Raw genomic sequence first — 57,207 nt, 5'->3', positions numbered from 1 at the left:
ATGTTATTAATATTGCCATATTATTTATGGCATTTGTATTATCTGGATGCAACACCGTCCTCTTATATAAAAGCACCGAAGGGGGAGGCGTTACCCAACAGAAATGGACCTCAGATACTGTCATCGGTTTGGGTTTAACCAAAGATGCAGACATGAAAGAAAAATGGGTTTTCATGGGTAAACAGTTTGACTATCTTCTCACCAGCGGCGGCGATGAAATGGTTAAACTGCTTCAGGATCAAAATATTGATCGCAAGGAACTCTCAGTCAACAAGTCAGTCGGCAAAGGAGGGTTCATAAGCGAAGTTAAATTTATTATCGATAAAGATAAAAAAACCTTCAGTGGTGATATTAATCTGCAATATTACATTAAAAATGATGACGATAAAAAAGCGATCGCGAAACATGGATTTATTTGTATTTCTTCGACCTGTCACCTGACGAAAAAAATACAGGGAACGATTCATACAAAAAATAAAAATCAGAAGGAGGCAAACATGATGACATTCTATCATCCATTTACGGTTGAGTTTTATCAAATTAAATATACGGGCGATCATACGGCCGTGAGAAGCGTGCTGACACCTTTTGCGATTACCGCAGATATTATTACTGCTCCGCTACAGTTACTTGTTGTCGCTATTGTTGCCAATAACTAAAATGCCCGTGCCCCGGCACTGACCGGGGCACTGCATCATTAATTCAGCACAAACTTCTCAATCGCATATGCCACGCCATCTTCCAGGTTAGATTTGGTGACGAAGTTAGCGATCTCTTTCACCGGGTCGATGGCATTATCCATCGCCACGCCCATTCCGGCGTATTCAATCATCGCGATGTCGTTTTCCTGATCGCCAATCGCCATAATTTCTTCCGGTTTGATCCCCAGCGCATCGGCCAGCGATTTCACTCCGGTGCCTTTGTTCACGCGTTTATCGAGGATTTCGAGGAAGTACGGCGCGCTTTTCAGCACGGTGTACTTCTCTTTTACGTCCTGCGGGATGCGGGTAATGGCTTTGTCGAGGATGGCCGGTTCGTCAATCATCATCACTTTCAGGAACTGCGTCGCCGGGTCCATTTTCTCCGCTTCACAGAACACCAGCGGAATGGTGGCAACGTAGGATTCATGGACGGTGTAGTAGCTGATATCGCGGTTGGCGGTATAGAGCGTGTTGCGATCGAGCGCGTGGAAATGCGATCCCACTTCTCGGGAGAGCTGTTCCAGATAGCGATAATCATCATAATTCAGCGCGGTTTGCGCCACGGTACTGCCGTCGCCCGCTTTCTGCACCAGCGCACCGTTATAGGTGATGCAGTAGTCGCTTTCCTGCTCCATATGAAGCTCTTTCAGGTACTTATGCACGCCTGCATAGGGACGTCCGGTGGTAAGCACCACGTTCACGCCGCGCTCACGTGCAGCGGCAATCGCGTTTTTAACGGCGGGAGAGATGCTATGATCCGGTAACAGCAACGTGCCGTCCATGTCGATTGCGATAAGTTTAATAGCCATGATATCCCCGATTAGATGAGTCCTGACTCATGCTAACGCGATTCCGCTCAAAAAACAGTAAAGAAAACGAGGATGGAAAAGGGAAGCCGAAGCCCCCTTTTATGCGCATGTGCGGGTGGGGTTCTGTAGGCCTGATAAGCGCAGCGCCATCAGGCATTTCGCAACACCTGCCGGATGCGGCTTGCGCCTTATCCGGCAGGGCGTTTACAGGTTAAATATCAATATTCGCCGCTTTCAGGGCGTTCTCTTCGATAAACGCACGACGCGGTTCAACGGCATCGCCCATCAGGGTGGTGAACAGCTGATCGGCGGCAATCGCATCCTTCACGGTTACGCGCAGCATACGGCGGCTTTCCGGGTCCATAGTGGTTTCCCACAGCTGTTCCGGGTTCATCTCGCCCAGACCTTTATAACGCTGGATAGCAAGGCCACGACGGGACTCTTTCACCAGCCACTCCAGCGCCTGCTCGAAGCTGGCAACCGGCTGACGACGCTCGCCACGTTCGATAAAGGCGTCGTCTTCGATCAGACCGCGCAGTTTCTCACCGAGCGTACAGAGGCGGCGGTATTCCGCGCCCATCACAAATTCATGATCCAGCGGATAGTCGGTATCCACACCGTGAGTACGCACGCGAATAATCGGCTCGAACTGCTGCTGTTCCGCATTTTCACGGATGTCGTATTTCCACACGCTGCCGTGCTGCTCGTTTTCGTTCAGAACGGTAATGAGCTGCGACACCCAGCGGGTCACGGTCTGCTCGCTGGACAAGTCGCCTTCGCTCAGCGTTGGTTGATAAACCAGCTCTTTCAGCAGCGCACGCGGGAAGCGACGCTCCATACGATTGATCATCTTCTGCGCGCCGTTGTATTCCGACACCAGACGCTCCAGCGGTTCGCCTGCCAGCGCTGGCGCATGAGCATTGGCATGCAGAGAGGCACCGTCGAGAGCGATAGAGATTTGATACTGATCCATCGCTTCATCGTCTTTAATGTACTGTTCCTGCTTGCCTTTTTTCACTTTGTACAGCGGCGGCTGAGCGATGTAGACGTGACCACGTTCAACGATTTCCGGCATCTGACGGTAGAAGAAGGTCAGCAGCAGGGTACGGATGTGCGAACCATCGACGTCCGCATCGGTCATGATGATGATGCTGTGATAGCGCAGTTTGTCCGGGTTGTACTCGTCGCGACCGATGCCGCAACCCAGCGCGGTAATCAGCGTCGCCACTTCCTGCGAGGAAAGCATTTTGTCGAAGCGCGCTTTCTCGACGTTGAGGATTTTACCCTTCAGCGGCAGGATCGCCTGATTCTTACGGTTACGCCCCTGTTTAGCAGAGCCGCCCGCCGAGTCCCCTTCCACTAAGTACAGTTCAGAGTGGGCCGGGTCGCGTTCCTGACAGTCCGCCAGTTTGCCCGGCAGGCCAGCCAGGTCCAGCGCGCCTTTACGGCGGGTCATTTCACGGGCACGACGCGCCGCTTCACGGGCACGCGCGGCGTCAATAATCTTGCCGACCACGATTTTGGCGTCGGACGGGTTTTCCAGCAGGTATTCGTTCAGCAGTTCGTTCATCTGCTGCTCAACGGCAGTTTTCACCTCGGAGGAGACCAGTTTGTCTTTGGTCTGCGAGGAGAATTTCGGGTCCGGCACCTTCACGGAAACCACGGCAATCAGCCCTTCACGCGCATCATCGCCGGTGGCGCTGACTTTGGCTTTTTTGCTGTAGCCTTCTTTGTCCATGTAGGCGTTCAGGGTACGGGTCATCGCCGCACGGAAGCCTGCAAGGTGCGTACCGCCGTCGCGCTGCGGAATGTTGTTGGTAAAGCAGTAGATGTTTTCCTGGAAACCGTCGTTCCACTGCAATGCGACTTCCACGCCGATACCGTCTTTTTCGGTAGAGAAATAGAAGATATTCGGGTGGATCGGCGTTTTGTTTTTGTTGAGGTACTCAACAAACGCCTTAATGCCGCCTTCGTAGTGGTAATGGTCTTCCTTGCCGTCACGCTTGTCGCGCAGACGAATCGAAACACCGGAGTTCAGGAACGACAGCTCGCGCAGACGTTTTGCCAGGATCTCATATTCGAATTCCACCACGTTGGTGAAGGTTTCATGGCTTGGCCAGAAACGGACCTGAGTCCCGGTCACGTCAGTGTCACCCATTACCGCCAGCGGAGCCTGCGGTACACCGTGCACGTAGGTCTGCTGGTGGATTTTACCTTCGCGGCGGATGACCAGTTCCAGCTTCTGTGACAGGGCGTTAACGACGGAAACGCCCACGCCGTGCAGACCGCCGGACACTTTATAGGAGTTATCATCGAATTTGCCGCCGGCGTGCAGGACGGTCATGATCACTTCCGCCGCCGAAACGCCCTCTTCCGGGTGAATACCGGTCGGAATACCACGGCCATCGTCCGTTACGGACACGGAGTTATCGGCGTGGATGGTCACGACGATATCTTTACAGTGACCTGCGAGCGCTTCGTCGATAGCGTTATCTACCACCTCGAATACCATATGGTGCAGACCGGTGCCGTCATCCGTATCGCCGATATACATACCCGGGCGCTTACGTACCGCATCCAGCCCTTTCAGGACTTTGATACTGGAGGAGTCATAAGAATTCGACATCAACGTTTCTCGCTCATTTTATCTTGGGTTAATCCGCTATTTTACCCTTTTCCACGGTGAACATCTTCGAATTTTTGTCCGACATGTCCAGAACGTGTTCAGCGCTAATGGCGCTGACGAAGACCTGCGACTGCGTGGCTTTTAAGCGGCTGGCAAGCAGTCCGCGACGCGCGTCGTCAAGTTCAGAGGCAAAATCATCTATCAGGTACAGGCAGCGCCGTCCGCTTTCGCGGGTTAAAAACTCCCCCTGCGCCAGTCGTAGCGCACACATCAGAAGTTTAAGCTGCCCGCGCGACAGCGTATCTTCCACCGGCGCGCCGTCGGCACGAATGCGGAAATCCGCCTTGTGCGGGCCGTGCGCGGTGTAGGTCAGCATTCTGTCACGCTCGAAGCTCCGCTCCAGCACCTCTGCGTAGTCGCTCTCTTTTTCCCAGCCGCGCTGGAAAGAGAAGGTGAGGGTGAACTCCGGTAAAAATTGTTTGCAGGTATCCGCCATGTCTTCGGCAATGGCGCTACTGTATTCGGCGCGCCAGCGGCTGATTTGCTCCGCCAGCGGGATCAGTTCTTTGTCCCACGGGCGCAGTTGCGCGTAGTGGCTCACCTGGCGCAGCGCGGCGTTACGCTGTTTAAGCAGCCGCTTGAGGTTGCTCCAGGCGGTAAAGAAACCGGCTTCGTTATGAAAGCATCCCCAGTCGAGGAATGCTCTTCTGTATTTGGGGCCACCGTTGAGTAAAGTAAACCCCTCCGGCGTAATAAGCTGCATCGGCATCAGGAGCGCCAGCTCTGCCACTTTATGACCGTCGGTGCCGTCAATACGCACCTTGCTGTCGCCCAGCTTATCTTTGGTCAGGCCGATGGAGACTTCCCGCTCTTCTCCCTGCAAACGTCCGTGCAGAATAAATGCATCCTGCTCATGGCGGATCACGCGGCCGATTTGCAAACTGCGAAACGCCCGGCCGTGGCCGAGCGTATAGATGGCTTCCAGCACGCTGGTTTTGCCGCTGCCGTTCGCGCCCACCAGGAAGTTAAAGCCGGGAGAGAGGGCGAGATCCGCGTTTTCGATATTGCGAAAATCGCGGATCAATAAACGCGAGAGGGACATTACAGTCTCATTGGCATGACAACATAAGCCGCGCTTTGAGAAGCGGCATCTTCGATCTGCACGCTCGACACGGAGTCCGTCAGCATAATGCGAACGTTTTCGCATTTCAGCGCGTTGAGCACATCAAGCACGTAGCTGACGTTAAAACCGATTTCCATCTCCGTGCCGGCGTAGGTGACGTCAAGAATTTCCTCGGCCTCTTCCTGCTCCGGGTTGTTAGCGGTGATTTTAATCTGGTTTTCACTCACGTACAGACGTACACCGCGAAACTTCTCGTTGGAGAGAATAGCCGCGCGGGCAAACGCCTGCTTGAGGATATCGCAGCCCGCTTCCAGATGTTTATCCGGATTTTTCGGCAGGACGCGGCGATAGTCCGGGAAGCGACCGTCAACCAGCTTCGAGGTAAAGATAAAATCGCCGACGTGCGCGCGAATGTTGTTACTGCCGATCTGCACGCGCAGCGGAGTATCGCCGCCGTCGAGCATCCGCATCAGCTCAATGACGCCTTTACGCGGCACGATCACTGAATGGTTAGGCAGCGATTCGCCGAGCGGCATGGAGCAAACCGCCAGACGGTGTCCGTCGGTGGCTACGGTACGCAGCTCTTCGCCTTCGGTTTCGAACAGCATCCCGTTCAGGTAGTAGCGCACGTCCTGATGGGCCATCGAAAACTGGGTGGCTTCAATCAGGCGCTTCATGGTCGCCTGCGGCAGCGTGAATTCGACTTCACTTTGCCAGTCGTCAAGATTCGGGAAATCTGCGGCAGGCAGCGTGGAGAGCGAGAAACGGCTACGCCCGGAGCGTACCAGCATCCGGTCGCCTTCCAGCTTGACGTCGATTTCAGCGCCTTCCGGCAAACCACGGCAGATATCAAAGAATTTACGCGCCGGTACGGTCGTTGCGCCCGGCTCGTGCGGCTGGTTTAGCGACACGCGTGCAACCATTTCCATTTCCAGGTCGGTGCCGGTCAGCGACAGCGTACCGTCCGCGACCTGCATCAGGAGATTACCCAGAATCGGCAGCGTGGGACGCCCGCCCAAAGGACCACTCACCTGCTGTAGCGGTTTTAATAAATGTTCACGTTCAACGGTAAATTTCATAGGTCACGACGATAATGTTCGGATTAAATTAGAGAAATCTTCTTTAATATCATGGCTTTCTTCACGCAACTGCTCGATTTTACGGCAGGCGTGGAGCACGGTAGTATGGTCGCGACCGCCAAAGGCATCGCCGATCTCCGGCAAGCTATGGTTGGTCAGCTCCTTTGCCAGCGCCATCGCCATCTGGCGCGGACGGGCTACCGAACGGGAGCGGCGTTTAGACAGCAGATCCGCCACTTTAATTTTATAGTATTCCGCCACCGTCTTTTGAATATTGTCGATGGTGACCAGCTTTTCCTGAAGCGCCAGTAGATCGCGCAGCGCTTCACGCACGAAGTCGATAGTAATCGCCCGTCCAGTAAAGTTGGCATTGGCAATCACGCGGTTCAGCGCACCTTCCAGCTCACGCACGTTAGAGCGCAGGCGCTTGGCAATAAAGAACGCCACTTCTCCCGGCAGGCGGATGTCGTTTTCGTCCGCCTTTTTCATCAGGATCGCCACGCGGGTTTCCAGCTCTGGCGGTTCGATCGCCACGGTCAGCCCCCAGCCAAAACGAGATTTCAGACGATCTTCGACGCCGTTGATCTCCTTCGGATAGCGATCTGAGGTAAGGATGATCTGCTGATTACCTTCCAGCAGAGCGTTAAAGGTGTGGAAAAACTCTTCCTGGGATCGTTCTTTATTGGCAAAGAACTGGATGTCATCGATCAACAGCGCATCGACGGAGCGATAGTAGCGTTTAAACTCTTCGATCGCATTGTTTTGCAGGGCTTTTACCATGTCCTGAACAAAACGCTCGGAGTGCATATAGACTACTTTGGCGTTGGGCTTACGGGCTACGATGCCATTACCCACCGCATGCAGCAGGTGGGTTTTACCCAGGCCGGTGCCGCCATACAGAAACAACGGGTTATACGCGCCGCCAGGGTTATCGGCCACCTGACGGGCCGCCGCGCGCGCCAGCTGGTTAGATTTACCTTCGACGAAGTTATCAAAGGTATGCTTGACGTTAACGTTGGAGCGGTAGGTCGGTGCGGCAGGCGCGGGAACGTTATCCCAACTGGAACGCGCGACCGGGACAGGACGCGGAACGTGAACCTGCGCCGTCTGAGCGGGAGCCGCCACGCTGACCGACCCTTTAAGAGTCTGGGAAACCGGTTTTGTGCCAACTTCAAAACGCATCTGCGGCGCGTCTGAACCGCAAAACTCATTAAGAAGTCCGTTGATATTATTGAGGTATTTGTCCCTTACCCAATCGAGTACGAAACGGTTTGGCGCATACAAAGCCAGCGTGTTATCGCTCAATTCCGCCTGCAACGGGCGTATCCACATACTGAATTCTGTGGCTGGTAACTCATCCTGCAATCGGGCAAGACACTGCTGCCAAAGCGAAAGTGACACGGCGGACTCCACTCGAACAAAAGTCGATAAATGACAAAGGCTGAAACGTTCATGATTGTTGACGCACGGCGAAAAGACCCACGTAAGGGTGACGTGCGAACCGCTATCTGCGGTTTTTACCCGATCCGGATCCAGTGATCCGATCGGGAGGCGGATCATAGCGTAAACTGAGCCAGAGATCTTCTGTTTCTCACAGATTCTTCCCGATTTATCCACAGGGAGGATCGCGACCGGCTAAGTGTAAACGATCCTGGCGGCATGAGGCACGATTTAGGCCGCATATCGGAAAAATTAATGAGCAACGACAAAATTTCTCTTAAATGATCTAACGAAGATCCGGTGGGATCCTTGCGCTTTAAGTGAGAGGCCGTATAATCCTCCACCCTGCGCGTTAGCCTGTTTTCAGCCAGGGTTTTACTCATGAAAACGTGCGAAAATACGCGGGATATAAGGAAAGAGAATTGACTCCGGAGTGTACAATTATTACAATCCGGCCTCTTTAATCACCCACACTGAGGCGTAAGTCGTTCGAAGTTTGTTCGGTTATACGCAGAAGTCAGTGAATTTATTCAAGTTTAGGTAGAAATCGCCATGAAACGCACTTTTCAACCGTCTGTACTGAAGCGCAACCGTTCTCACGGCTTCCGTGCTCGTATGGCTAATAAAAATGGTCGTCAGGTTTTGGCACGTCGTCGTGCTAAAGGCCGTTCTCGTCTGACCGTTTCTAAGTAATAAAGCTAACCCTGCGTGGTTAAGCTCGCATTTCCCAGGGAGTTACGCTTGTTAACTCCCAGTCATTTCACATTCGTCTTCCAGCAGCCACAACGGGCTGGCACGCCGCAAATCACCATCCTCGGCCGCCTGAATTCGCTGGGGCATCCCCGCATCGGTCTTACGGTCGCCAAGAAAAACGTTAAGCGAGCACACGAACGCAATCGGATTAAACGTCTGACGCGTGAAAGTTTTCGTTTACGTCAACACGAACTCCCCGCAATGGATTTCGTGATAGTGGCGAAAAAAGGGGTTGCCGACCTCGATAATCGTGCCCTTACAGAAGCACTGGAAAAATTATGGCGTCGCCACTGTCGGCTGGCTCAAGGGTCCTGATAGCCCTTATCCGGGTCTACCAACGCCTGATCAGTCCGCTGCTTGGGCCACATTGCCGTTTCACCCCGACCTGTTCGCAATACGGAATTGAGGCATTGCGCAGGTTTGGAATGATAAAAGGCAGTTGGTTGACGGTGAAACGCGTATTAAAATGCCACCCTTTACACCCGGGTGGTGACGACCCCGTCCCGCCCGGACCATTTGATACCAGAGAACACTAACGATGGATTCGCAACGCAATCTTCTAGTCATCGCTTTGTTGTTCGTGTCTTTCATGATCTGGCAAGCCTGGGAGCAGGATAAAAATCCTAAACCCCAGCAGCAGATCACGCAGACTACGACCACCGCAGCGGGTAGTGCCGCAGACCAGGGCGTACCAGCCAGTGGCCAGGGTAAACTGATTACGGTTAAGACCGATGTGCTGGAGCTGACGATCAACACCCGTGGTGGTGATGTTGAGCAGGCGCACCTGTTGACCTACCCGAAAGAACTGGGTTCTAACGAGCCGTTCCAGTTACTCGAAACCACGCCAGAGTTTATCTACCAGGCACAGAGTGGCCTGACTGGCCGCGATGGCCCGGATAATCCGGCCAATGGTTCTCGCCCGCTGTATAACGTTGACAGCGATGCGTTTGTGCTGGCTGATGGTCAGAACGAACTGACGATCCCACTGACCTGGACCGATGCCGCAGGTAACACCTTCACCAAGACGTTCGTCCTGAAACGCGGCGAATTTGCGGTGAACGTTAACTACAACGTGCAGAACGCCAGCGCTAAGCCGCTGGAAGTGTCTACCTTTGGTCAGTTGAAGCAATCCATCGATTTGCCTGCTCATCGCGATACCGGCAGCAGCAACTTTGCGCTGCATACCTTCCGCGGTGCGGCGTACTCCACGCCGGACGAGAAGTATGAAAAATACAAATTTGATAAAATTGCCGACAACGAAAACCTGAATCTGAGTTCTCAGGGTGGTTGGGTTGCCATGTTGCAGCAGTACTTCGCGACCGCGTGGGTACCGCCAGCTAACAGCGCTAACAGCTTCTATACCAGCAATCTGGGTAATGGCGTTGCAGCGATTGGTTATAAATCTCAGCCGCTGCTGGTTCAGCCGGGTCAGACGGGCAATCTGGGCAGCACCCTGTGGGTTGGTCCGGAAATTCAGGATAAAATGGCGGCCGTTGCACCGCACCTGGACTTGACCGTAGATTACGGCTGGCTGTGGTTCATCTCTCAGCCGCTGTTTAAACTGCTGAAATGGATCCATAGCTTCCTGGGCAACTGGGGCTTCTCCATCATCATTATCACCTTTATCGTTCGTGGCATCATGTACCCGCTGACCAAAGCGCAGTACACCTCCATGGCGAAGATGCGTATGCTGCAGCCGAAGATTGCGGCCATGCGTGAGCGTCTGGGCGATGACAAGCAGCGTCAGAGTCAGGAGATGATGGCCCTGTACAAAGCTGAGAAGGTTAACCCGCTGGGTGGCTGCTTACCGCTGGTCATCCAGATGCCTATCTTCCTTGCGCTGTACTACATGCTGATGGGTTCTATTGAACTGCGTCATGCGCCGTTCGCCCTGTGGATCCATGACCTGTCCGCACAGGACCCGTACTACATCCTGCCGATCCTGATGGGCCTGACGATGTTCTTCATTCAGAAGATGTCGCCAACCACCGTGACCGACCCGATGCAGCAGAAGATCATGACCTTTATGCCGGTCATCTTCACCGTGTTCTTCCTGTGGTTCCCGTCAGGTCTGGTGCTGTACTATATCGTGAGTAACACCGTGACGATTATCCAGCAGCAGCTGATTTACCGTGGTCTGGAAAAACGTGGCCTGCATAGCCGCGAGAAGAAAAAATCCTGATTCGGTCCCTGTTGTAGGCCGGGTCAGCGAAGCGCCACCCGGCAAAAGGAACAGAGATAAAGGGCGGTCATCTGACCGCCTTTTTTATTGGTAAGCAAAGAGACATAACATGAGCCATAACGACACTATCGTAGCCCAGGCCACGCCTCCGGGACGCGGCGGCGTGGGCATCCTGCGCATCTCCGGCCTGAAAGCTCGCGACGTCGCGCAGGCCGTACTGGGGAAATTGCCTAAGCCGCGTTACGCCGACTATCTGCCGTTTCAGGATGCGGACGGCACGGCGCTGGATCAGGGCATCGCGCTATGGTTCCCCGGCCCCAACTCTTTTACCGGCGAAGATGTACTGGAATTACAGGGACATGGCGGCCCGGTTATTCTCGATCTGCTGTTAAAACGTATCCTGACCCTTTCCGGCCTGCGCATCGCGAAACCCGGCGAGTTCTCCGAAAGGGCGTTTCTCAACGACAAGCTGGATTTAGCCCAGGCAGAAGCGATTGCTGACCTGATTGACGCCAGTTCTGAACAGGCGGCACGCTCAGCGCTAAATTCGCTTCAGGGTGCCTTCTCCGCGCGGGTGAATCATCTGGTGGAAGCACTCACTCACCTGCGGATCTACGTCGAAGCGGCCATCGACTTCCCGGACGAGGAGATCGACTTTCTTTCCGACGGCAAAATCGAGGCGCAGCTTAACGGCGTGATGGCGGATCTGGACGCGGTACGCGCCGAAGCACGTCAGGGCAGCCTGCTGCGCGAAGGGATGAAAGTGGTGATTGCCGGACGTCCCAACGCGGGTAAATCCAGCCTGCTGAACGCGCTGGCCGGGCGCGACGCGGCAATTGTTACCGACATCGCCGGCACCACGCGCGACGTATTGCGCGAGCATATTCACATCGACGGGATGCCGCTGCACATCATCGACACCGCCGGGCTGCGCGAAGCCAGCGATGAAGTTGAGCGCATTGGTATTGAGCGCGCCTGGCAGGAGATTGAACAGGCGGACCGCGTGCTGTTTATGGTCGACGGCACCACCACCGATGCGGTAGATCCGGCAGACATCTGGCCGGACTTTATCGCCCGTCTGCCCGCAAAACTGCCTATTACCGTGGTGCGTAACAAGGCCGATATTACTGGTGAGACGCTGGGCTTCAGTGAAGTGAATAATCACTCACTTGTTCGCCTCTCGGCCCGCACAGGTGAAGGCGTTGACGTCCTGCGTGATCATCTCAAGCACAGTATGGGCTTTGATACCCAGATGGAAGGCGGTTTTCTTGCCCGCCGTCGTCATTTGCAGGCGCTGGAAGACGCGGCGAACCATCTTGAGCAGGGCAAAGCGCAACTGCTCGGTGCCTGGGCTGGCGAATTGCTGGCGGAGGAGTTGAGGCTTGCTCAGCAAAGCCTGAGCGAGATCACCGGCGAGTTTACCTCGGATGATTTGCTGGGACGGATTTTCTCGAGTTTTTGTATTGGGAAATGATCTTTAAGCATGCCTTTCACTACCCGCATTAACGCTTGTTAATGCGGTCTTACGCGCTCAAAGGGTGCACTCAGACGCTTTCCTTAAAGCAATCAGAAAATTTCGGCTGGCATTTTGACGCTTTATTACATCTATCATCCTGAAGTTAGCCGTCTCGCTTTCATCTGAATTCCATCCAAAATAGCATCACGGATAGGTGCTGGAAAATCAGCGGGAAGCTGGTTTTTTATTTTCGTCACAACGGCATCTATTGACTGAGCAAACTCACTTAAGATGTTTTCCATTGATTCCCTGGCAAACCCGACTGCCTCTGCCGTCTGGAAAAAATGTCGGGGGAAGATCTGTTCAATAGCATATTTCCTGCCTCTTGAGCCTGTGAGTCCCATGGCAAGTTTAACGTCTCTGCGGTCAATACCTCTCCCACCCATCGCCGGGTACATAGAGAGAATGTCATAGTAGGGCGTCAGACGATATCGTCCCTGTGATTCAATAAACAGGGAAAAGTTTTTCGCGTGTCCATCCGTTGCGGCTAATAGCCAGAACAGTACCTGGGCTTTCATAAAGCTATAGCGATCTCTTGCAGGATCAACAGCCCCTAACAGAACTGACATAATGGCGGAAATGCCCGGACCGCCATGATTTTCATATTTTTGTGCGGAAGGAATATTTAAGACCTGGCAAAAATCCTCTTGAGGCAACCGCATGATCCAACTGCCATCCGAGGCATATTTACGATCGAAGCGCTCTACCGCCAGCGCTTTTATCTTGCCCACCTTGAGCATAAAGCACTGCGGTACTGGCAGGCCAAACTCCCTGGCAATCATCATACACAGATATTCATTCTCAACGCTGTCAGACATATCAATCGAGAAAGAGTGACTTTCGATCTTGCCAATCGGTAATTTGATGATGTGTGTGGTGGGCGTAGCATTAACGGGCAGGCACCAGCGATTATCAAGATAAAGAAGTGCGGTTTTTTCCTGTGCACCCGCAATAGAGATACGAAAATCATCTTCTGCGTCGATCATTCCCAACGGCGCATCAGCCTGGTATCCCGTCAATATACTTTCGAGCTTTTCCCCGGATAGGTTTTTGTATTCAATGCGTTTTATATCGCTAACAACCGTACCCTGCTGCACAAGTTGCAATGCTCCCACGCTGTCTTTCCCCACCTTAGCCAGGAGATCAAACGGCTGTGTTGAATCTGCGTGGTGTCTGGTGAGAATGCGTCTTCTGATATCCGGATTGTCTGGTAGTAAATTGTCGAAGAAGTTATAGGCCTCATCACCTTTATAGGGTTGATGTCGCAGCGGCATAGAGAGCGATATGGGGCGACTACCCGCCAATACAAGCCAGTTTTCATCATAGGAAAAATGATGTGCACCGCTACCTGTTTTGGTAAAAACACCTACCCTGTAGCCATTCATATAAACATCAAGCGCGGCCATTACCACTCTTCCTTCCAGGATGATGTTGTAACAGAGACGCCATTATTGTCTGCATCTGCGTTTCTGGGGGTAATGGTAAGCTCTAAATTCAGTGCTGACAGGATTTTAAAGAAGGTTTCCAGCCTGGTAGAATCAGGATGTAACTCGAAATTTGATACCGTATCCTGACGGATGCCCACTTTGCTGGCGACTTTACCTTGTGAAAGCTTCTGCATAAGGCGGATATCTTTCAGTAAAGTGCTAAGTTGTTTGGTGTTGGTGACTTGCATCAAGTTATCCCGGCGGTTACAGACGGTAAAATAGATATTACACGCTGTGGCAGGTAAAACAACATTTACCTGCCTAAACCGGTAAACAGGGCTTCATCAACTGTAGAATATTAGGATAATGACGTTTATCAGCCTACAGAAAAGGAGATCATCATGAGTATGGATTACTGGCTTCAGGTTTTTGATAACGGCGAAGACGGCTTTTTTCCGCCGGATATGATTGAAACGCTGGGGGAGCCTCGTCTTATTACGTCGATCCAGGAGCTATTTGTGACCAGGCCATTCGGCTGATTGACTTATTGGTTATAAAACGTTGCCGCCCGGTTTTTCGCAAAAAGTGCCGCCCGTATCAAATGAATTGTAAAAATGAGGTTCAGGATCTTCTCATTTGCTTCGTTTGCGTTTAAAACGAAAGCGGTTAACCGGCAGTATGCTTTTCTTCTTTACCACTGACCATTATCACGGAGCGAAAAATGGCTACGCACTTTGCACGAGGGATCCTTGGCGACGGCTATCTTATCTCTACGCGCCTTTCGTCAGTCTGTCATAATCAGGCCCGCCTGTTGCCTGAACACCGGCGGACGCGTTTTCTGGCCTCCAGAGCGCTGCTGGCTGAACTGATGTTTATGCTGTACGGAATTAGCGAATTGCCGGAAATCACTGTTCTGCCTGGCGGACGTCCCCTGTTCCGTGATAGCACCCTGCCTCGTTTTTCTATTGCTTACACCGGTAATATTGTCGGCGTGGCGCTAACGACCGAAGGCGACTGCGGGCTGGCGCTTCAGCGTTCAACGCCACGTTTTCATACCGCCCAGACGACCGATCGCTATAACTTCACCAGTAATGAAGCGCTGTGGATCAATAACCAGAGCGATCCGAATGAAGCCAGCGCGCAGCTTATGGCGTTACGTCAGAGTGTGCTGAAGCTGACGGGCGAGGTTGAAAGTAATTCTCCCGATATTCTGCAACTGCTGCCCGGCTCAGGGCGTTTGCGCGCGGCCAGCGTCGCCAGAATAGAGGCGGTCTGCGATGCTGAGGACGTGCTGGTGTGGTCCGTGGCCGTCACGCCCGCCATTGAGCGCCTGAAGGTCTGGGAATATAGCGGTAAAGGCAACTGGCGCTGCCTGCCGGATGCGCAGGTGCGCGCCAATGAACCTGCCGCTCGCCTGATGCGTTTTACCAGCATAGCTTCCGAAAAAGCGTTTACACTCAACGAATCCGATCAAAAGTAATCTCCATAACACGAAGGAGTCATTATGTCTGATACGTTGAAAGTTGTTACGTTGTTGGGAAGTTTGCGCAAAGGGTCATTTAACGCGATGGTGGCGCGAACACTGCCGAAAATCGCCCCGGCGAACATTCAGGTAAGCGCATTACCGTCGATTGGCGATATTCCCCTGTACGATGCGGATATTCAGCAGGAAGAGGGGTTTCCGGCGAGCGTAGAAGCGCTGGCGGAACAAATCCGCCAGGCAGACGGCGTGGTTATCGTCACGCCGGAATATAACTATTCCGTACCGGGCGGCTTAAAGAACGCTATCGACTGGCTTTCTCGCCTGCCTGAGCAGCCGCTGGCGGGCAAACCCGTGCTCATTCAGACCAGCTCGATGGGTGCCATTGGCGGCGCGCGCTGTCAGTATCATTTGCGTCAGATTCTGGTGTTTCTCGACGCGATGGTGATGAATAAGCCGGAGTTTATGGGCGGCGTGATCCAGAATAAAGTGGACCCGCAGACGGGCGAAGTGATTGACCAGAGCACGCTGGATCATCTGACCGGACAGCTAACGGCGTTTGGCGAGTATATTCAGCGGGTGAAAGCCTGAAACAAAAAGCCCGGCACTGGCCGGGCTTCAGTTATCGGGCGTCAGCAATCAATGCGCGTCAATAAACACAATCTTCAGCACAAACAGCACCGCGACGATAATCACGCACGGGCTGAGATCGCGCAGACGGCCGGTGCCGATTTTCATTACGCAGTAGGAGATAAAGCCCAGCGCGATACCTTCGGTAATCGAGAAGCTGAACGGCATCATCACCGCGGTAATAAACGCCGGTACGGACTCGGTTAAATCTTCCCACTTCACGCGGGCCAGGCTGGAGGTCATCAGCACGCCAACGTAAATCAGCGCGCCCGCTGCCGCGTAGGACGGCACCATACCCGCCAGCGGCGAGAGGAAAATCACCAGCAGGAACAGCACGCCGACGACGACAGCCGTCAGACCGGTACGGCCACCGACGGAGACGCCGGAAGAGGATTCGATATAGGCGGTAACAGAGGATGTGCCGATGAATGAACCGGCTACGGACGAGATACTGTCCACATACAGCGCCTGCTTCATGCGCGGGAACTTGCCCTTCTCATCTGCCAGCCCCGCTTTGTCGGTCACACCGATCAGCGTGCCGGAGGAGTCAAACAGGTTGACCAGCATGAAGGAGAAAATCACACCTGCCAGACCCAGGTTAAAGGAACCCGCCAGGTCAACGTGACCAATCACCGTGCTGACGCTCGGCGGCGCGGAGACGATGCCGTTATAGTGTACATCGCCCAGCATCCAGCCCAGCAGCGTCGTGACGACGATAGACACCAGCACCGCCGCGTGGATATTACGTGACGCCAGAATAGCGATAATAAAGAAGCCCAGCACGCCCAGCAGCACGCTGTGCGACGTCAGGTTGCCGATGCTCACCAGCGTTTCCGGGTTGGCGACAATCACGCCCGCGTTTTTCAGGCCCATCATGCCGATAAACAGACCGATACCGCTGGTGATACCGACGCGCAGGCTTACCGGGATATTGGCAATCATCCAGTAGCGCACGCGAAAAATCGTCAGCAGCAGCAGGCCGACCGCGCCCCAGAAAATCGCCCCCATGCCCACCTGCCACGGCAGGCCCATCGCCTGAACCACAACAAAGGCAAAGAACGCGTTAAGCCCCATCGCCGGAGCCAGCGCGACCGGCAGATTAGCGAAGACGCCCATCAGGATGCTGCCAAGCGCGGCGATCAGACAGGTGGTCACGAAGACGGCGCTGGTGTCCATCCCTGCCACGCCAAGGATCTGCGGGTTAACAAAAACGATGTAAACCATCGTCAGAAAGGTGGTGAACCCGGCAATAATTTCTGTGCGTGCAGTGGTGCCATGCGCACGTAATTTAAACACGCGCTCAAGTATTCCCTGACCAGATGCCTGGCTGTGGTGTTGTTGACTCATTATCTGTTTCCGAGAAAAGGAGGGAAAATCCGTCGCTATCCTATACCAAAATGAGACAATAGGAAGATTCAGGAGAGACTTTTTTCATTGATTTTGCTTATACGGCAACGATTGCGTGGCATAAATTTCATCAGGTAAACGTTAAACTTGTTAAAAGGGAAACAGGCATGTCCCACATTGAAGCAGTATTTTTCGATTGCGACGGTACGCTGGTCGACAGTGAAGTGATTTGTTCTCGCGCCTATGTGCATATGTTCCAGCAATACGGCATCACCCTCGATCTGGAAGTGATTTTTAAGCGTTTTAAAGGTGTTAAGCTTTACGAGATCATCGACACCATTAACGCCGAGTATGGGGTTAACCTGGCGAAAGCCGATTTAGAGACGGTATACCGCGCTGAGGTGGCCCGCCTGTTTGATTCAGAGTTAGTAGGGATTGCGGGCGCGAACGCGCTGCTGGATAGCGTAACGGTGCCGATGTGCGTGGTCTCTAACGGTCCGGTGAGCAAAATGCAGCACTCGTTAGGGCGCACCGGCATGCTGCACCATTTCCCGGAAAAATTGTTCAGCGGCTACGATATCCAGCGCTGGAAGCCCGATCCGGCGTTGATGTTTCACGCGGCGAAAGCGATGAACGTCAATGCGGAACATTCGGTGCTGGTGGATGATTCCGTTGCCGGGGCGCAGTCGGGGATCGCCGCCGGGATGGAAGTGTTCTATTTTTGCGCCGATCCGCATAATAAGCCTATCGAACATCCGAAGGTGACGACGTTTACCGATCTGGCGCAGTTGCCGGAACTGTGGCGCGCTCGCGGTTGGGATATTACGCAGTAAATGCCGGGCGGCTGCGTCCGCACCATCGAAGCGGCGCAACGATGTGCCGCTGTCGCCCTACTGAGTGGTTTTAGTCGATGATCCGCAGGGCTGGCTCAATAAGCGACTCCAGCGTCTGCCTTGATGCGCCGTCCCGCGCCTGAAATGAAATTGATTGCACAATGGCCCAAAAAAAGGTCGCCAGCTGTTCAACGTCTGCCTGTCGGGAGAGTTCACCTTCTGTCCTGGCTCGTTCAATCCGGGCTTTCAGGATATCGAATGCGTTTTGACGGGCTTGCCGGAGATACTCTCTTACACCTTCACTGGCAGGAAGGCAATTAACCACGCCCAGTATAAGCATGCATCCTCCAGAGTGTTGAGACAGCGCCACATCAATACTGCTTATCAGCATTTTTCGTAATGATTCACGCAACGTCACTGGCTGCTCCAGCGCCATTCTTGTCGCGTTGCCAACGGTAGCAACATAATGATCTACCGCTTCGCAGAAAGCCGCTTCCTTAGAGCCGAAGGCTGCATAAAAACTGGGTGGATTAATGCCTGCTGCCGCTGTCAGGTCGGTCAGTTGCGCGCCTTCATAGCCGCGCATCCAGAAAACGTCCATCATCGCCTGCAAGGCTAATTGCCTGTCAAAATTACGTGGTCTTCCCCGGGAAGTCATAGCGCCTCATTTACATAATTCTTACTACAAAAATAATTGACCAACCATCAAAAGTCAGATAGAAGAATTATATATTTTTTACTACAGAATAAAAGGTGAGTTATGTCAGTACTACAACCCAAGGCTGTCGTTGAGGAATTTTTCCGTCGCACTGCACTAGCAACGGATGTTGCAGAGATTTCAGAACTGGTGAGTGATGATGTCGACTGGTTCGTTGCGGGTGATATCTCCGTCGTTCCGTGGATTGGCCGAAAGCATGGCAGAGCGGGTGCGGCTGAATTTTATACCCAAATTCGCGAACAGATTACCTCTGAAAAGTTTGAAATAGAGGACATCATTGCACAAGGCGACAGGGTGCTTGCTATCGGTATGCTGGCATCACGGGTGAACCGGACAGAAAGGCTCATTGAAAGTGATTTTGTTTTTGATTTTACTGTAAGTAATGGTTTGATTACTCGCTTCCGGTTATTTGAAGACAGCTTCGCTGTAGCCCAGGCCTGCGCCTGAAACGCCCGCTACCGACTTAGCTGCCACCACTAAAATCCCGGACCTCGGTTGCTATCAACGCCTGCTCCACTGCGGAGTGCGTAAAGGCAAACGGCAGGTGCTCAAGGCTGGCAACAGGAAAACGAATATCGGCGGCGATGGCTGCCAGCCGTGACGGGCGATCGCCTGCCAGCTCAGGGAGTCGTAACGGGCTGCCGTACTCACGTAGTAACGTCAACAGTTGGCGATCGGGATTATCGTTGTTATTGGCCATCAATGACTGAATCAGCAGGCTGAAGCCCACTTTTTCACCGTGTAGCCAGCTATGGAGTTCTGGCTGATGGGTCAACGTATCGTGAATCACATGCGCCAGGCCCGGTGTGGCAATCGCTCCACGGATGCTGTTGGCCAGTCCGGCCAGCACAATATTGGCTTCAATCACCTTTTCCAGCGCCTGTGTTACCTGCCGCTGCTGATTCGCGTGTATGGCCTCGCGCCCCCAGCGTACGAAGCCGTCAACCGCCTGTCGCGCCGCTGATACTTTGACATCCAGCGCCAGCAGATGAGGATTCTGGCGTTGAAACGGCTCAAACTCGTACCATTTCGCCAGCGCATCTACGATGCCAGCCCGCAGATAACGCACATCGCTGTGGGCTATCACTTCGCTATCGACCAGGATCAGCGCGGGCATAGCATTCAGCGCCTGGCTACGCAAATGACCGCCCTGCCCGTTATACACAATCGCCAGCGGCGACCATGCGGCACAGGTGGCCGCCAGCGTCGGCACCGTGACCAAAATACGATCGCTCAGCGTATCGTTAACCGCCTTGGCGGTATCCAGCACGCGACCGCCGCCCACGGCAAGAATGCCTTGCGCCCCCTGCGTCAGCAGATTGCGCTGAAACAAGGCAATCGCATCATCGGTACACTCTCCCGTCAGATAGTCCAGTTGCCAGCGAATGCCGGCACGTTCAAGGCTGTCGCTGAGCGCTGGCTCTACTGCCCGCCAGGCACCCGGAGAGGTAAGAATACGCACATGGTTGGTAAGCGGGGCGAGCCGATCGCCGATCTGATGACGCAGCCCGGCCTGCTGCACATACGCCGCCGGGGATTTCACGGTAAACATAATATCTGTCCTCGCCAGTCAGCGACGATAAGCCAGAGAGCGCACCAGCCTGTCGCCTGCTTTTTGGATCACCTGCACCAGCAGCAGTAAAACGATAACGGTACCAGCCATTAGCGTGTTATCGAAACGCTGATAACCATAGCGGATCGCCAGATCGCCCAGTCCGCCGCCGCCCACCACACCGGCCATTGCAGAGAAGCCGATGAGCATTACAATAGTTAACGTGATGCCCGCCACCAGCGCAGGTAATGCCTCCGGCAACAGAACCCGGCTGACGATGTACCAGTGGCTACCGCCCATAGATTCCACCGCCTCAATGCGGCCGCGATCCACTTCGTCCAGCGCGCTTTCAACAATACGGGCGAAAAAGGGAAACGCGCCCAGCGTGATGGGCACGATAGCAGCGGTACTGCCCAGCGTGGTGCCGACAATCAGTCGGGTGAAAGGAATAAGGGCAATCAGTAAAATGACAAACGGCAGCGCCCGGCCAATGTTAACGACAGCATTCAGAACTGCCGCCACGCCAGGGTGCGGCAAGATACCGTTTTTACGGGTCAGAAACAGCAGAACGCCAGCGGGTAAGCCAATCAGCACGGTGAATATCGTCGCCAGTGCGACCATATACAGCGTTTCCAGCGTGGCGTTAAGCATCAATTCAGAAAAACGATCCCAGTCTACGCTACGCATCGGGTCACCGCCTCCACCTGATATTTGGCCAGGAATGCACGGTCGGTTTCGCCGTCCTGCAATAACATCTTCCGCAGACGTCCTTCGCTGCGCGACATAATTTGTTTAAGTGTGCCGCTTTCTATCAGTTGTCCATTCTCCAGCAGCGCGGCACCGTGGCAAATACGCTTTACCACCGACATTTCATGGGTAATCAGCACAATCGTGATGTTGAGCTGGCGCTGAATATCCGCCAGCAGATCGAGGATGGAACGCGTCGTTTCGGGATCGAGCGCGCTGGTGGCTTCGTCACACAAGAGGTAGCGCGGCTGCGCAGCCAGCGCACGGGCGATACCGACACGCTGCTTTTGCCCACCGGAAAGCTGCGATGGCCAGCGGTTACCGAATTGCTCCAGCCCCACCAGCGCCAGTAGTTCTTCAATACGTTGCGCACGCGCTTTCCGCGGTACGCCAGCAATCTCCAGCGGCACATCGATATTGCCGTTAACGGTACGCGAATGGAGCAAATTAAAATGCTGGAAAATCATGCCCATTTGCTGCCGCTGCTGGCGCAGTTGCGCGACGTTCAGCGTGGCAATGTCATACCCGTCAATTTCTATCCGCCCGGATGAGGGACTCTCCAGGCGGTTAAGGCAGCGCAAGAGCGTACTTTTGCCCGCGCCGCTTCGCCCCAGAATGCCGAAGATGGTCCCCGCCTCAATCGTCAGAGAGATATCGGATAGAGCCGGTGCGATTGCACCGGCATACTGTTTACTGATGTTTTCGAATTTAATCATGCTGAGAGGTCGCAACCGGGATCACAGAGCCGTTGTACTTTTCCTTAATAAATTTCGCCACCTGCGGCGATGTCAGATCTTTCGCCAGTTGGACGATGCGCGGATCCTTTAACAGTTCCGGCCGGGTAACCAGCAGGTTGGCATACGGATTATGATCGGCAGACTCCAGGCCCAGCGCATCTTTTGCCGGAACCAGTCCTGCCTCCAGCGCATAGTTACCGTTTATGATCGCCGCATCAACGTCATCCAGCGCACGCGGGATCTGCGGAGATTCAATCTGCACTATCTTGATCTTCTTCGGGTTATCGACGATATCTTCCGGCGTCACCAGGGTGGTGACCGCATTCCCGGTATCCTTGAGTTTAATCACGCCCTTGTCCTGCAATAAATGCAGCGAGCGGCTCAGGTTCGGGGCGTTATTCGGCACGGCAATACTGGCTCCCTCAGGTAAATCGGCAAGCGACTTAATTTTATGCGAGTAGATACCCAGCGGTTCGATATGAACGTCTGCTGCCACGCTGAAGGTTTTCCCCAGCGCTTTTTCCTGATCTTTTAAATATGGCAGATGCTGGAAATAATTAGCGTCCACGTCGCCGGAGGCCAACAGTTCATTCGGGTTAATCCCGCCGCTGCTCATCTCGACAATTTTCAGTTCTAATTTAGGATCGATTTTTTTCACATACTCCAGTATTTCGGCATGCGGAATGGGATCGGCGGCGACGCGTAATGGCGCTGCATGTAATGTCTGCGCAATCAATAAAGAAAGTCCAGCCAGCGTAAATACAACAGATTTGATCATGTTATTATCCTTATTGCTCAAGGTCGTTTTTCATTATTAAGGTATTCAGCGTAAAAGCGATTAGCGACGTCAGGATGCGAGCGCAGACGTCCTTTTAAATAATTCCACCCCACCTCGCGTAATAATGGATTAAGCGGATCGCTGGTCGGCCCCTGCGCCAGTTGTGCCAGATTTTCCGGGAGTTGATACACCGGCACGACGGCATCCAGCTGCGCACCGAGGAAAAAGGCCACCGACAGCCGCTCACGTTCACCCTGCGGGGAAACCACCCGGTGAACGGTGGCGCGCAGATAGCCATTGGTGGCCAGCTCCAGCAGTTCACCAATATTGACCACGAACGAATCAGGCAGTGGCGCAGCATCTACCCAGTTATCGGGAGAGACTTCAACCTGCAAACCACCCTGCTCGTCCTGAAGCAACAGCGTCAGAAAACCAGAATCTTTATGCGCGCCGACACCCTGTCGTGATTCACTATCCTGACGACCCGGATAGCGGATCAATTTAATATGTTCGTTGGGGTACTCGCCATACAGATTGTCGAACGCGTGACGCGGCAATGAAAGCGCTTCGGCAAAGGCCCGCAGCAGTTCCAGCGCGACATGGGTCATCTCCTGCTGCCAACGGGTCAGCACGGTACGTAACGCGGGGAGCGCCTGCGGCCACTGATTCGGTCCCTGCATCCGTTGCCATACCGGCGCTGCGTTGTCGGCGACCGCATCGCGCTCGGCACCAATATCAAATTGCTCGCGATAGTCCGGCCGCCCGCGCGTGATCTCTGAACCGGCACGGTTATAACCCCGAAAATGCGGTGAATGCGCCATTTTCACGCTAAGTTTGTCTGCTTCCGGCAAGGCAAAAAATTGCCACGAGACACGCTGAACCTCGGCCAGAAGCTGCGGAGAAATACCGTGCCCGGTCAGATAAAAAAAGCCCACCTCGCGCGCCGCTTTACCGAGGCTTTCAAGAAACGCCTGGCGATGCTGAGGGCTACCGTTTAATTGGGAAAAATCAATCACCGGAAGTGATAATGCGTGGGCTGAACTCACCGTTTTCGTCCTGTTAATCTGCAATAGTTTCACCTTGCCATTTCACCGGAACGAACACTACGAAGTTATCTTTCTAATATTATCTAAAAGCCGCAAATAGTTATTTATGCATAAATAAAGAGGAGAGATGAATAACCCCGGCATTAAATTGCGAGGTTATTAAAATTATAAAGAGATAAATATTGGCGGTGACCAGGCGGTGATCTCTGGCAGCGGTTGTTCGAAGCGCACAATCTCAACAAAACAGGTCTGCGCCGTACATCCCTGGCCCAACCGCGAGCTGCCAATATCATTGGTCAACACATTCGGATTACCATGTTTGTCCAGCGAGTTTTGCTCCTGAGCATTCAGCGGATCGTACCAGGCACCCGTGGACATTTGCACCACGCCGGGCAAGATATCCCGCGTCAGGTGTACGCCTGCCAGCAATGCGCCGCGTGGGTTAAAGACCTTAATAATATCGCCTTCAGCAATCCCCCGGGCTTGTGCGTCATCAGGATGCATCCACAAAGGTTCACGACCATGAATTTTAGTCTGCCGACTGACAATGCCATGATCGTACTGGCTGTGCAGGCGCGTGCGCGGCTGACTGGACAGCAGATGCAGGGGCCATTCCTTTTTAATCTCGCGCTGTGCCTCGTATTCCGCCGCATACCAGCAGGCATGGCCGGGCGCTTCCGCGTAGCCAAAGTCGGCGACCGTTTGCGAGAACAGCTCAATTTTACCCGATGGCGTGGTAAGCGGCGCGCTGTCGGGGTCCTCACGAAACGCCTGTAGTAAAATCTGCGGCTGGTCAGGGCGCGGATACTCCAGCTTTCCGTCCTGCCAGAATTCATCGAAGGAAGGTAGCGTAATGCCATCCGCTGCCGCACGCGGTTGCGACTCGTCGTACATCACTCTGAGCCAGTCGGCTGCCGTCCGCCCTTCGGTGAAGGAGGCCGCGAAGTCCAGCCGCTCCGCCAGCGCGCTGAAAATCGCATAATCATCACGCGCCTGTTCAAACGGCGGCAGGTGCTGGCGCATGGCAATCATAAAGCCGTCATTGCTGGCGCTGCCGATGTCTTCGCGCTCAAGCGAGGTGGTGGCGGGCAGGACAATATCGGCATGCTTCGCCTGAGCGGTCCAGTATTGCTCGTGGACGATGACCGTGTCCGGCTGCCGCCAGGCGCGGATCAGCCGGTTGAGATCCTGATGGTGATGGAACGCATTGCCGCCCGCCCAGTACACCAGCCGGATATCGGGCCAGGTCAGCGTCTGGCCGTCAAACTCGTACTGTTCACCGGGATGCAGCAGCATGTCGGCCACGCGGGCGACCGGGATCGCGGTGGACACCGCGTTGTGTCCGGCACTAAAACGCGGACCTGAAAACACCCGCCGGTCAGCGCCGCAAAGATTAGTCGAGGCATAGCCGAAACCAATACCGCCGCCCGGCGTGCCGATCTGCCAGAGCAGGGCAGTGGTCGCCACCAGCGCCCAGTACGCCTGCTCGCCCTGGCGCGCATGTTGCACCGACCACGCCATATTGATCAGCGTCTTTTTTCCGGCCATGCGTCGCGCCAGTTGCCGGATAGTCCGGGCAGGAAGACCGGTGATCGGCGCGGCCCATTCCGGTGATTTCACTTCTCCGTCATCGCGCCCCTGAAGATAAGCGGCAAAGCGCTCAAATCCCACCGTGTAGCGGGCCACGAAATCGTGATGGTAGAGAGATTCTTCGATTAATACCTGGCACACCGCCAGCAATAGCGCGGTATCGCTGCCCGGCTGAATGGCGAGCCACTCGGCATCCGGTAACGCGGAGAGATCGTTACGTACCGGGCTGACGTTAATAAACGCGGTGCCGTTGTTATGCAGCGTTTGCAGCCAGTGATTAAGGGCATGATCGCTTGCCCCGCCGCCGTTGACCTGGGCATTTCGTAATGGCAGCCCGCCAATCGCCACCACCAGTTCACAATGTTCAGCCAGTACCGCCCAGTGGGTATGCTGACGTTGCAGGGTATCCAGATCGCCGAGGATATGCGGCAGTACCCGCTCCCCGGCGGCAATGCTGTAGGTATTGGTGCTGGCGGTATAACCGCCAAAATGATTGAGAAACCGATGCAGTTGACTCTGCGCATGATGAAAACGGCCCGCGCTTGACCAGCCGTAGGAGCCACCGTAAATTGCCTGATTGCCGTATGAGTCTTTAACGCGTTGTAATTCAGCGGAGACAAGCGCTAACGCCTGCTCCCAGCTTACCTCGACAAAGGGTTCCTTACCGCGTCCCTCGCGTGAGGCTGCTTTTCCCTGAAGATAGCCCAGCCGGACCGCCGGACGTTTTATCCGCGTATCGCTCTGCATGCTGCCGGGTAGCGACTGGCCAATTTTTGAGGGCTGGCGATCCCATTCGACAGGCTCCACCGCGGTCAGCACGCCGTTATCGGTAGTGACCCGGTAAGTGCCCCAATGGGTTGCCGTCAGGCGGTGTTCGGACCCTTTATTGCTCAACGTTGCCTCCACCTTAATGCATGGTCATGCCGCCGGTGACGTTAATCGCCTGTCCGGTCATGTAGGACGCCAGAGAACTGGCGAGAAATAGCACCACATTCGCCACGTCTTCAGGCTGAGCGGTTCGTCCCAGCAGCACCTGCGAGCAATCCTCGGCATAAATCTCTTCCGCCGTCATGCCGCGTAATGCACCACCAATCTCTCGCTCGCGCCATTTCATCGCGGTTTCGACAATGCCGGGGCAAACGGCATTAACCAGAATATTGTCACCCGCCAGTTCAATGGCCATGACTTTACTCAGTCCTAATACCGCATGTTTTGAGGCGACATATTGCCCCATCAGGCGATAGCCGTTCTTTCCCGCCTGCGAGGCAATGGTAATAATGCGGCCATAGTGCTGTGCCCGCATTAAGGGGATGGCGGCTTCGCAGGCGTACCCCACCGCTTTAAGATTGATATCAAGAATGCGCTGCCAGCCGTCATCATCCAGTTTGTCGACCGGGTTCATGACCGAGACGCCGCAGCTATTGACCAGAATATCCAGGCGGCCAAAATGCTGCTGCGCGCGGGCGATGAGCGCAGATACCTGCTGACGCTGCGCCATATCACAGGGCAGGGCCAGCCAGCGCTCGCGCTGCTCGGGTTCGGCGATCGCGATATCACCGATCGCCACGCTGGCACCGGCACGGTAGAGCAGTTCGGCAATGGCCCGACCGATACCCTGATGTCCCCCGGTCACCACCGCCGTTTGCCCTTGCAGATCGAGGGTAATCATGGCTCAAAGCTGCCGGACAAAGGCGTCAGTGCTGATCCCCTCAGCCAGCACTTGCCGCGCGTACTCTTTGGCGGAGAATAAAGAGTGATCGCGATAGTTTCCGCACTCCAGCGCGCTTACCGCCGGAACGGTAGTGGCATCGACCACCCGTTGCAGCACGCGCGTTAAGGCGGTGGCGATGGTTTTCGGTTCACGCTCATCCCACAGAATCAAATAAAAACCGGTGCGGCACCCCATCGGCGAAATGTCGATGACGCCCTCTAACTCTTCACGCAGCCCAAATGCCAGAAGGTGCTCCAGCGTGTGTAGGGCGGCGGTCGGAATGGCATCCACGTTAGGTTGCAGGAAACGCAGATCGTATTTTTGCACCACGCCACCCTGCGGATGACGTTCAAGACCCGCCACGCGCACGTACGGGGCGATCACTTTGGTATGGTCGAGGGTAAAACTTTCGACAACTGGCATAACGGTGACTCCTGTTGAAGGTTATTCGCGACGCACCCGACGCGCAAAGCGCGTGCCGAGAGTCTGTAAGAGTTGCACGATGATGATCAGCACAACGGCGGTGGAAAGGGTGGCGAAGGCATCAAAACGCTGGTAGCCGTAGGTAATTGCCAGATCGCCAATCCCGCCGCCGCCGACGGTTCCGGCCATCGCGGTTGCGCCCAGCAGCCCGATGGTGGCGGTGGTTAGCGCGAGAATTAATGATGATGCGGCTTCCGGCAGCATAAAGTGCCAGATGGTTTGCAGGGCGCTGGCCCCCATCGCATTTGCCGATTCCAGAATCCCGTCATCCACCTCCAGCAAGGAGCTTTCTACCAGCCGCGCGATATAAGGCGCGATAAAAACCACCAACGGCACAATGGCTCCCGGCGTGCCAATGGTAGTGCCTACCAGCCAGCGGGTCAGCGGTAAAATAGTGATTAGCAGGATAATAAACGGCAGCGACCGCAGGATGTTGACGATCGGGTTGATGACCTGGTGCACCAGATGGTTCGGCACAATACCGCCGGGACGGCAGATCACCAGCACGATACCCAGCGGAATGCCGAGCAAGGCACCAAACGCCAGCGACAGGCTGACCATCAGTAGCGTATCGTGTAGCGCCAGTAAAAACTGGTCGCTGGTGATCGCGGTATCAAAGAATTCAAACATTGCTGATTTTCACTCCTGCCTGATGGAGATATTGCTTCGCTATTGCAATCTGCTCTGTCTCACCGCTCAGTTGCACAATCATGAAGCCGAGGATAGTGCTCTGGACTTCCGACATACTGGCGAACAGAATGTTGACCTCCACGGCATGTTCGCGGATCAGTCGATGGATAATCGGCTGCTGTGCCGTAGTGCCGACAAACTCCAGCCGTAGCGCACGACTCGTCTTCTGCTGTTTGATTTTCGCCAGCGTCTGTTCTGGCAACCGATCGTGGATCACCGACTGGACAAAACTGGCGGTGACCGCATGCTGTGGCTGCCCAAACAGAGCCAGGACGTTCCCCTGCTCAACGATTTTTCCCTGCGCCATCACCGCCACTTTGTGACAAATCTTCTGTACCACGGACATCTCGTGGGTGATCAGTACAATCGTGATGCCGTAGCGCTGGTTGATCTCCTGTAACAGCAGCAGGATTTGCACCGTGGTATGCGGATCCAGCGCGGAGGTTGCTTCATCGCAGAGCAAAATTGACGGATTGGTTGCCAGCGCACGGGCGATCCCTACCCGCTGCTTTTGCCCGCCGGAAAGCTCGTCAGGGTAACGCTGCGCTTTATCACTGAGATCCACAAAAGCCAGCAATTCGTTAACCCGTTCGCGGATAAAAGCTTTATCCCGCCCCTGCAAAATCAGCGGGATCGCTACGTTGTGAAATACCGTCCTGGAATTCAGCAAATTGAAATGTTGAAAGATCATCCCGATATCTTTCTTCACACTATTGAGCTGTTTCTTGCTGACGCCTTGCAGAGAAATACCGTTGATTAACACCTCGCCTTCACTCGGCGTTTCAAGATGATTGATTAAACGCAGCAGGGTACTTTTCCCCGCCCCACTGGCACCAATTACCCCGAATATCTCGCCTTTCTGTATCGTCAGATTAATATTATCCAGCGCGAGAAAACGCTCGCCTTTGCGAGAAAATGTCTTACTGACCTGATTGAAATTTATAATACTCTGGCTCATTTGAGATAGTCGGGCAGCAGATAGCCTTCATATTGCTGGTGCGTTTGAATATAGTTTTTAAACTCAGCCGAGTGATAGCCAGCAATAATATCTTTGGCAAACGTCGCGTCTTTATTTTTACCCGCCACGGTCACCACATTGATAAACTGGCTGGTAGGCGCTTCAAGTTTCAACGCGGATTTTAGTTTCATCCCGCTGGAAACTGCAAAGTTTCCCTGAATCAGGCCATAATCCACATCCGGCAACGCGCGAACCTGCTGCGCGTTATCCATCTCTTTCAGTACAATTTTATACGGATTTTCACTGATGAATTTTTGTGAAAAGGTCGCCGGATCGCTGTCCGGCTGGATTTTAAGCCAGCCCAGGCTTTGCAGCACCAGCACAGCACGGTACTCATTGGGAGCCTGATTAGGCACGGAGATGACGGTGCCGGGCTTCGGTTTCTCCAGCGTATTAAGTTTACCGCCATAAAGCCCCATCGGCGGTGTAGGCACCTGAACGATACCCACATTATCGATTCCCAGCCTTTCATTCACCGACTTTAAATAGACCGGGTGCTGCATGATATTGGCTTCGATATTGCCGCGGCTAACGGCATCGTTAACCTGAATACCATCGCTGAAATCCTTATATTCAACCTTATAGCCTTTCTTTTCCAGATAAGGCGCAACACCCTGCTGGAATTGCTCTTTATACGGACCTGGGTTAAACCCAACCCGAATCAGTTTATCTTCGGCATGCGCCGCTGAAAGAAGAGTGGATGCAGACAGCGCGGTTAAAATAATTCCGCATATCAGTGTTGTACGCATGAAAGGATCTCGTTAATGGGCTTATAGAATAAAATCGATTAAATCACAGGAGAGTCAGGCGTGAGAAGAACCGAGGGGCAAATGGCTATGTCTTTTTTATGCTAAGAATATCTATAATGTGTTATTGCAGTGCGCAAATATCGTTAGTCATTTTATTGCATTGTATTTGGTGTTAATTCGTTTTCTGCCGTAATACGTTATGAGATAGTCATTATTAATTGTTTATTTCTCATGCTATCAGAATACTATGCCTGATTTTTCTGCATCACACCTTGTCAATCAACTGGAGGAAAATCTGTTTAGCGCGCTGGAGAAACTGGCGGCGCAGATAGATACCTCGAAACGCGCGCTTATCGATCTCTCTTCCGGCAGCCCGCGTCAGCCGACGCCGCCAGCGGTGGTTGCCGCGCTGCAAGTCGCGGCTGCACAGCCTGAAAATCACGATTATCCCTCTTTCTGGGGTAAGCCCGCGCTGCGCCAGGCCATTGCCGATTATTATCAGCGACAGTATGGCGTTACGCTCGATCCAGAGCGTGAAATCGCCATCTTTCAGGGGGCGCATATCGCTGTCGGCGGGCTACCGAGAGCATTGATTAATCCCGGTCAGTATCTGATTTCCACCGATCCCTGCTATCCAATTTACCGCTCCGCCGCTATCCAGGCACAGGCGCGGTTTTACGGTATTCCTCTTGATGCCGCCCACCAGTTTCACCCGGATTTCTCACGCGTGCCGGAAGAGATAGCTCAGGATGCAGGGCTATTAATGCTGAATTATCCCCATAATCCGACGGGGACGATCGCCACGCCCGCGCTGTTTGATGACGCTCTTGCCTTTGTGAAGCGCTGGCATATTCCGCTGGTGCATGATTTCGCCTATGCCGCCATCGGCAGTCATCACGAGGAAAAGCCGCTGAGCTTGCTGTCGAGGCCGGATGCTAAAACCTGGGGCGTGGAAATTTATACGTTATCGAAAACGTTTTTAATGGCGGGCTGGCGTGTTGGCTTCGCGACGGGAAATGCGTCAGCGATCGCGGCGTTTAAAAAGCTGCACACGCACAGCTACAGCACCGTATTTGGCGCGGTGCAAGATGCGGCTATCGCTGCGTTGAAACTCCCGGATGAAGAGGTAACGCAGCGGGTCGCTGTTTATCATGAGCGTCGCCGCCGGGTCCTTGATGCGCTGGAAGCAATGCGCTGGCCAGTGGATGCGCATCAGGGCACGTTTTTTCTTTGGCTACCGGTGCCTGCGGGTTATGGCACTCAGCAATTCACGGAATATCTCCTGTCCGAGGCTCAGGTGCTGGTCGCCCCCGGCCACGGTTTTGGCACAGGTGGCGAAGGGTACATTCGCCTGAGTCTCACTGTGGATGACGATAAGCTGACGGAAGCATTGAAACGTATTGCAGCGCTGAAGCTGTTTGTCTGAAGATCCAGAGACGAATACCCGACCACCACAGGGTAACGAAAGGGTGTACCGTATTTATGCGGGGTGGCGGCTTCGCCTTGCCTGGTCCGCGAATATCAACAGAATCTGCTCCGGGCGTGTGATGCCGGGCGGCGGCTTCGCCTTGCCCGGCCTACGAAACCAACAATATCCGCGCGTTACCGCATAACCGTAGGCCCGGTAAGCGCAGCGCCACCGGGCACCCGTTCAACCGCATACAAAACCAACAATATCCGCGCGTTACCACATAACCGTAGGCCCGGTAAGCGCAGCGCCACCGGGCATCCGTTCAACGGCATACAAAACCCAACAATATCCGCACGTTACCACATAACCGTAGGCCCGGTAAGCGCAGCGCCACCGGGCATCCGTTCAATCGCATATAAAACCTAACAATATCCGCGCGTTACCGCATAACCGTAGGCCCGGTAAGCGTAGCGCCACCGGGCATCCGGTCAACGGACTTATTTAAACAGCTTCTGCACAAACTCGGCATACGCAGGACGCCAGACGTCCATTTCATGTCCCAGTCCAGGATAAACGGTGTAGTCATTATGAATGCCTTGTTTATCCAGCTGCGCTTTTAGTCCCTTAATATCTTTCCCCGTTACCTCATCTTTTTCACCGATCACCAATGTGAAGTTACGTAATTGCTGGTTGATGGACTGAGGATCCGCCAGGCGCTGCGTAACCTTTTCATCCGGCACGGTGACCGTCGTGACGCCGCTGAACAGCCCCAGCCAGCCGAAGCTTTCCGGGTGTTTCAGTGCCGACAGTTCGGCCTGATAACCGCCCTGCGAGAGTCCGGCAATCGCCCGGCCAGCGCTGTCTTTACGCACGTTATAGCGCTGGCCGATCAACGGAATAATGTCGTGTATCAGTTCCCGGTCGCCAAGCGTGGCGTTGGGGAGATAAAACTGCGAGCGAATATCGGCGTAGCGATAGCTTTCTGGCGTCGTTGTGGCCGTATCCGTTTCTGTCTCAGGCACCACCACCAGCATCGGTTTGACTTTCCCCTCTGCCAGCAGGTTATCCATCATCTGCGGAATACGCCCCTGATTGATGGCTGAAAGGGTGGTATCGCCAAAGCCGTGATAGTAATACAGCACCGGCAGCGGCTCTTTTGTTGCGTTATATCCCGGCGGCGTCCAGACATAGATCTGCCGTTCGGCATTGAGTTCGCGGGAATGATAGGTCAACAAATGCAGTTCGCCGTGAGGCACATTACGCACGTCGAGCAGGCTACCTGGCACCAGCATCAGGCTAGTGTTCACCTGCCGCTGCGGCTTGGTGTAAGGAGTGCCGGAGTCAATCGTGCGCAGGCCATCGACTTCATAAAAATACTCGTACAGGTTGCCTGGCATCGCCGCGCTGGTCCATGTCCAGACGCCGTTAGCATCTTTCTGCATCACATGCGTAACGTGGCTCTCATCGGTTGCGCCGGTCACCACATTGACCGTTTTGGCCTCCGGCGCCCACAGCCTGAAGGTGACGGTGTTATCGGGGTTAACCTGAGTCATAAACTGATTCACGGGGGCGTTTTCACCGGGTCCCGGAAGGGTTGAGGCGGCCTGAGCCTGATACATAAAAGCACCTAAAGCGAGGGAAACCGCGAGGGTGAGAGAGATCTTTTTCATGAGCGAGTCCTTGCAAAATGATTAATCACAAAATAATAACAATAGTGATTATACCGTTCTGTGATGAGTAGCAAAAACCAGACTGTTAATTCAACAAAGGTTGCTTTAACGTAGTTGTGACAAACGAGGTTACTCACAGGATGTTTTTATGCCGACGACTCACAAGCCACTGCCCACGTTCAGGTACCATCCACAGCCGCTGGAAACCGGCGCGTTTGAGCAAGATAAGACTGTCACCTGCGACTGCTGTGAGCAGCCGACGCCAGTTTATTACACCAGCCCCTTTTACAGCGTTGACGATATTGATCACCTCTGTCCATGGTGTATCGCCGACGGTAAAGCCGCTGAAAAATACGCAGGCAGTTTCCAGGATGACGCCAGCATTGAAGGGATTGAAGCCCGGTATGATGAAGATGGCGAATTTAGCGGTGCGCAAATACCGTATTCTGATGAGAGGCTCAAAGAGCTGACCGAGCGCACGCCGGGCTACCGTGGCTGGCAGCAGGAGCACTGGCTGGCACACTGTGGCGATTTCTGCGCTTTTATCGGCTACGTTGGTTGGGAAGAAATTAAAGACCGTCTTGATGAGTTTGCCAGCCTTGAAGAAGACTGCGCGGACTTTGGTATGCATTATGATGATTTACCGAAATACCTGCGTAACGACGGCGATTGCCAGGGCTATCTGTTTCGCTGCCTGAAATGTGGAAAGTTACGCCTGTGGGCTGATTTTTCATGATCGGTAGTCAAATTAAGGAGTAAGCGTTTATGCCGGATTTACTGGCCCGCTATCAGGGCTGTTTACTGGGACTGGCCAGCGGCGATGCGGTGGGAACGACCGTCGAGTTCCGGGCCAAAGATTCCTTTACGCCGCTCACCACTATGCAGGGCGGCGGCCCGTTTAATCTGAAGGTCGGGCAGTGGACGGACGATACCTCAATGGCGCTGTGCCTCGCGCAAAGCCTGGTAAACTGCAAGGGTTTTGATGCGGGCGATCAGATGAATCGCTACCTCAACTGGTGGCGCTGGGGCTATTTCAGCTCGACCGGGGAGTGTTTCGACATTGGCGGCACCGTTGCACGGGCACTGGGAAAATTCGCGCTGGATGGCAATCCTTACGCGGGTTCGCAAGCACCGGACTCAGCCGGTAACGGTTCGCTGATGCGCCTTGCGCCAGCGGTACTGTATTATTATCCGGATCGCCAGCAGGCGCTGGAATATGCTGAAGCTTCATCGCGCACCACTCACGCCGCGCCGGAAGCCATCGCCAGTTGCCGCCTCTTCGCGCAGTATTTGCTTAATGCGCTGAGCGGAAAAGACAAAGAAGAAACGCTTTCTACACTGGAGGAACTGCCGCCGCAGGAAAACCTGCGCCAGATTGCCCTGGGCAGCTATCTCCAGAAAACGCGTTCGGCCATTCACGGCACCGGCTATTGCGTACAAAGTCTTGAAGCGGCGCTATGGTGCTTTTATCACGGTGCGGATTTTGAAGAGACAATCCTGCTGGCGGCCAATCTTGGTGACGACGCCGACACCACTGCCGCGATAGCCGGTCAACTGGCGGGCGCATTTTATGGCGTTGAAGGTATTCCGCAGGCGTGGCGGGATCGGCTGTGGCAATATGAGGATATTGACGCGCTGGCGCGGCAACTGCTGGAGAAGCCGCAGGTATAAGACGTCTCGCCGGAGGGTTTTCACCACCCGGCGAGCACAACATCACTCTTTCGGGTCGCGGCCCGCCAGCAGTTTATCCAGCTCATCACCGCCCACGTGACGAAAATCCTGCCCCTTCACGAAGTAGAAGATAAACTCACAGATGTTCTGGCAGCGATCGCCAATACGCTCGATAGAGCGTGCGCAGAACAGCGCGGTCAGCACACTTGGGATAGTACGCGGATCTTCCATCATGTAGGTCATCAGCTGGCGCACGATACCTTCATACTCCTGATCCACTTTCTTGTCTTCACGATAAATTCGTACCGCTTCGTCCAGATCCATACGGGCAAAGGCATCCAGCACGTCGTGCAGCATCTGCACGGTGTGACGCCCCAGCGATTCCAGGCTCACCAGTAGCGGCTGATGCTGCTGGGAGAATTTCTCCAGCGCGGTGCGGCAGATTTTGTCCGCCACGTCGCCAATGCGTTCCAGTTCGGCGATGGTTTTGATGATCGCCATGACCAGGCGCAGGTCGCTCGCCGTCGGCTGACGTTTGGCGATAATGCGCACGCAGGCTTCATCGATGGCGACTTCCATCATATTGACCTGCTTGTCACCTTCCACCACCCGCTTCGCCAGTTCGCTATCCTGATTGTGCATCGCAGTGATCGCATCCGATAACTGCTGTTCCACCAGGCCGCCCATGGTCATCACTTCGGTACGAATATGTTCCAGTTCAGCGTTAAACTGGCCGGAAATGTGTTTGTTAAGGTTAAGGTTTTCCATGACGCACTCCTGAATCAACCGTAGCGGCCGGTGATATAGTCTTCAGTCTGTTTTTTGGCGGGCTTGGTAAACAGATCGTCCGTGTTGCTGAACTCGATCAGCTCGCCAAGATACATAAACGCAGTGTGATCGGAACAACGTGCCGCCTGCTGCATATTGTGGGTCACGATCACCACGGTATAGTCCTGTTTTAGTTCGGTAATCAGCTCTTCGATGCGCCCGGTTGAGATCGGATCCAGCGCCGAACACGGCTCATCCAGCAGCAGGACGTCCGGGCGAATAGCAATCCCGCGCGCGATACACAGACGCTGCTGCTGTCCGCCGGAGAGCGAATAACCGCTCTGGTGGAGCTTATCTTTGGTTTCATTCCACAAGGCGGCTTTGGTTAACGCCCACTGCACGCGCTCGTCCATATCGGCGCGGGAGAGCTTTTCAAACAGGCGCACGCCAAAGGCGATATTGTCATAGATGGACATCGGGAACGGCGTCGGCTTCTGGAAAACCATGCCGACTTTGGCTCGCAGCAGGGCGATATCCTGCGCATGGTTGAGGATGTTTTCGCCATCCAGCAGGATTTCGCCTTCTGCGCGCTGCTCCGGATACAGTTCATACATCTTATTGAAGGTACGCAGCAGCGTGGATTTACCGCAGCCCGATGGCCCGATGAACGCCGTCACCTGGTTTTTGGCAATCTCCAGGTTGATGTTTTTCAGGGCATGGAATTTGCCGTAGTAGAAGTTCAAATCACGAACCTGAATTTTACCCGGTGCCGTGTTAACCATACTCATCTCAATCTCTTCCTCATCATGCCTGATGGCGCTTCGCTTATCAGGCCTACAAATGCCTTCAATCGTAGGCCGGATAAGGCGTTACGCCGCCCTCCGGCACTTCGTCTTAACCGTGTTTCTGCTTCGCGAAGATCACGCGCGCCAGAATGTTCAGCAGCAATACGCACAGCGTAATAATCAGAACCCCGGCCCAGGCCAGTTGCTGCCACTCCGCAAACGGACTCATCGCAAATTTAAAGATGGTCACCGGCAGGTTGGCGATAGGCTGCATCATGTCGGTGCTCCAGAACTGGTTGGAGAGCGCGGTAAACAGCAGCGGCGCGGTCTCGCCGGCGATGCGGGCAACGGCCAGCAGCACGCCGGTCATAATCCCGGAGACTGAGGCTTTCAGGGTGATCGCGGAGATCATCTTCCACTTCGGCGTCCCCAGCGCATAGGCTGCTTCACGCAGGCTATCCGGCACCAGCTTGAGCATGTTTTCGGTGGTGCGAATGACGATCGGCACCTGCAACAGCGCCAGCGCGATAACACCCGCCCACCCGGAGAAGTGCTGCATCTGCGCTACCACTACGGTATAGACAAACAGCCCCACCACAATGGAAGGCGCGGAGAGCAGAATGTCGTTAATAAAACGGATCACTTCAGCCAGCCAGGATTTACGGCCATATTCCGCCAGATAAATCCCCGCCAGGATACCGAGCGGCGTGCCCAGCACCGTAGCCCACAGGATCAGCAAGCCACTACCGGCCAGCGCATTCGCCAGCCCGCCGCCCGCGGTGTTCGGCGGCGGCGTCATTTCGGTGAACAGCGCCAGCGACATGCCGTCAAAGCCGCGCGTAATGGTGGACATCAGGATCCAGATCAGCCAGAACAACCCGAACGCCATCGTGGCCATGGAGAGCGTCAGGGCAATGCGGTTTTTCATACGCCGACGGGCCTGCATCTTGCGGCGGGATTCCGCCAGTGCCGCGGTGTTTTGCATTTCGAGCGTAGCCATCAGCGTGCCCCCTCGTTTTTCGCCAGGCGCATTACCATAAACTTAGAGATAGCCAGCACGATAAAAGTAATCACAAACAGGATCAGCCCCAGCTCCATCAGCGCGGCAACGTGGAGACCCGATTCCGCTTCGGCAAATTCGTTCGCCAGCGCGGAGGTGATACTGTTGCCTGGCATATACAGCGAGACACTGTCGAGCTGGTAGGTGTTGCCGATGATAAAGGTCACCGCCATGGTTTCCCCCAGCGCACGACCCAGACCGAGCATTACACCGCCGATAACGCCATTTTTGGTGAACGGAAGCACGATGCGCCAGATCACTTCCCAGGTGGTGCAGCCAATACCGTAGGCCGACTCTTTCATCATCACCGGGGTTTGTTCGAAGACATCGCGCATGACTGCGGCGATGTAGGGAATAATCATAATGGCGAGGATCACGCCTGCCGCCAGGATACCGATGCCGAATGCAGGACCGGAAAACAGCGCACCCACAAACGGGATGTTGGAGAGAATATTGCCGACCGGCTCCTGGAAGTAAGTGGCGAACAGCGGGGCGAAAATAAACAGCCCCCACATGCCGTAAACGATACTGGGGATCGCCGCCAGAAGCTCAATCGCGATACCGAGCGGGCGCTTCAGCCAGGCCGGTGCCAGCTCCGTCAGAAACAGGGCGATACCGAAGCTCACGGGAACCGCAATCAGCAGGGCGATAATGGAGGTCGCCAGAGTACCGTAAATGGGCACCAGCGCGCCGTAGATATCGTTCGGGGCATCCCACTCTTTGGTCCACAGGAATGAGAAACCGAATTTCTCAATGCTGGGCCAGGAGGAGATGATCAGGGAGACGATAATACCGCCCAACATAAATAGCACGATCAGCGCAGCCAGTTTTACCAGCGCGCTGAATATCATGTCACCTTTTTTACCCGGCGGGTTAATTACACCCCTGGTTGCAGCCATAAATCACTCTTTAGTTAACGACGTCTTACGAAATTGCCCGGCGACGTTTACCGGGCCTACAGTTTGTAGCTGTAAGGCGGGTAAGCACAGCGCCACCCGCCATTTTCGTCAGTATATCTAATTAGTACAGCGCTTTACCGCTGCTGTCTTTCACATTGGTTTTCCATGCAGCGCGAACCTGCTCAACCACGTTGTCCGGCAGCGAAGCGTAATCCAGGTCGTTAGCCTGTTTCGCGCCGTCTTTGTACGCCCAGTCGAAGAACTTCAGCACTTCAGCGCCCTGCTCAGGTTTTTTCTGCTCTTTGTGGATCAGAATGAAGGTGGTGGAGGTAATCGGCCACGCATCGTCACCCTTCTGGTTGGTCAGGTCCTGAGCGAAGGATTTGCTCCAGTCCACGCCTTTCGCCGCGTTAGCAAAGCTGTCTTCGGTCGGGCTTACCGGTTTACCGTCAGCGGAAACCAGTTTGGTGTATGCCAGGTTGTTCTGCTTGGCATAAGCATATTCTACATAGCCGATGGAGCCAGGCAGACGCTGTACGAACGCGGCGATGCCGTCGTTACCTTTACCGCCCAGACCGGTCGGCCAGTTCACGGTAGAGCCTGCACCGACTTTTGATTTCCACTCTTCATTCACTTTCGCCAGGTAGCTGGTGAAGACGAAAGAGGTACCGGAACCGTCTGCACGACGAACCACGGCGATGTTCTGCGAAGGCAGTTTCAGGCCAGGGTTCAGCTTGGTGATGGCGGCATCATCCCACTTCTTGATTTTACCCAGATAGATGTCGCCGAGTGTTTTACCATCCAGCACCAGCTCGCCGGATTTCAGACCCGGAATATTTACGGCCAGTACCACGCCGCCAATAACGGTCGGGAACTGGAACAGGCCTTCCTGCTGCAGTTTTTCGTCAGACAGCGGAGCATCAGAAGCACCGAAATCAACGGTGTTCGCGATGATCTGTTTTACGCCGCCGGAGGAGCCGATACCCTGATAGTTGATTTTGTTGCCGGTCGATTTGTTATAGGTGTCGGCCCATTTGGCATACACCGGCGCAGGAAAAGTTGCACCTGCACCTGTCAGGCTTGCCGCCGCGTTAACAGCGAAAGCGCTCATGGATAAGGTCGCGGTGACAACCGTTGCGACAGTGGTACGCATAACGTTCATAATGTCTCCTGCTGGGATTCGTAAATCATTGTTAAGTGGCTACGAAGAGCAAAATAGGACAATCAGGTGACAGTTATATGTAAGGTTTATGACAGTTTAATGACAATCAAAACAGGATTCGTAATCAGATGAATAATAATAATTTTATTCGTTGTCCATGAACCTGTTATGACCAGGTGTAGCGCAGAAAAGGGAATATGACAAAAGAATGAACGCCAGGATACAGGACCGCAAACCGATCGTTCTCCTGACGGTAGCGCTTAGTTTTTAATTTCCAGCGTGATGGTCGCTGTCGCTTCAAACGTGCCGGGCTTCGGCAATGCGCCGGTGGCGCTTGCGGGCGCGGCGGAGAAGGTCAGTGAGTTGTTTTCCACACCGCCGCGATTAGGCCCCATGTCCATATCCATGTTCCCCCCGTTTACGTTGATAATTTTATCCCACTTGTCATAAATCATAAGACCCACATCTTCATTGCCCTGAACTTTCATCATTGTGGGGGATGCCTCTACCGGTTCGGCGTTGAAGGTCGAATAAACAATATTTTCGTTTAACATGCCGGTGCACTGAACCTGAATGGTTTTCGTAATCTTATGGCTGGTCACGGCAGTGCCGGGCGTAGAAGAGAATTCAGCGGCAGGTATTTTGCCAAAATCGACAACCAGCTCCTGGCCAGATGCAATTTCACAGGTTTGTGGCGCGACCACATCGCCCGATATTTTAACCTCGGCGAGCTTATCCGTACTCTTGGTCGAAGATTCACGATCGAGTCCACCAAATAAATCAACAACGATAGTCGGTGGCACTGACACTTTCCCGATAAACGGTTTATTGATTAGCAAAGAAACCACGACTTCCGACCCTGTAACAAGCGTGACAGGCGTCCCTTCTTCTCCGGGGGCATAACAATACATCCCGCTATCGACCACGTTTGGCTCAGCTTCAAAGGGTACTGGTACATCGCCACGTCCGAGAATCTTAATAGATGTGGCAATACTCATATTATCATTCAGCCGGTAATAGGTGTAATTACCCCGGGTTGTATCCACACTTAACGGAGATCGGGACGTATAATAGATGTTGCGAAAAGTCGTGGTGAAATGCGTCAGACAATCACAGTGAGCCTTATATTTTTGCGAAGACGTTATCGTTTTTAAATCTTTAATTTCAGTGGATGGTTTATTTTTATCCGCTGGAATAGTCATATTGTTTAACGGTAGGTCATAAACATAAACGCTATTAACCGGACGGCAAATACCGTCACCGTAGGTGATGGCGTAGCAAAACGGCGTTGCCAGCAGAGTAAGCCCCACGCAGGACTGCGCTATCCATATTTTCATTATTTATTCCTTACTGGCAAACAGCCGCTGTCTGAACCAGTTCAGCGTTCTCTGGTTTAGTAATCTGATAATTAACGGTACATTTTTTGGCGCTCTTTTCTCCCCAGTCGACCTGGAAAGCGCCCTTTTCCGGCATTCCCGACAGGTAAAGCTCCCCCTCTTCACCCACGATACCGGTGATTGCGCCATTTTCCATTTGGGCGGAAGCAATCGCGCCAAACGGCGCAGGTTTGCCATTCGCCAGCCTGACCGTAAATAGCACCCGGTAGCCGATATGCGTTACGAATTCAGCTTTAATGACGGCACCACGCGTTGGTACAACGTTGACGACGCTGTTCTCCAGCTCAACGTTCGCCTTCGCAAAATAATCACTATCAATGGCGACACGGTTTTCATCGTAAGGGTTCATCTGCGTTTTAACGGTATAGCCGCGCCAGTCCGTTGCCACGCCGGTATCGTTCTCGACCGATAAGCCAGCAGCGCCCGGCGCTTTTACCAGCGCGACGGTTTCACCAAGCTCCTGAGAAAACGTTACGCCTTCGCTATGAACAAGAATGCCGCCGCTGGCGCCATAATTAAGCCGTTGAGCGTCGGGGCTATAATCATAACTGGCGTTTACCGAACCATAGGTGCCGTCATAACTGGCTCCGGCACTGCCGCCGTACGCATCATCGTCATTGGTGTAGGATTGATGCACGTTCCAGGCGAGATTATTTTTTTCCAGCGCCGTACCGCCAATACCCAATTGATTCATGCTGCTGCCGTGATTATCGTGCGTGACCGAGTAATCCGCGTAGGTATTGGGCAGCCATTTAGATAAAGGGACAGAGACCGAGAACATAAAGATCTGCTCACTACTATCGTCATTATCATTGCTGTAATACGAACCTGAACGATGGTTAACGGAATCGGTATAGTTCCATGAAAAGCTCCATGATATTTGATTCCAGTAGTTGTTGTAGCCCAGCTGCACCAGCCGTTCGACTTTATCGGTTTGCCAGTATTGCTGCCGACTGAGCGTCAGATAGATGCTTCCCCATCCATCAGTAAAAGACTGGGTCCACGTGCCTTCAAGACGGCTACGGCGGTTACCGAGCGACCAGAAATCGTCGGTATTTCCCTGCCTGTCTGCCCACTCATCTATCGTGTAATAGCCTTCTGTAGAATAGCGATATCCGACCAGGCGCAGCGTGGTATCAGTGTCGTCAAAGCGTTTAGAATATAAGAAACGGTAGGACTGCCCTTGTTCATCATCCCCGTCATCAAAATTTGCCTTCGCCTGCGTAATGTCAAAGGAGACGGCACCCAGGGAACCCATATCTTTACCGATACCGAGTGCGGCTGACGCATAATCTTCCGCGCCCTGTATTCCGCCATAAACCGTTACTCCCCACGGCAGTCCATGCAGTGCCTGTGCCTGGATAAATTCAGGGGTGAAATTACTCTGTTCACGCATCTCACCGATGCTAATATCAAAATCGGTCTGGCCTTCGCGTTTCAGGATCGCCAGCGTCGCAAACGGCTGAGTGAAATGCTGTTCGCTGCCGTCTTCTTCTTTAATCGTGACATCCAGATCGCCACCGGAGCTGGTTGTATTCATATCAGTAATGGCAAACGCGCCCTGCGGAACCGCAGACTGATAAATAACATAGCCATTCTGTTTAATAATCACCGTCGCATTGCTTTTCGCGATCCCCCGAACGACAGGCGCGAAACCGTTCTGGCTGGTGGGTAGCATATCGTCATCGGTATATAACCGCACGCCGCGAACCTGGGTACTGTCAAAAACATCGCTCGCCGTCCAGGTATCTCCGATCATCACCTGACTGCGCAGCGCAGCGATGTTGCGCTGGAGCCAGGTGCTGGCAGAATGGTAACTGGCTTTATCGTCAGTGATGTTTAGCGTGCTGTAGTTACGCAAACGCCAGGCACCGATATTCAGGCCATTACGCAAATTCAGATAGTAGTAATCATCTTCGTCATAGTCCGACTTTAACGAATGGGTGCCTGAAAAATCATAGTTAACCATCAGGGCATTAATGCCCTCATCCCAGCGCGATGGGCTGATATAGCCATAGGCTGCAAGGTCGAGATAAATTTGCGGAAGAGTAATATTAAGCGCCAGTTTATCCACGTCCACATCCCAGGAGGAATCAGGCACCAGCGGCACGGGATTGACGCAGCGGGAGCTATCGATAGCGTCCAGCGTTTTTAGCGCAGCAACTTTAACGCCGAATTCCGCTAATACATCCTTCACGGCAATAAAGCAGGGATGTAAATCAGCATCGGGCGCGTCCTGTACAAACGTTACTTCGCGACTCGTTAACGTTTTACCGTTAACATTAATAGTCACCTTGTACTTACCAGGCGGTAAATGGTTTGCGCGATTAAACTGATGGATGTCGACATCCATTGGATGATCTATTTCTAATAGCGCCGGGTTAAATAACAAATCCCGAGCGACTACCTGACCCGAAAAGCCTATAAACACGCCAGAGGCTAACGCAATAAAAACACGAAGTCCTTTCATTACTTTTTATCCTGAACAACCATTAACGCATTATTTTTATTGGTTGGCTAATGGCACCGTAATCGTTGACAAAACGCCATATTATTGCGTGCCCTACAACGCCTGCGGGCAGCGGCAGAGTTACTTTTTCAAACGGGCGGATAATATTAAGCGGGACATCTTTACCATCAACGATAATATCCATGACATTGATATGAATTGGTGATGGATTTTCGACGATTAAATTTTTACCGTCGATATGCCACTTCACCGTTGAAGCAACGCTTTCTGGCGTCGCGTTAAGCGTTGCAGGACGCCAGAATAATTTAATACGCGTCTTGATGGCCACTTCCAGCGTATTGGTATTGGTACGGTCGCTGGCAGGCGGAATGTTCTTAACGTTAAGCCAAAAAACCGATTCTCTGTCCTTCGGAAGTTCTCCCGCTGTTTTCACGACACGCAGGATCTTTTCCTGGTTTGGCTCAATACGTGAGACCGGCGGAATAACCGTAAAAGGGGGTTTACTTTTATCATCCTTATTGAAAGGATCAACCCAGGTTTGAATTAAATAAGGAAGCTTGAGGTCTTTATTATAAATAGAAATAGTGACATCGGGTTTATCGCTGGCGTAAATAACGCGAGTACCGCCCACCACAATCCCGGCAGTAGCCATAGTTGTATTTATACTTAATACGACAATAAAAAAGAGTTTGAGCAAGCGTGCAGGCATACATTCATCTCAGCATTCAAAAATGAAAAAATAACGCTCTTCATTTCGCAAAAATGAGCGGCAATGACGAGCGTCATTTAATTAGTAAAAGGTGCTAAAAAAGATTTTATTTCTGATATTCAATGGTGAACTGAGAATCAGCGTTCGCCGTACCCGGAGTAACGTCTACATCGGTAGCAATATAGCGAGCGGTAAATAGCATTTGGGCTTTGCCAGCGGCAATATCGCTGTAAGCAGAATCTTTATACAGCTCAACCTGAGAGTCATCTCCGCGGTTATAAATACGGATAGCAATGCCTGAGGCAGTCGCTACAGCACCCGAACCGGTATAATCACCCGGCGCACCTGTTGAAGCAGGGTTGCCTATCGCTAAATCACCCTTACCGTCTGCGGCCTGTACCCCATCAAAGCGTACAGCGGCTTTAGTGTAAGTATCCGGGCATTTTTCAAGATCGATCTCGAACGCCGTCGGGGCCGCAGTACTTCCCACACCGTTGAATGCGGTTCTGTTAACTTTGCCTAAATCAACGTTCTGATCTTTAGTATCAGCGGTCACTTCGCAGGTGCTATCAATCACTTCACCACGAAAGTGAACGAGACCATCAGAAGCCAGAGCATGACCAGCGGCAAAAAATGAAGATACCACCAGCGCAACTGCCGTTAATTTTCCTTTCATTACAACTCCATTGTATTAATTCTGCTGTGTTATCTTTTCAGAAAACACATTGATGAAAAAAATAAACACGATTTAAAGCAGGCGGAATCATACAGCTAAAGAAATAAGTCTCATAGAAAAATAAAATTAGCTAATATGGAATAAAATGGAGTTAACTGGACATGCGGATAAATAAATGAGAGTGTTTTTGCTAATGTAAAATTTATTTCCCAGAAAAAATGTCATATTTATATGATATCTAAAAAATGAGTATGTGTCTTTTATATAGCTTAATTTTCAGAATAAATTTATCGAACGTTATAAGTTCATATAATTTATGTTTTATCTAACCTGTTAAATTAACACATGATCATTATTCCACCGAGGAATAGACAATTTGTGCTATGTGTATTTTACAAACAGAAATAAAGTATTGATGAATGTAAAAACCTAACACATAAGATTACGTAATAACAAGATAAAGCATTATAAATCAATGCAATAGCCAAAATGGCTTAGTATACGTGAAAAAAGAGGCTGCCCTGGGGCAGCCTCTTTTTATTAGGGCTGGAGGGAATTATTCCACTGTTACCGACTTCGCCAGGTTGCGCGGCTGGTCCACATCGGTGCCTTTAATCAGCGCGACGTGATACGCCAGTAGCTGAAGCGGTACGGTGTAGAAGATCGGCGCGATAACCTCTTCAACGTGCGGCATCTCAATGATGTGCATGTTGTCGCTGCTGGAGAAACCAGCATCGCGATCGGCGAAGACATACAGCTGACCGCCACGAGCGCGGACTTCTTCGATGTTGGATTTCAGTTTTTCCAGTAGATCGTTGTTGGGCGCGACCACAATAACCGGCATGTCAGCGTCAATTAACGCCAGCGGACCGTGTTTCAGCTCGCCTGCCGCATACGCTTCGGCATGAATGTAAGAGATTTCTTTCAGCTTCAGCGCGCCTTCCAGCGCAATCGGATACTGATCGCCACGACCGAGGAACAATGCGTGGTGCTTGTCGGAGAAATCTTCCGCCAGCGCTTCAATGCGCTTGTCCTGCGATAGCATCTGCTCAATACGGCTCGGCAACGCCTGTAGTCCGTGAACGATGTCATGCTCGACGGAAGCGTCCAGCCCCTTCAGACGCGCCAGCTTCGCCACCAGCATCAGCAGCACGGTCAGTTGGGTGGTGAAGGCTTTCGTGGACGCTACGCCGATTTCCGTGCCGGCATTGGTCATCATTGCCAGATCGGACTCGCGCACCAGCGAAGATCCCGGTACGTTACAAATGGCCAGCGATCCCAGGTAGCCCAGCTCTTTGGAGAGACGCAGCCCCGCCAGGGTATCCGCTGTTTCACCTGACTGAGACAGCGTGATCATCAGGCTATTACGACGCACGGCGGATTTGCGGTAGCGGAATTCGGAGGCGATTTCTACATCGCACGGAATACCCGCCAGCGATTCGAACCAGTAGCGGGAAACCATCCCTGAGTTGTAAGAGGTGCCGCAGGCGATGATTTGAATATGCTCCACCTGCGCCAGCAGGTCGTTGGCATTCGGACCCAGCTCGCTTAAATCCACTTCGCCATGGCTGATACGCCCGGTGAGGGTGTTTTTAATTGCATTCGGCTGTTCGTAGATCTCTTTCTGCATGTAATGACGGTAAATGCCTTTGTCACCCGCGTCATATTGCAAATTGGATTCAATATCCTGACGTTTCACTTCCGCGCCGGTTTTATCGAAAATAGAAACGGTACGGCGGGTCACTTCTGCAATATCGCCCTCTTCGAGGAAAATAAAGCGGCGCGTCACCGGCAGCAGCGCCAGCTGGTCAGAGGCGATAAAGTTCTCACCCATGCCGAGGCCGATCACCAGCGGACTGCCTGAGCGGGCCGCCAGCAGGGTATCCGGTTTACGGGTATCCATGATCACCGTGCCGTAGGCACCGCGAAGCTGCGGGATGGTACGCAGAACGGCGTCGCGCAACGTGCCGCCCTGTTCCAGCTCCCAATGCACTAAGTGAGCAATCACTTCGGTATCGGTTTCGGAGACAAAGGTATAGCCGCGTGCTTTCAGTGTTTCACGCAGCGGTTCATGGTTTTCGATGATGCCGTTATGCACCACCACAATGTGTTCAGAGACATGCGGGTGCGCATTCGCTTCTGACGGTTCGCCGTGGGTCGCCCAGCGAGTGTGAGCAATACCGGTGCCGCCATGCAGCGGATGATCTTCCGCCGCCTGAGAAAGCATTTGCACTTTACCGAGGCGACGCAGACGGGTCATATTCCCTTCGTTGTCGACCACTGCCAGACCGGCAGAGTCATAGCCACGGTATTCCAGACGACGTAAACCTTCGAGAAGGATTTCCGCTACATCACGCTGCGCGATAGCGCCAACAATTCCACACATAGTTTTTGATTCCGATTTTGGCTTAACGCCATGCGTTGTCGGTCAACCTGTTATGCCCGTTGTTACGAGCGCCCCGAGCCTTGTAGAGAGTGGGGTTATTTTTATAGGTACTGCTTTTCGGGCGGGAAAGTTATGTTTATCTCCTCTGCCCTGGTCTGCATGCCGGATAGCGCTTCGCTTATCCGGCCTACAAAATGTCATCGAACGCGGCAAGACAACATCATTATTTTTTCTTCACCGGACGCTGCCAGCCCTGTTTATGGATCTGCGGCACACGGCTTAATACCAGTTCGTTATCAGCGACGTTGCGCGTCACGGTAGTGCCTGCGGCAATGGTCGCGCCGTTGCCCACGCTGACGGGGGCCACCAGTTGGGTGTCTGAGCCAACAAACACATCGTTGCCAATAATCGTTTTATGTTTATTCGCGCCGTCGTAATTACAGGTGATGGTGCCTGCGCCAATATTAACGTTATCGCCAATGTCCGCGTCGCCAAGATAGGTCAGATGACCGGCCTTAGAGCCTTTACCCAAACGCGCTTTTTTCATCTCGACGAAGTTGCCGACGTGCGCGCCTTCCAGCAGCTCCGCGCCTGGACGCAGCCGGGCAAACGGACCAATGGTACAGGCGGCCTCAAGGTGCGCATCTTCAACCACGCTGTACGGGCTGATCTCGCAGTCGTCGCCAATGACGCTGTTTTTGATCACGCAGCCCGCACCGATTTTCACGCGATGGCCCAGCGTGACGTCGCCCTCAAGGATAACGTTAGTATCAATTTCGACATCGCGCCCGTGTTGCAACGTGCCGCGCAGATCAAAACGCGCCGGGTCGCGCAACATGACGCCCGCCAGCAGCAGTTTTTCTGCCTGCTCAGACTGATAAACGCGCTCCAGACGGGAGAGCTGAAGACGGTTGTTGACGCCTTCCACTTCGCTCAGGCGCTGCGGGTGGACGGCGGCGATTTCATGTCCTTCCTGCCAGGCCATCGCAATGATATCGGTGATGTAGTATTCACCCTGAGCGTTATTATTGGTCAGCTTTGCCAGCCAGCGTTTCATATCTGCGCCGTTAGCGATGAGGATGCCGGTATTAATTTCCTGAATTTGACGCTGCGCGTCGGTCGCATCTTTATGCTCAACGATGCCAGTTACGTTGCCGTTTTCACGGGTAATGCGGCCATAGCCGGTCGGATCGTCAAGCTTAACGGTCAGTAACCCGATGCCTCCCTGCGGTCTGGCGTCACGCAGGCGTTGCAGAGTATCAACTGAGATCAACGGCACATCGCCGTAAAGCATCAGAATATCTTCGTCATCTGCAAAAAATGGCGCGGCCTGCTGCATAGCGTGACCTGTACCCAGTTGTTCCGCCTGTAGGATCCAATTCAGATTGTCATCACGCAGTGTTTGCTTCAGCAAATCGCCACCGTGCCCGTAAACAAGATGAACCTTCGTCGCCCCTGAATGGTTAGCGGCATCAATGACATGTTGCACCATAGGCTTACCGCCCAGGGTGTGCAGCACCTTAGGAAGATCGGAATACATGCGCGTGCCTTTGCCTGCGGCAAGGATCACTACGCTCATCGCACTGTTTGCCATACGCGTCCTGACTGTAATGTAAGTAAGAAGTAGATAACTTTCCTGTTGAAAACTCTACATATTTTTCACAAGAAAATGAAGCGCCGCGAAAACACGCAACGTAGCAGGATAACAGAGAGATTATCGGTGACAAGTCAGGTATTTACCGCATGAATTTTACTTTTCAGACCATTATTTACTGAAAAACGATTGTTTTTATTGTTCTTTTTTAACACAAAGAAAGCATAAAAAAGCCAGCGACTTTGGCGCTGGCTTTTATTGCCTCCGGGAGCGATTAATTACGCGACATAAAAATACGCAGCACGTACCAGAACATAGTCGCAATGGAGGCAAACAGATGTAATGCTGCACCCGCCGGGCGATCGACCGGATAATGATGAATAATATTAGAGGTGTCATAAAGCACGAAGCCTGCGCACAGCAATACCATCAAGGCCGAAAACCAGACACCCAGCGAGAAACCGCAAATCACGCTGGCGATAATCGCGCCCAGGGCGATAAAGCCTGCCATCGATAAAAACGAACGCATAAACGAAAAATCTTTTTTCGTGGTAAACGCCGTAAAGGTGAGGCCGCCCACCAGCAGCAACGTGGTAATGCCTGCCGCCCCAATAATCGCGGGATTGATATACGCCGCAAGCGTCAGCAGCGGAGCAAAGATCAGGGATTCAGCCAGCACGTAGATGCCCAGGCCAATAAGCTGGGTCTGGTTAGAGTCAGCGCCATCCGCCAGACGCGTCGCCAGCATGCTAACCAGCATAAACGCGCCAAGCACCACCAGCCAGCCGTACTTGCCGCCGACCATCAGCACCTCAAGCATCATGTCGCCAATTCCGGTAAACATTAATACACCGCTGAGCACGATAAATCCCATGACCGCGGCCGCCAGATGCAGATAGGCCCGACGGATAAAAGTAGCGCGATCGGTATGTAAGCCCGGTTGCGGGCCAGCAAAAGATGGCTTGAATGACATAGTAATGATCCTTCATTTAATGCAATAACACTGACCGGGTTACCCTGATCGCAGGAGAGACCGATCTGATGGAAAAGCGTCAAGCCGTATGTGCCCGTGGGAAGATCGTCTTTTCAACTTGACGGGTTTTTAACACAGGTAGTTTATCGAATAAAAATTGAGAGGATAAAAAAAAACCAGTCTGTTTTCAGACTGGTTTTTTGCTTTTCAAGCCGGTGTTACATCGCTTTTTTGGTCAACTCGATAACGCGCAGTTTGGCGATCGCTTTGGCCAGTTCCGCAGATGCCTGAGCGTAATCCACGTCACCATGAGAGCTTTTGATGTGCTCTTCAGCCTTACGTTTCGCTTCCAGGGCTCGCGCTTCGTCGAGGTCCTGACCGCGAATCGCGGTATCAGCCAGAACGGTCACGCTGCCAGGCTGCACTTCAAGAATGCCGCCGGACAGATAGATAAACTCTTCATGACCGTGCTGTTTCACGATGCGGATCATACCAGGCTTAATGGCGGTGAGCAGCGGGGCGTGACCCGGGTAAATACCCAGTTCACCTTCACTACCCGTTACCTGGATTTTCTCGACCAGCCCGGTGAACATTTGATGCTCCGCGCTGACGACGTCCAGGTGGTAAGTCATTGCCATATCACCCTCCGATTAAGGCGTTAAAGTTTTTTGGCTTTTTCCACGGCTTCGTCGATGGAACCGACCATGTAGAACGCCTGCTCCGGCAGGTGATCGTATTCGCCTTCCATGATGCCTTTAAAGCCACGGATGGTGTCTTTAAGGGAGACGTATTTACCCGGAGAACCGGTGAATACTTCCGCCACGAAGAACGGCTGGGACAGGAAGCGCTGGATCTTACGAGCGCGAGCTACCACCAGTTTATCTTCTTCAGACAGTTCATCCATACCAAGGATGGCGATGATGTCTTTCAGTTCCTGATAACGCTGCAGGATGGACTGTACGCCACGCGCGGTGTCGTAGTGTTCCTGACCTACCACCAGCGGGTCCAGCTGACGGCTGGTGGAGTCCAGCGGGTCAACGGCCGGGTAGATACCCAGAGACGCGATCTGACGGCTCAGTACCACGGTTGCATCTAAGTGCGCAAAGGTGGTGGCTGGTGATGGGTCAGTCAGGTCATCCGCCGGTACGTATACCGCCTGTACGGAGGTGATTGAACCGGTTTTGGTAGAGGTGATTCGTTCCTGCAGAACACCCATCTCTTCCGCCAGCGTCGGCTGATAACCTACCGCTGAAGGCATACGGCCCAGCAGTGCGGATACTTCCGTACCGGCCAGGGTATAACGGTAGATGTTATCGACGAACAGCAGTACGTCACGACCTTCGTCACGGAATTTCTCCGCCATGGTCAGGCCGGTCAGTGCAACGCGCAGACGGTTTCCCGGCGGCTCGTTCATCTGGCCATACACCAGGGATACTTTGTCGATAACGTTGGAGTCGGTCATTTCGTGGTAGAAGTCGTTACCCTCACGAGTACGTTCACCCACGCCCGCAAACACGGAGTAACCGGAGTGCTCGATCGCGATGTTACGGATCAGCTCCATCATGTTTACGGTTTTACCTACACCCGCACCACCGAACAGACCGACTTTACCGCCCTTCGCGAACGGACACATCAGGTCGATTACTTTGATACCGGTTTCCAGCAGTTCCTGAGAGTTTGACAGCTCTTCATAGGACGGTGCTGCGCGGTGGATCGCCCAACGCTCTTCTTCACCGATGTCGCCTTTCATGTCTACCGGTTGGCCCAGTACGTTCATGATGCGACCCAGGGTAGCTTTACCTACCGGGACTTCAATCGGGTGTTCGAGGTTAGTGACGTCCAGGCTACGACGCAGGCCATCAGAAGAACCCATCGCGATAGTACGCACGATACCACCGCCGAGCTGCTGCTGAACTTCCAGCACCAGTTTCTCATTACCATTTTGTACCTCAAGAGCGTCGTACACTTTTGGTACCGCATCCTGAGGGAACTCGACGTCAACTACAGCGCCGATTACCTGGACAATTTTTCCAGTTGCCATCTTGAATCCTCTACGTATTAACCTGGTTATACCGCAGACGCGCCACCGACGATTTCGGTGAGTTCCTGAGTAATGCTGGCCTGACGAGCTTTGTTGTATACCAACTGCAGCTCTTTAATCAGGCTGCCGCCATTATCGGTAGCGGCTTTCATCGCCACCATACGCGCGGCCTGCTCGCTGGCCAGGTTTTCTACCACACCCTGATAAACCTGAGATTCTACGTAGCGGCGCAGAAGGGTATCCAGCAGCGCTTTCGGATCGGGTTCATACAGGTAATCCCAGGATTTACGCTTCAGCTCATCATCTTCTGACGCGGGCAGCGGCAGCAGCTGAGTGATGGTCGGAACCTGAGACATGGTGTTGATAAACTTGTTATTAACAATATAAAGCTTGTCCAGACGGCCTTCATCGTAGGCCTGCAGCATCACTTTTACCGCACCGATCAGTTCGGACAGGGAAGGGTTATCTCCCATGCCAGTGACCTGCGCAACAATGTTGCCACCTACAGAGTTGAAGAACGATACGCCCTTAGAGCCGATCATTGCGATGTCGCACTGAACGCCTTTATCGGACCACGCTTTCATATCCGCCAGCAGTTTTTTGAACAGGTTAATGTTCAAGCCGCCGCACAGACCACGGTCTGTAGACACCACCAGGTAGCCTACGCGCTTAACGTCGCGTTCTTCCAGGTACGGATGCTTATATTCCAGATTACCGTTCGCAAGGTGACCAATCACTTTGCGCATGGTATCTGCATAAGGACGGCTGGCCGCCATACGTTCCTGCGATTTACGCATTTTGGAAGCGGCGACCATTTCCATCGCTTTAGTGATCTTCTGCGTGTTCTGGACGCTTGCGATCTTACTACGTATCTCTTTTGCGCCGGCCATGAGCTTCTCCTCAATGCCTTGCGGCCTGTCCTAAGACAAGCCGCCAGACGTTACCAGGACTGGGTTGCTTTGAAGGAATCGAGGATGCCTTTCAGCTTGCCTTCGATTTCGTCGTTATAGCCGCCACTCTGGTTGATTTCCTGCATCAGGGAGGCATGATCACGGTCAACGTAAGCCAGCAGAGCGGCTTCGAAGCTACCGATTTTCGCCAGTTCGACATCCGCCAGGTAACCACGTTCAGCTGCGAACAGAACCAGAGACTGCTGCGCGACAGACATCGGCGCATACTGTTTCTGTTTCAGCAGTTCGGTCACTTTCTGACCGTGATCGAGCTGTTTACGGGTTGCATCGTCAAGGTCGGATGCAAACTGGGAGAACGCCGCCAGTTCACGATACTGTGCCAGCGCGGTACGGATACCACCGGACAGTTTTTTCATGATCTTGGTCTGCGCTGCACCACCCACACGGGATACGGAAATACCCGGGTTAACCGCAGGACGAATACCGGCGTTAAACAGGTTGGATTCCAGGAAGATCTGACCATCGGTAATGGAAATTACGTTGGTCGGAACGAACGCGGAAACGTCACCAGCTTGCGTTTCGATAATCGGCAGCGCGGTCAGAGAGCCGGTTTGCCCTTTCACTTCACCTTTAGTGAAGTTTTCAACGTATTCGGCGTTAACACGCGCAGCACGCTCCAGCAGACGGGAGTGGAGGTAGAATACGTCGCCCGGGAATGCTTCACGTCCTGGCGGACGACGGAGCAGCAGGGAAATCTGACGATAAGCGACAGCCTGTTTAGACAGGTCATCATAAATGATCAGTGCATCTTCGCCACGGTCGCGGAAGTATTCGCCCATTGCGCAACCGGCATACGGTGCCAGATATTGCAGTGCAGCGGATTCAGACGCGGTTGCCACGACAACGATGGTGTTAGCCAGCGCGCCGTGCTCTTCCAGTTTACGTACCACGTTAGAGATGGTGGACGCCTTCTGGCCGATAGCAACATAGATACATTTGATGCCGGAATCGCGCTGGTTGATGATGGCATCGATAGCCAGTGCGGTTTTACCGGTCTGACGGTCGCCGATAACCAGTTCACGCTGACCACGACCGATTGGGATCATGGCGTCAACGGATTTGTAACCGGTCTGTACCGGCTGGTCAACGGATTGACGGTCGATTACGCCCGGCGCGATAGCTTCAACGGCAGAGAAGCCGTCGTTATCAACCGGACCTTTACCATCAATTGGCGCACCCAGCGTGTTAAGCACACGGCCCAGCAGGCCGCGGCCAACCGGAACTTCCAGGATACGGCCAGTACACTTTACCTTCATGCCTTCGGCGAGGTCAGCGTATGGACCCATCACCACCGCACCTACGGAGTCGCGCTCCAGGTTCAGGGCGATAGCGTAACGGTTACCCGGCAGGGAGATCATCTCACCCTGCATACAATCGGCCAGGCCGTGAATGCGGATAACACCGTCACTTACAGAAACAATAGTACCTTCGTTGTGAGCTTCGCTCACCACATTGAACTGAGCAATGCGCTGCTTGATCAGTTCGCTGATTTCGGTGGAATTCAGTTGCATGCTCCAGTCCCCTTAAGACTGCAAGACGTCTGCAAGGCGATCAAGACGGCCGCGTACGCTACCATCAATGACCATATCACCCGCACGGATGATAACTCCTGCCATTACAGACTTATCGATTTTGCAATTCAGCTTAACTTTGCGTGACAGACGTTTTTCCATCGCGGCGCTGATTTTCGTAAGCTGTTCATCACTCAATGCGGTTGCAGAAGTGACGTCTACCTCTGCGATAGCCTCACTGGCTGCACGCAGGTGAATAAACTGCTCAAGAACATCGGGGAGCGCGTTCAGACGATTGTTTTCAGCCATCACCCGGATCAGGTTCTGGCCGTTTTCGTCTAACTGCTCACCGCAGACTGCGATAAACGACTCAGCGAGCGTTTCCGGCGCTAATGCGCCAGAGAGAAGCTCTGCCATTTGTTCGTTCCTGGTAACCTCAGCGGCAAACGCCAGCATATCCTGCCAGCGCTGTACACTTTGGTGTTCAACGGCAAAGTCAAAAGCTGCTTTGGCGTAGGGGCGAGCTACCGTTACAAATTCAGACATCGGCCCCTCCCTCCTTACAGTTCAGCGACAAGTTTATCCACGATGTCGCTGTTAGCAGCTTCATCCACGGAACGTTCGATGATCTTCTCGGCCCCGGCCACAGCCAGGATAGCCACTTGCTTACGCAGTTCTTCGCGAGCGCGTTTGCGCTCCGCATCGATTTCTGCCTGAGCCTGCGCCACGATTTTAGCTCGTTCCTGCTCTGCTTCAGTTTTCGCTTCGTCCAGGATCTGAGAGCGGCGTTTGTTCGCCTGCTCAATGATTACCTGAGCTTCCGCCTTCGCTTTTTTCAGCTGGTCGGTCGCGCTGGCCTTTGCAAGGTCAAGGTCCTTATGTGCTCGTTCAGCAGAAGCAAGGCCGTCAGCAATCTCTTTTTGACGCTTTTCTATGGCAGCCATTAACGGCGGCCATACATACTTCATGCAGAACAGAACGAACAGGACAAACGCGATGGCCTGGCCGAGGATTGTTGCGTTAAGATTCACAGCACAATGCCTCTTATCTAGTTAACGTTCTGATAATTGCTTCTTGTACAAGCAATGCTTACTACGCGACAGCAAACATCACGTACAGACCCAGACCTACAGCGATCATCGGGATAGCATCCACCAGACCCATAACGATAAAGAACTGAGTACGCAGCAAAGGAATCAGATCCGGCTGACGCGCTGCGCCTTCCAGGAATTTGCCCCCGAGGATGCCGATACCGATCGCAGCACCGATTGCCGCCAGACCCATCATCACAGCGGCAGCCATGTACAGCAGATCAACATTCAGGTTTTCCATGACAATCTCCAGTTTGTTTCAGTTTAAAACATTTAGTGGTGGTAAAATTAATGCTCTTCAGACGCCATCGACAGATAGACGATCGTCAGAACCATGAAGATAAAGGCTTGCAGCGTAATAATCAGGATATGGAAAATGGCCCATGGCACATTCAATATCCACTGTGACCACCACGGCAACAGACCAGCAATCAGAATGAAAATCAGCTCACCGGCATACATGTTGCCGAACAGTCGCAGACCAAGAGAAACCGGTTTGGACAGCAGGCTTACCCCTTCAAGGATTAAGTTGACAGGAATAAATGCCCAGTGATTGAACGGCTGTAGCGTCAACTCTTTCGTGAAGCCGCCAATGCCTTTCATTTTGATGCTGTAGAACAGAATAAGGATGAACACGCCCAGCGCCATCGACAGGGTGATGTTGACGTCGGCAGACGGAACTACACGCAGCGCCGGCAGACCAAGGTATTTTTCTGCGATGGTCGGCAGCAGGTCAATCGGCAGCAAGTCCATGAAGTTCATCAGGAATACCCAGACAAAAATCGTCAGGGCCAGCGGCGCAATCAGCTTGCTCTTGCCGTGATACATGTCTTTCACGCTGCCGTGAACAAAGCCAATCACCAGCTCAATAGCCGTCTGGAATTTGCCCGGGACGCCGCTGGTTGCACGCTTTGCAACGCTGCGGAACATCACCAGGAACAACAGGCCCAATAACACCGAAAAGAACATGGAGTCGATATTGAGCGTCCAGAAGGTGGCCGGGGGGTTATGCGGATCCACCAGCGTGAAGGTACGCAGGTCCAACTGAAGGTTATTCAGGTGGTGGCCTATGTACTCCTGCGGTGTTGAGATTTCTCCTGCAGACATGATGCCTCTTACCCTTTGTTGTTAATTACAGCTGGCGCAACTATCTGAACAACCAGCGCCAAAATCCACGTGACTATCAGCGGCAAGAAAACCGCCTTTAAAACCGCCAGCGCCACCACCAGTAGAGCAAAGGTCATGAGTACCTTGAAGCCTTCGCCAAGCGCGAAGCTCCAGGCCACCCGGCCTTTTGCTGGGGTATGGACCTGATGACGCCAGGCAAAAATCATAAACACACAGTTAGGCAGCAACACTGCCATGCCTCCGCATACAGCGGAAGCGCCCCAAAAGGGGTCTTTGAGGCTAAACAGCAATCCACTTGCCATTACCACCAGAAACTGAATGAACAGAAGCTTACGAGCAACGTTTCTACTCAAGAGCGACACAGACATCACGTTTTTACTCCTGCTCCCTAAGAGGTATGCCGCGTGTCGTATAAAACGTCCTTTAGCCCCCGGAGTCAAGCATCAAAAAGCGGTCAAATTATACGGTGCGGCCTCGTGATTTCAAACAATAAGTAGCGAAAAGGTGAATAAATGTTTAAATAATTTTCTTGAGCGCTATTTTTCACGTTTTTGCCAAAGTGTGAACAATCGAGCAAAAGTCCAAATAACGCGAAAACCCTGATGATAAAGCGTGCACCAGATCACATAATAAACATTTCCACTTTCAGTCGTTCGGCCGTCTTCATGCCGTGATTTTACGCATCCTGTTGATATCAATGTTTAAAAATAGTGAGACTATGTAAAACAGCGCCCCCTTTATCATAAACACCGCATTGACATTTATAATAAATATTTAACAAATCACGGTCAGTGCATCTGAACATTTTTAGCAGGCTGATATTTTCCATGTTGACTATTTTTCTGGTTAACAAAAAGAGCTGAGTTAAAACCAAGCGAATAAACAGTTAAGACATAGTTAAATACAATCCAGCTTGAGACCTTTTCCCACTAAAATTTTTAACATTATCCGGTGCTTTTTTTTTCTACTTTTTTTGATAAAAATTAAATTTTATTGTGGGTTAAAAGCACAAGATGGCGCTCGCCTTCGAGTTCAGGAACCTGCAGTTTAATCACGGATTCGACAGAAA

The 57,207-nt window shown here is 53.0% G+C and carries 57 protein-coding genes (2 of these 57 cut by a window edge); 14 read left to right on the top strand and 43 right to left on the bottom strand.

Going from position 1 to position 57,207, the window contains the following annotated elements; all coding sequences use genetic code 11:
- A protein-coding gene (locus tag ACMGGS_RS06590) for a hypothetical protein (RefSeq protein ID WP_414165485.1) crosses the window boundary here: on the top strand, window positions 1–659 show its 3' portion. 13 nt of this gene lie to the left of the window's left edge; only the last 659 of its 672 coding nucleotides appear in the window; the start codon falls outside the window, past its left edge; its stop codon occupies window positions 657–659.
- A gap of 38 nt (window positions 660–697) precedes the next feature.
- Here the strand turns inward: ACMGGS_RS06590 and yidA are convergent, their stop codons facing one another.
- The 5 genes from yidA to dnaA form a co-directional block, all read right to left on the bottom strand.
- The gene (gene yidA, locus ACMGGS_RS06585) at window positions 698–1,510 is read right to left on the bottom strand and encodes a sugar-phosphatase (RefSeq protein WP_414165484.1); all 813 of its coding nucleotides are present in this window, start codon (window positions 1,508–1,510) and stop codon (window positions 698–700) included.
- Window positions 1,511–1,721: 211 nt separating this feature from the next.
- Complete coding sequence (gyrB, locus tag ACMGGS_RS06580; RefSeq protein ID WP_414165483.1) at window positions 1,722–4,136, bottom strand: DNA topoisomerase (ATP-hydrolyzing) subunit B; 2,415 nt, start codon at window positions 4,134–4,136, stop codon at window positions 1,722–1,724.
- Window positions 4,137–4,164: 28 nt separating this feature from the next.
- Entirely contained in the window at window positions 4,165–5,238 is a 1,074-nt protein-coding gene (recF, locus tag ACMGGS_RS06575; protein WP_414165482.1) for a DNA replication/repair protein RecF, read from the bottom strand.
- Entirely contained in the window at window positions 5,238–6,338 is a 1,101-nt protein-coding gene (gene dnaN / locus ACMGGS_RS06570) for a DNA polymerase III subunit beta (RefSeq protein WP_176918527.1), read from the bottom strand. The genes recF and dnaN overlap by 1 nt, the downstream gene beginning before the upstream one ends.
- Before the next feature lie 3 nt (window positions 6,339–6,341).
- Window positions 6,342–7,739 (bottom strand): chromosomal replication initiator protein DnaA, encoded by a 1,398-nt coding sequence (gene dnaA, locus ACMGGS_RS06565; protein WP_414165481.1) that lies wholly within the window; start codon window positions 7,737–7,739, stop codon window positions 6,342–6,344.
- A gap of 591 nt (window positions 7,740–8,330) precedes the next feature.
- On the opposite strand from dnaA, the gene rpmH reads away from it, so the two are divergent.
- From rpmH to mnmE, 5 genes are all read left to right on the top strand, one after another.
- A complete protein-coding gene (rpmH, locus tag ACMGGS_RS06560) occupies window positions 8,331–8,471 on the top strand; it encodes a 50S ribosomal protein L34 (protein ID WP_003023858.1) in 141 nt (46 codons plus the stop codon).
- Window positions 8,472–8,486: 15 nt separating this feature from the next.
- Window positions 8,487–8,846, top strand: a complete 360-nt coding sequence (rnpA, locus tag ACMGGS_RS06555; RefSeq protein ID WP_176918529.1) for a ribonuclease P protein component — start codon at window positions 8,487–8,489, stop codon at window positions 8,844–8,846.
- Window positions 8,810–9,067: a membrane protein insertion efficiency factor YidD gene (yidD, locus tag ACMGGS_RS06550; RefSeq protein ID WP_103676252.1), complete on the top strand. Its 258-nt coding sequence runs from the start codon at window positions 8,810–8,812 to the stop codon at window positions 9,065–9,067. Before rnpA ends, yidD begins: the two co-directional genes overlap by 37 nt.
- Before the next feature lie 2 nt (window positions 9,068–9,069).
- Window positions 9,070–10,713, top strand: coding sequence for a membrane protein insertase YidC (gene yidC, locus ACMGGS_RS06545; protein ID WP_414165480.1), 1,644 nt, complete (start codon window positions 9,070–9,072; stop codon window positions 10,711–10,713).
- 109 nt (window positions 10,714–10,822) lie between these two features.
- The gene (gene mnmE, locus ACMGGS_RS06540; protein ID WP_414165479.1) at window positions 10,823–12,187 is read left to right on the top strand and encodes a tRNA uridine-5-carboxymethylaminomethyl(34) synthesis GTPase MnmE; all 1,365 of its coding nucleotides are present in this window, start codon (window positions 10,823–10,825) and stop codon (window positions 12,185–12,187) included.
- Window positions 12,188–12,321: 134 nt separating this feature from the next.
- Here the strand turns inward: mnmE and ACMGGS_RS06535 are convergent, their stop codons facing one another.
- Window positions 12,322–13,635, bottom strand: coding sequence for a type II toxin-antitoxin system HipA family toxin (locus ACMGGS_RS06535; protein ID WP_414165478.1), 1,314 nt, complete (start codon window positions 13,633–13,635; stop codon window positions 12,322–12,324).
- Window positions 13,635–13,904: a helix-turn-helix domain-containing protein gene (locus ACMGGS_RS06530; RefSeq protein ID WP_414165477.1), complete on the bottom strand. Its 270-nt coding sequence runs from the start codon at window positions 13,902–13,904 to the stop codon at window positions 13,635–13,637. Before ACMGGS_RS06530 ends, ACMGGS_RS06535 begins: the two co-directional genes overlap by 1 nt.
- Window positions 13,905–14,057: 153 nt before the next feature.
- Here ACMGGS_RS06530 and ACMGGS_RS06525 point away from each other — a divergent pair, with 153 nt between their 5' ends.
- The 3 genes from ACMGGS_RS06525 to ACMGGS_RS06515 all read left to right on the top strand — a co-directional run bounded on the left by ACMGGS_RS06525 (window position 14,058) and on the right by ACMGGS_RS06515 (window position 15,727).
- Complete coding sequence (locus ACMGGS_RS06525; protein WP_414165476.1) at window positions 14,058–14,195, top strand: hypothetical protein; 138 nt, start codon at window positions 14,058–14,060, stop codon at window positions 14,193–14,195.
- Between the two features lie 182 nt (window positions 14,196–14,377).
- Entirely contained in the window at window positions 14,378–15,136 is a 759-nt protein-coding gene (locus tag ACMGGS_RS06520) for a 4'-phosphopantetheinyl transferase family protein (RefSeq protein ID WP_414165475.1), read from the top strand.
- Between the two features lie 24 nt (window positions 15,137–15,160).
- Window positions 15,161–15,727, top strand: coding sequence for an NADPH-dependent FMN reductase (locus tag ACMGGS_RS06515; protein ID WP_176918535.1), 567 nt, complete (start codon window positions 15,161–15,163; stop codon window positions 15,725–15,727).
- A gap of 48 nt (window positions 15,728–15,775) precedes the next feature.
- On the opposite strand, the gene adeP is transcribed toward ACMGGS_RS06515, so the two are convergent.
- Complete coding sequence (adeP, locus tag ACMGGS_RS06510) at window positions 15,776–17,113, bottom strand: adenine permease AdeP (RefSeq protein WP_194207684.1); 1,338 nt, start codon at window positions 17,111–17,113, stop codon at window positions 15,776–15,778.
- Window positions 17,114–17,280: 167 nt separating this feature from the next.
- On the opposite strand from adeP, the gene yieH reads away from it, so the two are divergent.
- The gene (yieH, locus tag ACMGGS_RS06505; protein WP_414165474.1) at window positions 17,281–17,946 is read left to right on the top strand and encodes a 6-phosphogluconate phosphatase; all 666 of its coding nucleotides are present in this window, start codon (window positions 17,281–17,283) and stop codon (window positions 17,944–17,946) included.
- 70 nt (window positions 17,947–18,016) lie between these two features.
- Here yieH and ACMGGS_RS06500 read toward each other — a convergent pair whose 3' ends face one another.
- Window positions 18,017–18,604 (bottom strand): TetR/AcrR family transcriptional regulator, encoded by a 588-nt coding sequence (locus ACMGGS_RS06500; protein ID WP_414165473.1) that lies wholly within the window; start codon window positions 18,602–18,604, stop codon window positions 18,017–18,019.
- 102 nt (window positions 18,605–18,706) lie between these two features.
- On the opposite strand from ACMGGS_RS06500, the gene ACMGGS_RS06495 reads away from it, so the two are divergent.
- The gene (locus tag ACMGGS_RS06495; protein ID WP_414165472.1) at window positions 18,707–19,111 is read left to right on the top strand and encodes a nuclear transport factor 2 family protein; all 405 of its coding nucleotides are present in this window, start codon (window positions 18,707–18,709) and stop codon (window positions 19,109–19,111) included.
- Window positions 19,112–19,127: 16 nt separating this feature from the next.
- Here ACMGGS_RS06495 and ACMGGS_RS06490 read toward each other — a convergent pair whose 3' ends face one another.
- The 11 genes from ACMGGS_RS06490 to ACMGGS_RS06440 form a co-directional block, all read right to left on the bottom strand.
- Window positions 19,128–20,216, bottom strand: a complete 1,089-nt coding sequence (locus tag ACMGGS_RS06490) for an iron-containing alcohol dehydrogenase family protein (protein ID WP_414165471.1) — start codon at window positions 20,214–20,216, stop codon at window positions 19,128–19,130.
- A gap of 18 nt (window positions 20,217–20,234) precedes the next feature.
- Window positions 20,235–20,903 (bottom strand): methionine ABC transporter permease, encoded by a 669-nt coding sequence (locus ACMGGS_RS06485; RefSeq protein WP_414165470.1) that lies wholly within the window; start codon window positions 20,901–20,903, stop codon window positions 20,235–20,237.
- A complete protein-coding gene (locus ACMGGS_RS06480) occupies window positions 20,891–21,679 on the bottom strand; it encodes a methionine ABC transporter ATP-binding protein (RefSeq protein ID WP_414165469.1) in 789 nt (262 codons plus the stop codon). The genes ACMGGS_RS06485 and ACMGGS_RS06480 overlap by 13 nt, the downstream gene beginning before the upstream one ends.
- The gene (locus ACMGGS_RS06475) at window positions 21,672–22,478 is read right to left on the bottom strand and encodes a MetQ/NlpA family ABC transporter substrate-binding protein (RefSeq protein WP_414165468.1); all 807 of its coding nucleotides are present in this window, start codon (window positions 22,476–22,478) and stop codon (window positions 21,672–21,674) included. Before ACMGGS_RS06475 ends, ACMGGS_RS06480 begins: the two co-directional genes overlap by 8 nt.
- A gap of 17 nt (window positions 22,479–22,495) precedes the next feature.
- Window positions 22,496–23,524: an isopenicillin N synthase family dioxygenase gene (locus tag ACMGGS_RS06470; protein ID WP_414165467.1), complete on the bottom strand. Its 1,029-nt coding sequence runs from the start codon at window positions 23,522–23,524 to the stop codon at window positions 22,496–22,498.
- A gap of 165 nt (window positions 23,525–23,689) precedes the next feature.
- Window positions 23,690–26,008 carry a molybdopterin-dependent oxidoreductase gene (locus tag ACMGGS_RS06465; protein WP_414165466.1) on the bottom strand — a complete coding sequence of 773 codons (2,319 nt, stop codon included), beginning with the start codon at window positions 26,006–26,008 and terminating at the stop codon, window positions 23,690–23,692.
- Window positions 26,009–26,021: 13 nt separating this feature from the next.
- A complete protein-coding gene (locus tag ACMGGS_RS06460; RefSeq protein ID WP_414165465.1) occupies window positions 26,022–26,783 on the bottom strand; it encodes an SDR family NAD(P)-dependent oxidoreductase in 762 nt (253 codons plus the stop codon).
- Between the two features lie 3 nt (window positions 26,784–26,786).
- On the bottom strand, window positions 26,787–27,248 hold the full coding sequence (locus ACMGGS_RS06455) for an S-ribosylhomocysteine lyase (RefSeq protein WP_414165464.1): 462 nt from the start codon (window positions 27,246–27,248) through the stop codon (window positions 26,787–26,789).
- 21 nt (window positions 27,249–27,269) lie between these two features.
- Window positions 27,270–27,938, bottom strand: a complete 669-nt coding sequence (locus tag ACMGGS_RS06450; RefSeq protein ID WP_414165463.1) for a methionine ABC transporter permease — start codon at window positions 27,936–27,938, stop codon at window positions 27,270–27,272.
- Window positions 27,931–28,944 (bottom strand): methionine ABC transporter ATP-binding protein, encoded by a 1,014-nt coding sequence (locus ACMGGS_RS06445; protein ID WP_414166213.1) that lies wholly within the window; start codon window positions 28,942–28,944, stop codon window positions 27,931–27,933. The genes ACMGGS_RS06450 and ACMGGS_RS06445 overlap by 8 nt, the downstream gene beginning before the upstream one ends.
- Before the next feature lie 8 nt (window positions 28,945–28,952).
- Window positions 28,953–29,765: a MetQ/NlpA family ABC transporter substrate-binding protein gene (locus tag ACMGGS_RS06440; RefSeq protein WP_414165462.1), complete on the bottom strand. Its 813-nt coding sequence runs from the start codon at window positions 29,763–29,765 to the stop codon at window positions 28,953–28,955.
- A 247-nt stretch (window positions 29,766–30,012) separates the two neighbouring features.
- On the opposite strand from ACMGGS_RS06440, the gene ACMGGS_RS06435 reads away from it, so the two are divergent.
- Window positions 30,013–31,191 (top strand): aminotransferase class I/II-fold pyridoxal phosphate-dependent enzyme, encoded by a 1,179-nt coding sequence (locus tag ACMGGS_RS06435; RefSeq protein ID WP_414165461.1) that lies wholly within the window; start codon window positions 30,013–30,015, stop codon window positions 31,189–31,191.
- Window positions 31,192–31,673: 482 nt separating this feature from the next.
- On the opposite strand, the gene ACMGGS_RS06430 is transcribed toward ACMGGS_RS06435, so the two are convergent.
- The gene (locus ACMGGS_RS06430) at window positions 31,674–32,846 is read right to left on the bottom strand and encodes an esterase (protein ID WP_414165460.1); all 1,173 of its coding nucleotides are present in this window, start codon (window positions 32,844–32,846) and stop codon (window positions 31,674–31,676) included.
- A 148-nt stretch (window positions 32,847–32,994) separates the two neighbouring features.
- On the opposite strand from ACMGGS_RS06430, the gene cbrC reads away from it, so the two are divergent.
- Both cbrC and ACMGGS_RS06420 read left to right on the top strand, forming a co-directional pair.
- A complete protein-coding gene (cbrC, locus tag ACMGGS_RS06425) occupies window positions 32,995–33,582 on the top strand; it encodes a PF03691 family colicin E2 tolerance protein CbrC (protein WP_414165459.1) in 588 nt (195 codons plus the stop codon).
- A gap of 29 nt (window positions 33,583–33,611) precedes the next feature.
- On the top strand, window positions 33,612–34,517 hold the full coding sequence (locus ACMGGS_RS06420; RefSeq protein WP_414165458.1) for an ADP-ribosylglycohydrolase family protein: 906 nt from the start codon (window positions 33,612–33,614) through the stop codon (window positions 34,515–34,517).
- A 42-nt stretch (window positions 34,518–34,559) separates the two neighbouring features.
- On the opposite strand, the gene phoU is transcribed toward ACMGGS_RS06420, so the two are convergent.
- The 22 genes from phoU to rsmG form a co-directional block, all read right to left on the bottom strand.
- A complete protein-coding gene (gene phoU, locus ACMGGS_RS06415; protein WP_176918541.1) occupies window positions 34,560–35,285 on the bottom strand; it encodes a phosphate signaling complex protein PhoU in 726 nt (241 codons plus the stop codon).
- 14 nt (window positions 35,286–35,299) lie between these two features.
- Window positions 35,300–36,073: a phosphate ABC transporter ATP-binding protein PstB gene (gene pstB / locus ACMGGS_RS06410; RefSeq protein ID WP_228066299.1), complete on the bottom strand. Its 774-nt coding sequence runs from the start codon at window positions 36,071–36,073 to the stop codon at window positions 35,300–35,302.
- 106 nt (window positions 36,074–36,179) lie between these two features.
- A complete protein-coding gene (gene pstA, locus ACMGGS_RS06405; RefSeq protein WP_414165457.1) occupies window positions 36,180–37,070 on the bottom strand; it encodes a phosphate ABC transporter permease PstA in 891 nt (296 codons plus the stop codon).
- A complete protein-coding gene (gene pstC, locus ACMGGS_RS06400) occupies window positions 37,070–38,029 on the bottom strand; it encodes a phosphate ABC transporter permease PstC (protein WP_414165456.1) in 960 nt (319 codons plus the stop codon). Before pstC ends, pstA begins: the two co-directional genes overlap by 1 nt.
- 121 nt (window positions 38,030–38,150) lie before the next feature.
- Complete coding sequence (pstS, locus tag ACMGGS_RS06395; protein ID WP_176918544.1) at window positions 38,151–39,191, bottom strand: phosphate ABC transporter substrate-binding protein PstS; 1,041 nt, start codon at window positions 39,189–39,191, stop codon at window positions 38,151–38,153.
- A gap of 260 nt (window positions 39,192–39,451) precedes the next feature.
- A complete protein-coding gene (gene stgD, locus ACMGGS_RS06390) occupies window positions 39,452–40,528 on the bottom strand; it encodes a fimbrial protein StgD (protein ID WP_414165455.1) in 1,077 nt (358 codons plus the stop codon).
- A 10-nt stretch (window positions 40,529–40,538) separates the two neighbouring features.
- On the bottom strand, window positions 40,539–43,058 hold the full coding sequence (locus ACMGGS_RS06385; protein WP_414165454.1) for a fimbria/pilus outer membrane usher protein: 2,520 nt from the start codon (window positions 43,056–43,058) through the stop codon (window positions 40,539–40,541).
- Between the two features lie 22 nt (window positions 43,059–43,080).
- Complete coding sequence (locus tag ACMGGS_RS06380) at window positions 43,081–43,767, bottom strand: fimbrial chaperone (protein WP_414165453.1); 687 nt, start codon at window positions 43,765–43,767, stop codon at window positions 43,081–43,083.
- Between the two features lie 106 nt (window positions 43,768–43,873).
- Window positions 43,874–44,443 (bottom strand): chaperone-usher fimbrial major subunit, encoded by a 570-nt coding sequence (locus tag ACMGGS_RS06375; RefSeq protein WP_414165452.1) that lies wholly within the window; start codon window positions 44,441–44,443, stop codon window positions 43,874–43,876.
- 556 nt (window positions 44,444–44,999) lie between these two features.
- Window positions 45,000–46,829: a glutamine--fructose-6-phosphate transaminase (isomerizing) gene (gene glmS, locus ACMGGS_RS06370; protein ID WP_414165451.1), complete on the bottom strand. Its 1,830-nt coding sequence runs from the start codon at window positions 46,827–46,829 to the stop codon at window positions 45,000–45,002.
- Window positions 46,830–47,052: 223 nt separating this feature from the next.
- A complete protein-coding gene (gene glmU / locus ACMGGS_RS06365; protein ID WP_414165450.1) occupies window positions 47,053–48,423 on the bottom strand; it encodes a bifunctional UDP-N-acetylglucosamine diphosphorylase/glucosamine-1-phosphate N-acetyltransferase GlmU in 1,371 nt (456 codons plus the stop codon).
- 274 nt (window positions 48,424–48,697) lie between these two features.
- Window positions 48,698–49,396: a Bax inhibitor-1 family protein gene (locus ACMGGS_RS06360; protein ID WP_414165449.1), complete on the bottom strand. Its 699-nt coding sequence runs from the start codon at window positions 49,394–49,396 to the stop codon at window positions 48,698–48,700.
- Between the two features lie 218 nt (window positions 49,397–49,614).
- Window positions 49,615–50,034: a F0F1 ATP synthase subunit epsilon gene (locus tag ACMGGS_RS06355; RefSeq protein ID WP_276160432.1), complete on the bottom strand. Its 420-nt coding sequence runs from the start codon at window positions 50,032–50,034 to the stop codon at window positions 49,615–49,617.
- A 20-nt stretch (window positions 50,035–50,054) separates the two neighbouring features.
- Window positions 50,055–51,437 (bottom strand): F0F1 ATP synthase subunit beta, encoded by a 1,383-nt coding sequence (gene atpD, locus ACMGGS_RS06350; RefSeq protein ID WP_176918553.1) that lies wholly within the window; start codon window positions 51,435–51,437, stop codon window positions 50,055–50,057.
- A gap of 26 nt (window positions 51,438–51,463) precedes the next feature.
- Window positions 51,464–52,327, bottom strand: coding sequence for a F0F1 ATP synthase subunit gamma (atpG, locus tag ACMGGS_RS06345; protein WP_176918554.1), 864 nt, complete (start codon window positions 52,325–52,327; stop codon window positions 51,464–51,466).
- Window positions 52,328–52,377: 50 nt separating this feature from the next.
- The gene (gene atpA / locus ACMGGS_RS06340; RefSeq protein ID WP_176918555.1) at window positions 52,378–53,919 is read right to left on the bottom strand and encodes a F0F1 ATP synthase subunit alpha; all 1,542 of its coding nucleotides are present in this window, start codon (window positions 53,917–53,919) and stop codon (window positions 52,378–52,380) included.
- Window positions 53,920–53,931: 12 nt separating this feature from the next.
- The gene (gene atpH, locus ACMGGS_RS06335) at window positions 53,932–54,465 is read right to left on the bottom strand and encodes a F0F1 ATP synthase subunit delta (protein WP_176918556.1); all 534 of its coding nucleotides are present in this window, start codon (window positions 54,463–54,465) and stop codon (window positions 53,932–53,934) included.
- 14 nt (window positions 54,466–54,479) lie between these two features.
- Window positions 54,480–54,950 carry a F0F1 ATP synthase subunit B gene (gene atpF / locus ACMGGS_RS06330; protein WP_103676215.1) on the bottom strand — a complete coding sequence of 157 codons (471 nt, stop codon included), beginning with the start codon at window positions 54,948–54,950 and terminating at the stop codon, window positions 54,480–54,482.
- A gap of 61 nt (window positions 54,951–55,011) precedes the next feature.
- Window positions 55,012–55,251: a F0F1 ATP synthase subunit C gene (gene atpE, locus ACMGGS_RS06325; protein WP_049839447.1), complete on the bottom strand. Its 240-nt coding sequence runs from the start codon at window positions 55,249–55,251 to the stop codon at window positions 55,012–55,014.
- A gap of 47 nt (window positions 55,252–55,298) precedes the next feature.
- The gene (atpB, locus tag ACMGGS_RS06320) at window positions 55,299–56,117 is read right to left on the bottom strand and encodes a F0F1 ATP synthase subunit A (RefSeq protein ID WP_414165448.1); all 819 of its coding nucleotides are present in this window, start codon (window positions 56,115–56,117) and stop codon (window positions 55,299–55,301) included.
- A gap of 8 nt (window positions 56,118–56,125) precedes the next feature.
- Window positions 56,126–56,506 (bottom strand): F0F1 ATP synthase subunit I, encoded by a 381-nt coding sequence (atpI, locus tag ACMGGS_RS06315; RefSeq protein WP_414166212.1) that lies wholly within the window; start codon window positions 56,504–56,506, stop codon window positions 56,126–56,128.
- A 615-nt stretch (window positions 56,507–57,121) separates the two neighbouring features.
- Window positions 57,122–57,207 carry the end of a 16S rRNA (guanine(527)-N(7))-methyltransferase RsmG gene (rsmG, locus tag ACMGGS_RS06310; RefSeq protein ID WP_414165447.1) on the bottom strand. Its footprint extends 538 nt past the window's final position, so only the last 86 of its 624 coding nucleotides appear in the window; its start codon lies off the right edge, out of view — the gene reads right to left on this strand; the stop codon is at window positions 57,122–57,124.

Origin of the sequence: Superficieibacter sp. BNK-5 (assembly GCF_047456055.1) — a bacterium.
Lineage (GTDB): Bacteria > Pseudomonadota > Gammaproteobacteria > Enterobacterales > Enterobacteriaceae > Superficieibacter.
Note: the sequence above shows the minus strand (reverse complement) of the source record. Positions and strands in the feature narration are given on the sequence as shown.

Excerpts from the sequence above, each read along its gene's own strand:
- ACMGGS_RS06440 (WP_414165462.1), bottom strand. The coding sequence starts at position 29,765 with ATGCGTACAACACTGATATGCGGAATTATTTTAACCGCGCTGTCTGCA.
- gyrB (WP_414165483.1), bottom strand. The coding sequence starts at position 4,136 with ATGTCGAATTCTTATGACTCCTCCAGTATCAAAGTCCTGAAAGGGCTG.
- phoU (WP_176918541.1), bottom strand. The coding sequence starts at position 35,285 with ATGGAAAACCTTAACCTTAACAAACACATTTCCGGCCAGTTTAACGCT.
- ACMGGS_RS06360 (WP_414165449.1), bottom strand. The coding sequence starts at position 49,396 with ATGTCATTCAAGCCATCTTTTGCTGGCCCGCAACCGGGCTTACATACC.
- stgD (WP_414165455.1), bottom strand. The coding sequence starts at position 40,528 with ATGAAAATATGGATAGCGCAGTCCTGCGTGGGGCTTACTCTGCTGGCA.
- ACMGGS_RS06355 (WP_276160432.1), bottom strand. The coding sequence starts at position 50,034 with ATGGCAATGACTTACCACCTGGACGTCGTCAGCGCGGAGCATCAAATG.
- mnmE (WP_414165479.1), top strand. The coding sequence starts at position 10,823 with ATGAGCCATAACGACACTATCGTAGCCCAGGCCACGCCTCCGGGACGC.
- ACMGGS_RS06385 (WP_414165454.1), bottom strand. The coding sequence starts at position 43,058 with ATGAAAGGACTTCGTGTTTTTATTGCGTTAGCCTCTGGCGTGTTTATA.
- ACMGGS_RS06450 (WP_414165463.1), bottom strand. The coding sequence starts at position 27,938 with ATGTTTGAATTCTTTGATACCGCGATCACCAGCGACCAGTTTTTACTG.
- atpE (WP_049839447.1), bottom strand. The coding sequence starts at position 55,251 with ATGGAAAACCTGAATGTTGATCTGCTGTACATGGCTGCCGCTGTGATG.
- ACMGGS_RS06430 (WP_414165460.1), bottom strand. The coding sequence starts at position 32,846 with ATGAAAAAGATCTCTCTCACCCTCGCGGTTTCCCTCGCTTTAGGTGCT.
- ACMGGS_RS06495 (WP_414165472.1), top strand. The coding sequence starts at position 18,707 with ATGTCAGTACTACAACCCAAGGCTGTCGTTGAGGAATTTTTCCGTCGC.
- ACMGGS_RS06455 (WP_414165464.1), bottom strand. The coding sequence starts at position 27,248 with ATGCCAGTTGTCGAAAGTTTTACCCTCGACCATACCAAAGTGATCGCC.
- yidD (WP_103676252.1), top strand. The coding sequence starts at position 8,810 with ATGGCGTCGCCACTGTCGGCTGGCTCAAGGGTCCTGATAGCCCTTATC.
- ACMGGS_RS06490 (WP_414165471.1), bottom strand. The coding sequence starts at position 20,216 with ATGTTTACCGTGAAATCCCCGGCGGCGTATGTGCAGCAGGCCGGGCTG.
- recF (WP_414165482.1), bottom strand. The coding sequence starts at position 5,238 with ATGTCCCTCTCGCGTTTATTGATCCGCGATTTTCGCAATATCGAAAAC.
- atpH (WP_176918556.1), bottom strand. The coding sequence starts at position 54,465 with ATGTCTGAATTTGTAACGGTAGCTCGCCCCTACGCCAAAGCAGCTTTT.
- dnaN (WP_176918527.1), bottom strand. The coding sequence starts at position 6,338 with ATGAAATTTACCGTTGAACGTGAACATTTATTAAAACCGCTACAGCAG.
- ACMGGS_RS06420 (WP_414165458.1), top strand. The coding sequence starts at position 33,612 with ATGCCGGATTTACTGGCCCGCTATCAGGGCTGTTTACTGGGACTGGCC.
- yidA (WP_414165484.1), bottom strand. The coding sequence starts at position 1,510 with ATGGCTATTAAACTTATCGCAATCGACATGGACGGCACGTTGCTGTTA.
- ACMGGS_RS06380 (WP_414165453.1), bottom strand. The coding sequence starts at position 43,767 with ATGCCTGCACGCTTGCTCAAACTCTTTTTTATTGTCGTATTAAGTATA.
- glmU (WP_414165450.1), bottom strand. The coding sequence starts at position 48,423 with ATGGCAAACAGTGCGATGAGCGTAGTGATCCTTGCCGCAGGCAAAGGC.
- ACMGGS_RS06530 (WP_414165477.1), bottom strand. The coding sequence starts at position 13,904 with ATGCAAGTCACCAACACCAAACAACTTAGCACTTTACTGAAAGATATC.
- ACMGGS_RS06460 (WP_414165465.1), bottom strand. The coding sequence starts at position 26,783 with ATGATTACCCTCGATCTGCAAGGGCAAACGGCGGTGGTGACCGGGGGA.
- atpG (WP_176918554.1), bottom strand. The coding sequence starts at position 52,327 with ATGGCCGGCGCAAAAGAGATACGTAGTAAGATCGCAAGCGTCCAGAAC.
- glmS (WP_414165451.1), bottom strand. The coding sequence starts at position 46,829 with ATGTGTGGAATTGTTGGCGCTATCGCGCAGCGTGATGTAGCGGAAATC.
- ACMGGS_RS06515 (WP_176918535.1), top strand. The coding sequence starts at position 15,161 with ATGTCTGATACGTTGAAAGTTGTTACGTTGTTGGGAAGTTTGCGCAAA.
- ACMGGS_RS06500 (WP_414165473.1), bottom strand. The coding sequence starts at position 18,604 with ATGACTTCCCGGGGAAGACCACGTAATTTTGACAGGCAATTAGCCTTG.
- ACMGGS_RS06435 (WP_414165461.1), top strand. The coding sequence starts at position 30,013 with ATGCCTGATTTTTCTGCATCACACCTTGTCAATCAACTGGAGGAAAAT.
- atpD (WP_176918553.1), bottom strand. The coding sequence starts at position 51,437 with ATGGCAACTGGAAAAATTGTCCAGGTAATCGGCGCTGTAGTTGACGTC.
- rpmH (WP_003023858.1), top strand. The coding sequence starts at position 8,331 with ATGAAACGCACTTTTCAACCGTCTGTACTGAAGCGCAACCGTTCTCAC.
- ACMGGS_RS06525 (WP_414165476.1), top strand. The coding sequence starts at position 14,058 with ATGAGTATGGATTACTGGCTTCAGGTTTTTGATAACGGCGAAGACGGC.
- ACMGGS_RS06485 (WP_414165470.1), bottom strand. The coding sequence starts at position 20,903 with ATGCGTAGCGTAGACTGGGATCGTTTTTCTGAATTGATGCTTAACGCC.
- ACMGGS_RS06375 (WP_414165452.1), bottom strand. The coding sequence starts at position 44,443 with ATGAAAGGAAAATTAACGGCAGTTGCGCTGGTGGTATCTTCATTTTTT.
- ACMGGS_RS06480 (WP_414165469.1), bottom strand. The coding sequence starts at position 21,679 with ATGATTAAATTCGAAAACATCAGTAAACAGTATGCCGGTGCAATCGCA.
- atpI (WP_414166212.1), bottom strand. The coding sequence starts at position 56,506 with ATGTCTGTGTCGCTCTTGAGTAGAAACGTTGCTCGTAAGCTTCTGTTC.
- atpB (WP_414165448.1), bottom strand. The coding sequence starts at position 56,117 with ATGTCTGCAGGAGAAATCTCAACACCGCAGGAGTACATAGGCCACCAC.
- yidC (WP_414165480.1), top strand. The coding sequence starts at position 9,070 with ATGGATTCGCAACGCAATCTTCTAGTCATCGCTTTGTTGTTCGTGTCT.
- pstS (WP_176918544.1), bottom strand. The coding sequence starts at position 39,191 with ATGAACGTTATGCGTACCACTGTCGCAACGGTTGTCACCGCGACCTTA.
- pstB (WP_228066299.1), bottom strand. The coding sequence starts at position 36,073 with ATGAGTATGGTTAACACGGCACCGGGTAAAATTCAGGTTCGTGATTTG.
- pstA (WP_414165457.1), bottom strand. The coding sequence starts at position 37,070 with ATGGCTACGCTCGAAATGCAAAACACCGCGGCACTGGCGGAATCCCGC.
- adeP (WP_194207684.1), bottom strand. The coding sequence starts at position 17,113 with ATGAGTCAACAACACCACAGCCAGGCATCTGGTCAGGGAATACTTGAG.
- cbrC (WP_414165459.1), top strand. The coding sequence starts at position 32,995 with ATGCCGACGACTCACAAGCCACTGCCCACGTTCAGGTACCATCCACAG.
- ACMGGS_RS06520 (WP_414165475.1), top strand. The coding sequence starts at position 14,378 with ATGGCTACGCACTTTGCACGAGGGATCCTTGGCGACGGCTATCTTATC.
- ACMGGS_RS06535 (WP_414165478.1), bottom strand. The coding sequence starts at position 13,635 with ATGGCCGCGCTTGATGTTTATATGAATGGCTACAGGGTAGGTGTTTTT.
- yieH (WP_414165474.1), top strand. The coding sequence starts at position 17,281 with ATGTCCCACATTGAAGCAGTATTTTTCGATTGCGACGGTACGCTGGTC.
- ACMGGS_RS06475 (WP_414165468.1), bottom strand. The coding sequence starts at position 22,478 with ATGATCAAATCTGTTGTATTTACGCTGGCTGGACTTTCTTTATTGATT.
- pstC (WP_414165456.1), bottom strand. The coding sequence starts at position 38,029 with ATGGCTGCAACCAGGGGTGTAATTAACCCGCCGGGTAAAAAAGGTGAC.
- atpA (WP_176918555.1), bottom strand. The coding sequence starts at position 53,919 with ATGCAACTGAATTCCACCGAAATCAGCGAACTGATCAAGCAGCGCATT.